The organism is Moraxella cuniculi DSM 21768, assembly GCF_900156515.1.
In the GTDB taxonomy this organism is placed as follows: Bacteria; Pseudomonadota; Gammaproteobacteria; order Pseudomonadales; family Moraxellaceae; genus Moraxella; species Moraxella cuniculi.
The window spans coordinates 1-57,671 of the sequence record NZ_FTNU01000009.1 but is presented as its reverse complement, the minus strand read 5'-3'; the positions used below and the strand labels follow the sequence as shown (position 1 = coordinate 57,671).

The 57,671-nt window shown below is 43.9% G+C and carries 52 protein-coding genes and 4 tRNA genes (1 of these 56 running past the window's edge); 29 read left to right on the top strand and 27 right to left on the bottom strand.

The window, feature by feature from the left end:
- Together metK and BW928_RS06400 are read right to left on the bottom strand one after the other, a co-directional pair.
- On the bottom strand, nt 1-227 hold the 5' end (the start) of the coding sequence (gene metK, locus BW928_RS06405) for a methionine adenosyltransferase (RefSeq protein ID WP_076555410.1). Its footprint begins 934 nt before the window's first position; 227 of the gene's 1,161 nt are visible here — the first part of the coding sequence; its start codon is at nt 225-227; the stop codon falls past the left edge of the window.
- Nucleotides 228-470: 243 nt separating this feature from the next.
- Nucleotides 471-1,112 carry a DUF2062 domain-containing protein gene (locus tag BW928_RS06400; RefSeq protein ID WP_076555409.1) on the bottom strand — a complete coding sequence of 214 codons (642 nt, stop codon included), beginning with the start codon at nt 1,110-1,112 and terminating at the stop codon, nt 471-473.
- A gap of 173 nt (nt 1,113-1,285) precedes the next feature.
- On the opposite strand from BW928_RS06400, the gene orn reads away from it, so the two are divergent.
- On the top strand, nt 1,286-1,891 hold the full coding sequence (orn, locus tag BW928_RS06395; protein WP_076555408.1) for an oligoribonuclease: 606 nt from the start codon (nt 1,286-1,288) through the stop codon (nt 1,889-1,891).
- A 311-nt stretch (nt 1,892-2,202) separates the two neighbouring features.
- Here the strand turns inward: orn and BW928_RS06390 are convergent, their stop codons facing one another.
- The 4 genes from BW928_RS06390 to BW928_RS06375 all read right to left on the bottom strand — a co-directional run bounded on the left by BW928_RS06390 (nt 2,203) and on the right by BW928_RS06375 (nt 6,420).
- On the bottom strand, nt 2,203-4,041 hold the full coding sequence (locus BW928_RS06390) for an autotransporter domain-containing protein (RefSeq protein ID WP_076555407.1): 1,839 nt from the start codon (nt 4,039-4,041) through the stop codon (nt 2,203-2,205).
- Nucleotides 4,042-4,321: 280 nt separating this feature from the next.
- Nucleotides 4,322-4,540, bottom strand: a complete 219-nt coding sequence (locus tag BW928_RS06385; RefSeq protein WP_076555406.1) for a hypothetical protein — start codon at nt 4,538-4,540, stop codon at nt 4,322-4,324.
- A 190-nt stretch (nt 4,541-4,730) separates the two neighbouring features.
- Nucleotides 4,731-5,504, bottom strand: a complete 774-nt coding sequence (locus BW928_RS06380) for a CPBP family intramembrane glutamic endopeptidase (RefSeq protein WP_076555405.1) — start codon at nt 5,502-5,504, stop codon at nt 4,731-4,733.
- Nucleotides 5,497-6,420 (bottom strand): alpha/beta fold hydrolase, encoded by a 924-nt coding sequence (locus BW928_RS06375; protein WP_076555404.1) that lies wholly within the window; start codon nt 6,418-6,420, stop codon nt 5,497-5,499. Before BW928_RS06375 ends, BW928_RS06380 begins: the two co-directional genes overlap by 8 nt.
- Before the next feature lie 215 nt (nt 6,421-6,635).
- On the opposite strand from BW928_RS06375, the gene glmM reads away from it, so the two are divergent.
- From glmM to BW928_RS06305, 13 genes are all read left to right on the top strand, one after another.
- On the top strand, nt 6,636-7,994 hold the full coding sequence (glmM, locus tag BW928_RS06370) for a phosphoglucosamine mutase (RefSeq protein ID WP_076555403.1): 1,359 nt from the start codon (nt 6,636-6,638) through the stop codon (nt 7,992-7,994).
- 134 nt (nt 7,995-8,128) lie between these two features.
- Nucleotides 8,129-8,764, top strand: coding sequence for a pyridoxamine 5'-phosphate oxidase (gene pdxH, locus BW928_RS06365; protein ID WP_076555402.1), 636 nt, complete (start codon nt 8,129-8,131; stop codon nt 8,762-8,764).
- Nucleotides 8,765-9,051: 287 nt separating this feature from the next.
- The gene (gene lolA / locus BW928_RS06355) at nt 9,052-9,723 is read left to right on the top strand and encodes an outer membrane lipoprotein periplasmic chaperone LolA (RefSeq protein WP_200800833.1); all 672 of its coding nucleotides are present in this window, start codon (nt 9,052-9,054) and stop codon (nt 9,721-9,723) included.
- 210 nt (nt 9,724-9,933) lie between these two features.
- Complete coding sequence (gene ndhC, locus BW928_RS06350; protein WP_375537533.1) at nt 9,934-10,542, top strand: NADH-quinone oxidoreductase subunit A; 609 nt, start codon at nt 9,934-9,936, stop codon at nt 10,540-10,542.
- 177 nt (nt 10,543-10,719) lie between these two features.
- Complete coding sequence (locus BW928_RS06345; RefSeq protein WP_076555398.1) at nt 10,720-11,391, top strand: NADH-quinone oxidoreductase subunit B; 672 nt, start codon at nt 10,720-10,722, stop codon at nt 11,389-11,391.
- A gap of 21 nt (nt 11,392-11,412) precedes the next feature.
- Nucleotides 11,413-11,847, top strand: coding sequence for a hypothetical protein (locus tag BW928_RS06340; protein WP_076555397.1), 435 nt, complete (start codon nt 11,413-11,415; stop codon nt 11,845-11,847).
- 49 nt (nt 11,848-11,896) lie between these two features.
- Nucleotides 11,897-12,229, top strand: a complete 333-nt coding sequence (locus tag BW928_RS06335) for a GFA family protein (protein WP_076555396.1) — start codon at nt 11,897-11,899, stop codon at nt 12,227-12,229.
- Nucleotides 12,204-12,674, top strand: coding sequence for an OsmC family protein (locus tag BW928_RS06330; RefSeq protein WP_076555395.1), 471 nt, complete (start codon nt 12,204-12,206; stop codon nt 12,672-12,674). The genes BW928_RS06335 and BW928_RS06330 overlap by 26 nt, the downstream gene beginning before the upstream one ends.
- Nucleotides 12,675-12,825: 151 nt before the next feature.
- Nucleotides 12,826-14,574, top strand: coding sequence for an NADH-quinone oxidoreductase subunit C/D (gene nuoC / locus BW928_RS06325; protein WP_076555394.1), 1,749 nt, complete (start codon nt 12,826-12,828; stop codon nt 14,572-14,574).
- A gap of 45 nt (nt 14,575-14,619) precedes the next feature.
- Nucleotides 14,620-15,573 carry a hypothetical protein gene (locus BW928_RS06320; protein ID WP_076555393.1) on the top strand — a complete coding sequence of 318 codons (954 nt, stop codon included), beginning with the start codon at nt 14,620-14,622 and terminating at the stop codon, nt 15,571-15,573.
- An 86-nt stretch (nt 15,574-15,659) separates the two neighbouring features.
- Nucleotides 15,660-15,947 (top strand): YqcI/YcgG family protein, encoded by a 288-nt coding sequence (locus BW928_RS06315; RefSeq protein ID WP_143821502.1) that lies wholly within the window; start codon nt 15,660-15,662, stop codon nt 15,945-15,947.
- The gene (locus tag BW928_RS06310) at nt 15,940-16,572 is read left to right on the top strand and encodes a LysE family translocator (protein ID WP_076555391.1); all 633 of its coding nucleotides are present in this window, start codon (nt 15,940-15,942) and stop codon (nt 16,570-16,572) included. Before BW928_RS06315 ends, BW928_RS06310 begins: the two co-directional genes overlap by 8 nt.
- A gap of 260 nt (nt 16,573-16,832) precedes the next feature.
- Nucleotides 16,833-17,408, top strand: coding sequence for a flavin reductase family protein (locus BW928_RS06305; protein ID WP_076555390.1), 576 nt, complete (start codon nt 16,833-16,835; stop codon nt 17,406-17,408).
- Between the two features lie 104 nt (nt 17,409-17,512).
- Here BW928_RS06305 and BW928_RS06300 read toward each other — a convergent pair whose 3' ends face one another.
- Complete coding sequence (locus BW928_RS06300) at nt 17,513-18,121, bottom strand: LysE family translocator (RefSeq protein WP_076555389.1); 609 nt, start codon at nt 18,119-18,121, stop codon at nt 17,513-17,515.
- Between the two features lie 381 nt (nt 18,122-18,502).
- Nucleotides 18,503-19,759, bottom strand: a complete 1,257-nt coding sequence (locus BW928_RS06295; protein ID WP_076555388.1) for an MFS transporter — start codon at nt 19,757-19,759, stop codon at nt 18,503-18,505.
- Nucleotides 19,760-20,087: 328 nt separating this feature from the next.
- Here BW928_RS06295 and nuoE point away from each other — a divergent pair, with 328 nt between their 5' ends.
- The 13 genes from nuoE (at nt 20,088) to BW928_RS06230 (ending at nt 34,550) form a co-directional block, all read left to right on the top strand.
- Nucleotides 20,088-20,597 (top strand): NADH-quinone oxidoreductase subunit NuoE, encoded by a 510-nt coding sequence (gene nuoE / locus BW928_RS06290; protein ID WP_076555387.1) that lies wholly within the window; start codon nt 20,088-20,090, stop codon nt 20,595-20,597.
- Nucleotides 20,594-22,030, top strand: coding sequence for a complex I 51 kDa subunit family protein (locus BW928_RS06285; protein ID WP_076555386.1), 1,437 nt, complete (start codon nt 20,594-20,596; stop codon nt 22,028-22,030). The genes nuoE and BW928_RS06285 overlap by 4 nt, the downstream gene beginning before the upstream one ends.
- Nucleotides 22,030-25,098, top strand: coding sequence for an NADH-quinone oxidoreductase subunit NuoG (gene nuoG / locus BW928_RS06280; RefSeq protein WP_076555385.1), 3,069 nt, complete (start codon nt 22,030-22,032; stop codon nt 25,096-25,098). Before BW928_RS06285 ends, nuoG begins: the two co-directional genes overlap by 1 nt.
- On the top strand, nt 25,098-26,135 hold the full coding sequence (nuoH, locus tag BW928_RS06275) for an NADH-quinone oxidoreductase subunit NuoH (protein ID WP_076555384.1): 1,038 nt from the start codon (nt 25,098-25,100) through the stop codon (nt 26,133-26,135). Before nuoG ends, nuoH begins: the two co-directional genes overlap by 1 nt.
- Nucleotides 26,132-26,320, top strand: coding sequence for a hypothetical protein (locus BW928_RS06270; protein WP_076555383.1), 189 nt, complete (start codon nt 26,132-26,134; stop codon nt 26,318-26,320). Before nuoH ends, BW928_RS06270 begins: the two co-directional genes overlap by 4 nt.
- A 64-nt stretch (nt 26,321-26,384) precedes the next feature.
- Nucleotides 26,385-26,933 (top strand): NADH-quinone oxidoreductase subunit NuoI, encoded by a 549-nt coding sequence (nuoI, locus tag BW928_RS06265; protein WP_076555382.1) that lies wholly within the window; start codon nt 26,385-26,387, stop codon nt 26,931-26,933.
- A complete protein-coding gene (gene nuoJ / locus BW928_RS06260) occupies nt 26,930-27,568 on the top strand; it encodes an NADH-quinone oxidoreductase subunit J (protein WP_078310271.1) in 639 nt (212 codons plus the stop codon). The genes nuoI and nuoJ overlap by 4 nt, the downstream gene beginning before the upstream one ends.
- Before the next feature lie 32 nt (nt 27,569-27,600).
- On the top strand, nt 27,601-27,933 hold the full coding sequence (gene nuoK, locus BW928_RS06255; RefSeq protein ID WP_076555446.1) for an NADH-quinone oxidoreductase subunit NuoK: 333 nt from the start codon (nt 27,601-27,603) through the stop codon (nt 27,931-27,933).
- A gap of 3 nt (nt 27,934-27,936) precedes the next feature.
- Entirely contained in the window at nt 27,937-29,808 is a 1,872-nt protein-coding gene (gene nuoL / locus BW928_RS06250; protein ID WP_076555381.1) for an NADH-quinone oxidoreductase subunit L, read from the top strand.
- Nucleotide 29,809: 1 nt separating this feature from the next.
- Nucleotides 29,810-31,414 carry an NADH-quinone oxidoreductase subunit M gene (gene nuoM, locus BW928_RS06245; RefSeq protein WP_076555380.1) on the top strand — a complete coding sequence of 535 codons (1,605 nt, stop codon included), beginning with the start codon at nt 29,810-29,812 and terminating at the stop codon, nt 31,412-31,414.
- 1 nt (nt 31,415) lies between these two features.
- Entirely contained in the window at nt 31,416-32,891 is a 1,476-nt protein-coding gene (locus BW928_RS06240; RefSeq protein ID WP_076555379.1) for an NADH-quinone oxidoreductase subunit N, read from the top strand.
- Between the two features lie 129 nt (nt 32,892-33,020).
- The gene (locus BW928_RS06235) at nt 33,021-33,827 is read left to right on the top strand and encodes a ferredoxin--NADP reductase (protein ID WP_076555378.1); all 807 of its coding nucleotides are present in this window, start codon (nt 33,021-33,023) and stop codon (nt 33,825-33,827) included.
- Nucleotides 33,828-33,932: 105 nt separating this feature from the next.
- Complete coding sequence (locus BW928_RS06230) at nt 33,933-34,550, top strand: nicotinamidase (protein WP_375537532.1); 618 nt, start codon at nt 33,933-33,935, stop codon at nt 34,548-34,550.
- Nucleotides 34,551-35,123: 573 nt separating this feature from the next.
- Here BW928_RS06230 and BW928_RS06225 read toward each other — a convergent pair.
- From BW928_RS06225 to BW928_RS06165, 13 genes are all read right to left on the bottom strand, one after another.
- Nucleotides 35,124-35,501, bottom strand: coding sequence for a diacylglycerol kinase (locus BW928_RS06225; protein WP_076555377.1), 378 nt, complete (start codon nt 35,499-35,501; stop codon nt 35,124-35,126).
- 14 nt (nt 35,502-35,515) lie between these two features.
- Nucleotides 35,516-37,240, bottom strand: coding sequence for an arginine--tRNA ligase (gene argS / locus BW928_RS06220; RefSeq protein ID WP_076555376.1), 1,725 nt, complete (start codon nt 37,238-37,240; stop codon nt 35,516-35,518).
- 773 nt (nt 37,241-38,013) lie between these two features.
- Nucleotides 38,014-41,304, bottom strand: coding sequence for an autotransporter domain-containing protein (locus BW928_RS06210; RefSeq protein WP_076555374.1), 3,291 nt, complete (start codon nt 41,302-41,304; stop codon nt 38,014-38,016).
- A 438-nt stretch (nt 41,305-41,742) separates the two neighbouring features.
- Nucleotides 41,743-41,833 (bottom strand) — tRNA-Ser (locus BW928_RS06205).
- Between the two features lie 37 nt (nt 41,834-41,870).
- Nucleotides 41,871-41,961, bottom strand: a tRNA-Ser gene (locus BW928_RS06200).
- A 199-nt stretch (nt 41,962-42,160) separates the two neighbouring features.
- The gene (locus BW928_RS06195) at nt 42,161-42,889 is read right to left on the bottom strand and encodes a YdcF family protein (RefSeq protein WP_227516563.1); all 729 of its coding nucleotides are present in this window, start codon (nt 42,887-42,889) and stop codon (nt 42,161-42,163) included.
- Nucleotides 42,873-43,916 (bottom strand): UDP-N-acetylmuramate dehydrogenase, encoded by a 1,044-nt coding sequence (gene murB, locus BW928_RS06190; protein WP_076555444.1) that lies wholly within the window; start codon nt 43,914-43,916, stop codon nt 42,873-42,875. The genes BW928_RS06195 and murB overlap by 17 nt, the downstream gene beginning before the upstream one ends.
- A gap of 69 nt (nt 43,917-43,985) precedes the next feature.
- The gene (locus BW928_RS06185; protein ID WP_076555372.1) at nt 43,986-44,456 is read right to left on the bottom strand and encodes a low molecular weight protein-tyrosine-phosphatase; all 471 of its coding nucleotides are present in this window, start codon (nt 44,454-44,456) and stop codon (nt 43,986-43,988) included.
- Nucleotides 44,457-44,519: 63 nt separating this feature from the next.
- Nucleotides 44,520-44,921, bottom strand: a complete 402-nt coding sequence (locus BW928_RS06180; RefSeq protein WP_076555371.1) for an Hsp15 family ribosome-associated heat shock protein — start codon at nt 44,919-44,921, stop codon at nt 44,520-44,522.
- A gap of 67 nt (nt 44,922-44,988) precedes the next feature.
- Complete coding sequence (locus tag BW928_RS06175) at nt 44,989-45,438, bottom strand: hypothetical protein (protein ID WP_143821508.1); 450 nt, start codon at nt 45,436-45,438, stop codon at nt 44,989-44,991.
- Between the two features lie 132 nt (nt 45,439-45,570).
- Nucleotides 45,571-47,112: a threonine ammonia-lyase, biosynthetic gene (gene ilvA / locus BW928_RS06170; protein WP_076555369.1), complete on the bottom strand. Its 1,542-nt coding sequence runs from the start codon at nt 47,110-47,112 to the stop codon at nt 45,571-45,573.
- A 155-nt stretch (nt 47,113-47,267) separates the two neighbouring features.
- A complete protein-coding gene (locus tag BW928_RS11655) occupies nt 47,268-47,423 on the bottom strand; it encodes a hypothetical protein (RefSeq protein ID WP_158078446.1) in 156 nt (51 codons plus the stop codon).
- A gap of 93 nt (nt 47,424-47,516) precedes the next feature.
- Nucleotides 47,517-48,266 carry a YebC/PmpR family DNA-binding transcriptional regulator gene (locus BW928_RS06165; RefSeq protein WP_076555368.1) on the bottom strand — a complete coding sequence of 250 codons (750 nt, stop codon included), beginning with the start codon at nt 48,264-48,266 and terminating at the stop codon, nt 47,517-47,519.
- A gap of 263 nt (nt 48,267-48,529) precedes the next feature.
- Between BW928_RS06165 and BW928_RS06160 the strand changes: the two genes are divergently transcribed.
- The gene (locus tag BW928_RS06160) at nt 48,530-49,174 is read left to right on the top strand and encodes a 2OG-Fe dioxygenase family protein (protein ID WP_076555367.1); all 645 of its coding nucleotides are present in this window, start codon (nt 48,530-48,532) and stop codon (nt 49,172-49,174) included.
- A gap of 45 nt (nt 49,175-49,219) precedes the next feature.
- Nucleotides 49,220-50,527, top strand: coding sequence for an aminotransferase class V-fold PLP-dependent enzyme (locus BW928_RS06155; RefSeq protein ID WP_076555366.1), 1,308 nt, complete (start codon nt 49,220-49,222; stop codon nt 50,525-50,527).
- Nucleotides 50,528-50,796: 269 nt separating this feature from the next.
- Here the strand turns inward: BW928_RS06155 and BW928_RS06150 are convergent, their stop codons facing one another.
- The 6 genes from BW928_RS06150 to BW928_RS06125 form a co-directional block, all read right to left on the bottom strand.
- Nucleotides 50,797-52,002 (bottom strand): sugar transporter, encoded by a 1,206-nt coding sequence (locus BW928_RS06150; protein ID WP_076555365.1) that lies wholly within the window; start codon nt 52,000-52,002, stop codon nt 50,797-50,799.
- A 165-nt stretch (nt 52,003-52,167) separates the two neighbouring features.
- Nucleotides 52,168-53,670: a 30S ribosomal protein S12 methylthiotransferase RimO gene (gene rimO, locus BW928_RS06145; protein WP_076555443.1), complete on the bottom strand. Its 1,503-nt coding sequence runs from the start codon at nt 53,668-53,670 to the stop codon at nt 52,168-52,170.
- A gap of 201 nt (nt 53,671-53,871) precedes the next feature.
- Nucleotides 53,872-53,948 (bottom strand) — tRNA-Asp (locus BW928_RS06140).
- 4 nt (nt 53,949-53,952) lie between these two features.
- A tRNA-Val gene (locus BW928_RS06135) sits at nt 53,953-54,028 on the bottom strand.
- A gap of 398 nt (nt 54,029-54,426) precedes the next feature.
- Nucleotides 54,427-55,008, bottom strand: coding sequence for a biliverdin-producing heme oxygenase (locus BW928_RS06130; RefSeq protein ID WP_076555364.1), 582 nt, complete (start codon nt 55,006-55,008; stop codon nt 54,427-54,429).
- A 69-nt stretch (nt 55,009-55,077) separates the two neighbouring features.
- Nucleotides 55,078-57,423: a TonB-dependent hemoglobin/transferrin/lactoferrin family receptor gene (locus tag BW928_RS06125; protein ID WP_076555363.1), complete on the bottom strand. Its 2,346-nt coding sequence runs from the start codon at nt 57,421-57,423 to the stop codon at nt 55,078-55,080.
- Nucleotides 57,424-57,671 lie beyond the last annotated feature (248 nt).

Sequence of the window (57,671 nt, the reverse complement as noted above, 5' to 3'; positions counted from 1 at the left end):
ATTTTATTGACGGTATCACGCACAATGCTTTCGACATCAATATTGGCATGTGTACTGATTTCACCAGCCAACACCACCGCCCCTGTTTTTACCAGAGTTTCACACGCCACGCGTGCGTCCTTATCCTGACTTAAGATGGCATCGAGCAGTGCATCGGAGATTTGGTCAGCCATCTTATCTGGGTGGCCTTCACTGACCGATTCTGAGGTAAAGACTGAATAGTTCATAAGAGTTCACTTCTAAAAATAAAAAATTGCACGAATTCTGGTGGCTTTTTTAGGCTTGACAGAATAAATACCGTTCGCACAAGTAGGTAGGTTGTCATGATTTGTCAGACGCAGGTCTGAACAGGTGGGTAATGTTTTGGGTATTTGGGGGAAATTATACGATAAAAAAGAGCAAAATTCTAATGAAAAATTTTCATATCAACATGAAAAAATCCCAAAAGACAATAAAAGCCATGACCGTGATTAAATTGAAAAATCATCTCCTTTCTTAACTTGCGTGGCTGCTTCGCGTGATTTGTGTCCTTTTTGTTCACGAAATTTTGGTGCTTTGGCATTGTAGCCATGTCGCGATTTCCAGTCTCGTACCGTGCGATAATTCCAAAACAGCCGAAATGCCATGCCCAGCAGTACACTGGTGATGATGGCACTTAGCAGCAGGCCAAGCACCATTGCTTGCCATGAGAAAATACGATGACCTGCAAAGGGATTGACTCCGTGCGAGGTGGTAATCCATAAGGTCAAATCTGTCAAAATCACACCAATGGCACGCAGTCCCAAAATCGGCTCACCAAGCAGCAACGCCCCAAGTGAATAAGCCAGCCAAAATACAGGAATGGCGGTTACAGGATTGGTAATCCAAGTCAAAGCAACTGCCATTGGGATATTGGCACGCACAAGCAACGCCCCAATGATGGCAAGTGGCATTTGTCCAGGCAAGGGGAAAAAAGCTGCCAAAACACCGACATACACCGCACGATTAAGCGAGCTGCGGTTCATTTGCCACAGGCGAGGGTCTGCCAAAAATGGCGTAAACATTGCAATCAGGCGATTTTCACGCAATTTTTCAGGAGTTGGCAACCATGCTTTGATTTTGTTTTTTGGCATTGTGGTGTTGGTGTGTTATTTGGTATCAAAAGCTCAATTATAACAAAATTTTTGCGACAAAACGAGTAAGACTGTTTGTTTTTGGTTAATAAGGCTGCCCGCTTCTGTTGCTTGGCAGCTGGTTGATGGTATGGTAGAATTGGTGATTGATAATTGGCAATAGGAAATGACAAATGAGTGATAAAAAAGCAATTGACAAAATCAATATCGGACACGCAAAACCAAGCGGCAAGCCAAAAAAAGCTCTGATTTGGATTGATCTTGAGATGACAGGGCTTGACACCCAGCATGATGAAATCATCGAAATTGCCACCATCGTAACCGATGATGAGTTAAATATCTTGGCAGAAGGTCCAGTGCTTGCCATCAAGGTAAGCGATGTTGTATTAAATGGCATGGACGATTGGTGCAAAAATCAGCACAGACAATCAGGCTTGACCGATAGAGTTCGCCGCAGCAATATCACACTGGCTGATGCCGAGTCGCAGACGATTGAATTTTTGTCAAAATGGGTGGATGCAGGCATTTCACCAATGTGTGGCAATTCAATTTGTCAAGATCGGCGTTTTTTGGCACGCCAAATGCCTAAGCTGGAACGCTATTTTCATTACCGCAATCTTGATGTTTCAAGCATCAAAGAGCTGTGCTATCGCTGGCGACCTGATGTGGCAGCAACTTACCAAAAAGGCGGCGCGCATCTGGCTTTGGACGATATTCGCGATTCGATTCGTGAGCTGCGTCATTACCGTGATCATTTTTTTAAATTGCTGGAAAATTAATCAGTTCATCAAAGGGGATAAAAACCCCTTTATTTTGTCTGGTTTTGGCAAATTCTTTGGTCTTGTATTTTAAATGCTCAACAAGATGTTAAGAGCATGGTTATTTGCCTGATTTTTATGCAAGAAATGCCATCAGCTTGATTTTGCTTGCGATGGGCATTTTGATAAATTGATGATTACTTGAATGGGTGGTTAAATGATAGCGAATAGTTGGTAGTTGATTTCATTTAAGAAAAGCTAAAATTGCCATCGGTATAGAAAGTTTGATAAAAAAGCACCCAAAAAATTGAGTGCTTTTATGCTTATGGTGATCAGAATTTGCTTTGTAAGCCAACAAAACCGCCAACATCAGTATCACCATCTTGTCGTATGGCATTGGCACCAATGCTCAGATTGGTTGCTGCACCAAGTCTGAATTTGGCACCAGCATGGGCGATGGTGGCGGAAGTTTTGTCATTTTGTACAGGCAGAGCAAATCCTCTTCTATAATCAGCAATGGAGCTTACGGTGGTGGTAATCGTGCGTAAGTCATCGTTGAACTCTCGCTGATAGCCAACACCGCCAAACAGCTCGGTTTTGTCATTGATGGCGGCGGTTAGGTTTAGACCAATCTCGCCTTGCAGGGATTTTTGTTTTTGTGTATCAAAGCTAAGAGCGGTTGATAGCTTGGGCTGATTTTCGGTCAGTGCATTGACTTTTAGGGTTTGTGCCAGTACGCCAATATAAGGTCGGTAGGTGATTTTGCCTGTGTTGATACCATAGCCGCCTTGCACACTGGCATAGCTGCGACTGCCTGTCGTTTCGGCTTGATGGCTGCGTGCTGCACCGTCCCATGCGATTTTGCGGTCAGTTTGTAGGCTTAGACGGTCAATGCCGGCTGCAGCGGTTAGGCGAGCATTACCAAAATCACGGCGGTGATAGACACCTGCCCCTGTTTGGCGGCTGTCAGCAGTGGTGGTTTTGCCAAGCGTATAGTCCTGTCTTTGGTGTTGAATATAGGCACCTGTGTGTTGATTGTCGCCAGCAACATCAAGACCGATGATGGCGTTTGGCTTGTTATCGCCACTGGCAGTAACATCTGCCCAGACAGAATGCCTTGGGTTGTCAAGGTTGGATAAGCGGCGATTCAGCTGAGCATTTGCTGATTTGCCATCTTTAATCAGAGCGGTTGGCAGCTGGGCAATTTGAGCTGGGCTGTCAATGATGGAGGCAAAATACTGTGCCAAAATCCGATGTGTACGCCCTGCAGGGTGAATATCATCAGCAAACATATAAGTATCATTGGCATCGGCTGCAACTGCCTGCCAGTCGCTTGCTGTACAGGTGAGTGAGGATAATGCACCATCACAGGCAATGTTGGTGGTATTTTTAAAGCCAAAGGCTTCTTTATCACGAACCGCTTCTTGTAGCAGAGCAAAGGTATTGGCGGCAATGACATTGGCAGTGCCTTGATTTAGATTGCTATACAGAGTTTTATTGTATAAATTTGCAGCGGTGGTCGCAGTGGCAGCTTGGCGAGCGTCGCCGACATTGCGTGGCGTTAGACCAACATCAGGAAGGTTTGGCACCAAAATATAGTTCGCTCCTGCCTGCTGTAGGCGAACAACTTGTGCCGCTTGGTTTTGTGCAGCTTGACTGATGGTAGCGGCAGCGGCGGCAATATCTGGAGTTGTGCTGGCTGCAAGCAAGTCATTGGCACCGACCCAGATGGTGTATAGAGCATTTGGGTTGGTGGTGTTGTTCGTGTTATTTAGATAATCGCTGATTTGTCTATTGACCGATGGGATACGCACCAGTCCACCAAATTGCTCAGCAGTTTCGCTGACTTTGGCACCACCGACAGCATAGTTTGTGCCTTGTGTGTCGCTTGAGGTGTAAGGGTTTGCTGCTGTGCCATAATGCTCGGCAAAAACACGCGTCCATGCTGGATCGGGGTTGGTGGTAAATGACGGTTGCATGGCATTGGCAAAACTGCCAATAAAAAAGTTGCCACTGACAATATCTTTGATGCGTCCTGTATCTGACAGGCTGTCGCCAAAAAATACCGTTTGGTCAAATTGCGGGGTGCTTGCAGCAGCAGGATTGATCAGGGCGATTGCCAATGCCAATGGGCTAAATTTCAGTAATTTATTACCGATACTGTCAGTCATACGACCTCCTTGTGAGTGGATTATTATAAAACTGTCTTGATTGTAACAAAACATAATACAGTTTACAACTGTTTTTATTCGCTCGTTATTCGCTTTATTTTGATATTTTTATAAAGATTAATTAAAAATTATCACAAGCCTTGCTGATTGCGTTTAGCTTGGGCAGGATTTTGCTTGCTGATTTTGTTTGAGGTGGCTAAATTTAGCACAAATACTGCTGTCTTTTTCACGGGTTGTTTGTCGATTATAAATCGCAAGTGATGGATTTTGCTATTAAAAATCACAAAAAGACAGCGGCAAGGGTGATAATCATAGCAAGAAAAGCAGCAGCAAAGCACGCCATCAAAATCAAAAGGTCAATAAACCCCAAGGGTTTTAGCGGCGGCATGGTATTGCGTGCCTGACGCTCGGCGAGACTTTGGCGAAGTTTGGTAAGCCTGTCCAAGTTTTCTCTTAATTCATCTAGGTCTGATGAAGGGTTTGGTTTTTTATTTGTCATACTTTCTTTGTCAATTTATCATCGCATTTGGGCGTAAATGCATTTAAAATCAACCATCAATCGCACAATGATTATACTGGGCAAAACAAACCAGCAAAGTTGATTTGCGTATTTTAACCATCAAAATATCACAGTCGGACTGATAAAGCCAGCCAAATATTGATAATGGTTAAAGCTATATTTTGCTTAATTAATCAAGCAGATATAACGCAAGTGCTAGGGCGTTATTTAGACTATGTAAAGCCATCGCAGCGATTGTCGATTTGGTACGCAGACGCACATAGCACAGTGCCAGCGAGATACCAAAAGTCGTCAGCAAATCGGCACCACTGTAGCCAAAATGCAGCAGGCTAAAAATCGCACTAATGAGTATGCTATTTGCCAGATGAACGACTGCCATCTGCCGAAAAAACGCCACAAAAATATCTTGACCCAATCGCCAAAACAAACCACGACAAATCCATTCTTCATAAATTGGTGCAACAATCAGCACCAGTATGATAAACAGGGGCAAGGGCGTGCTACCCAACAAATTGCCAACACCTGCTGATGCCGAAGGTGTGGCAAACCATTCATCAAGCATGACGCTTGCCAGTGTTGATAACAAAATAGCAGCTGCCAATACGGTCAAAGCAGGCAGCATGGTGTTTTTTGCTGGTGGCACCAAGCCAAAATATCGCCGCCATAGCTGATATGAGTTGATTGTGCTACCATCATACAGGCGAACATATTGCCAAATCGCAGTTAGGCTTAATAAAAATACTGCCGAAATCATCAGAATAATAACACGGACAGCGGCAGCATTGGGAAGGCTGGCAAAATCCTCCATCGATAAATCTGCCATCAGGGCAAACAAGAATGATACTGCATTTGGCAAAAATACGATGCTGCTTGCGGCTGCTACCATCAGTCCAGCTGCCAACAAGGGGTGATAGCGTGGCAACGGCTGAAGTTTGTCAGTCATGTGTCAAATCTAGCTGATGAATAATCATGGATAAAATCTTTGTCGCCACAGCTTGGGGCTGCTCTAGAACAAACATATGCGAGCCTGTTGTGTATTGTACAGGCAGGGCGAATTTTTCTTGTGCGGCACGATATGAGCCAATGCGAGTAAAATAACTGTCTTTGCCAGCCAGTATGCCAACAGGGCAGGGTAATTGTGGCTTTTTTCGCCAATACCAAGATGGCATGGTGCGAAAAATCGCCACTTCTGCCATCTTGGGTATGGCAAGCGTTACGGCACCATTGCCATCGGCAACAAATCCATGCCGAATATAATGCTCAAAGCAAGACTCATCAAAATCCCTAAACAAAGCCTTGTGGCGTAGTGCCAAATAGGCAGCCTGATGTGATGGGAAGGTGTCTTTGCGATGTTTGGATTTGCCCGCAGGGGAGAATTTGTCGCCAAAATAATGTTCGGTTTTGGTGAAATATTTGCTGCAATTATCCAGTAGTTTGGCGATATCAAACAACAAAGCACGGTGCGTCATTAATAACGCAGGGTCAAGCAAGATGGCTTGGCTGATACGCTTAGATTGTAGTGGCAATGCTTGCAAGGTTGTCATGGCACCGAGCGAATGACCGATGGCGATAAGTTTGGAGACACCATGCGTCTGGCAGCTTGCCTGAATGCTATCGGCAACTTGCCGTGTTAGTGATTGCCAATGGTTGTCAATGGCGTATTCGTCATGCGTGCCGAGCTTATCAAGATGGCTGATGCTAAAAAAATCAGCAAGACAATCCAGCAGTGGTTGATAACTGCCAACAGGTATGCCATTGGCGTGTACAAAGTGCAGCACAGGCTTGCCTGTCAGTTGTGATTTTGGCAGGGTGGATAATGCGGCAGTATCAAGGCAATTGCTGGGGTGAAAATTTGTCATCTCATAAGATTGATTTGTTCGGTTGAAGTTATCATAGCGAATTTTTGTTTATTTTGCCAGATGATTTCTTGTGATAAGCTTAATAATGGTGCAAGGCAGATGCCTGTTAAATTTCTTTCATCGTTGATTTTTTGTTTATTTGGCAATTGTGCTATAATTGGTAAAAATTTGTCTAAACACAATCTATTTTAAGATAAATGCAATAAGGATACACTATGGGATATTTTGGCACTGATGGTATTCGTGGGCAATTTGGTGAATTTCCGATTACGCCTGATTTTTTGTTGCGGTTGGGCTTTGGTGCAGGTAAGGTATTGGCAGCGAAATTCCCAAACAAACGCCCAAGCGTGCTGATTGGTAAAGATACGCGACTGTCAGGCTATGTCATTGAGGCGGCGTTGCAAGCAGGGTTTAATGCTGCTGGCGTTGATGTGTATATGCTTGGGCCTTTGCCAACCCCAGCGATTGCCCATTTGGTAACAAGTTTTCATGCAGACATGGGCGTGGTGATTTCGGCATCGCACAACCCTTATCAGGACAACGGCGTGAAGTTTTTTTCGCACGAAGGCAAAAAAATCTCCGATGAATTCCAAGATGCGATTAATGCCGAGCTTGATGTACTAATTGGTGATAACCAGCAGGGCTTGAAGCGTTTGGTGGGGATTCAGGCAGATGCCATTGGCAAAAATCATCGTGTTGATGATGCCAAAGGGCGTTATATTGAGTATTGCAAGGGTAGTTTTCCTTATCATTTTAATTTATCTCATCTAAAAATTGTCATTGATTGTGCCAATGGGGCAGGTTATAGTGTTGCACCAAGTGTCTTGCAAGAATTGGGTGCAAAAGTCATCGCCATTAACGATTCGCCAGACGGCATTAATATTAATAGCAACTGCGGCTCCACCCATCCACAAACGCTGCAACAAGCCGTGCGTGAGCAAGCTGCCGATGTCGGACTTGCCCTAGATGGTGATGGCGATCGCATTATTATGGTTGATGAAACTGGCAACATTGTTGATGGCGATGGTATTTTGTACATTTTGGCAAATCACCTAAAACCTGTCGGTGTGGTGGGTACTTTGATGAGCAATGTCGCACTGCAATTGGCACTGGCAGAGCGAGGTGTGGAATTTCATCGTGCCAAAGTCGGCGATCGCTATGTCATGCAAGATTTGCAAGAGCGAGGTTGGACGATTGGCGGCGAGCCATCTGGGCATATTTTGTGTCTGGATAAGAGCCGCACAGGCGATGCGATTGTTGCAGGACTACAGGTGCTAAGCTGCATGGTAGAAACTGGCAAAAAATTAAGCGAGCTTGTTGCTGGATACACGCCATTTCCACAGACGCTGATTAATGTGCGTGTCAGCAAAATCAGCGACCCTTATGCCAATACGCAACTGGCAAATATCTTTGCCGATGCCGAGCAACAATTGCAGGGCAAGGGTCGGTTGTTGGTGCGTAAATCAGGCACAGAGCCTGTGATTCGTGTTATGGTTGAGCATCAAGACGCTACTACCTGCCAGCAGATGGCAAATCAGCTTGCCGAAGCGGTGCAACGCATTTTGTCATCATAATTTTGTATACTGCAACAAAATAGCAACCGCTTATTTGGCGGTGGCAGGCTGTGCATGATAACGGTTGATACACTGCCAGCAAATCGTGTTATAATAAATACACAAAAATTTTGTGGACTTTTCTTGGGGGCGTTATGGACTTAAGCGATCACAGACAATCATATCAACAAGGCTCATTGGCGGATTTGGGCTTGCCTGATACGCCATTTCATTTGTTCCAAGCTTGGTTCGATGAAGCGGTGGCAGCAAATCTGCCCGAGCCGTATGCGATGAGCTTGGCAACCTGCGGTGCGGACAATCGCCCAAGCGTGCGGATTGTGCTGATGCGTGAACTGACCGAGCAAGGCGTGGTTTTTTATACCAATTATGGCAGTGCCAAGGGGCAGGATATTGACAGTAACCCTTATGCAGAAGTGTTGTTTTTTTGGCAGGCACAGGAGCGTCAGGTGCGTCTGGCTGGCAAAATAACCAAGGTTGATGTGGCAAAATCAGCAGCTTATTTTGCCAAGCGTCCGCGTGAGAGCCAGCTGGGTGCATGGGTAAGCCAACCACAAAGTGGCGTGGTCGAAAATCGTGCATATATGGAGCAAAAATTTGCCGAACTTGACAAACAATACGCCGATAATGTGCCTTATCCAGAGTTTTGGGGTGGTTATGAATTGGTGGTTGATACTGCCGAATTTTGGCAAGGGCGAGCAGGGCGTATGCATGATCGTATGCGATACCAAAAGCATGGCGACACATGGCAAGTTGAGCGATTGCTGCCTTAATATCACAAGATTTGTTTGATTTGTCTGCCTGTTAATTGTCATTTTTTGTTACAATTATCTTGGTATGCTGATGATTTTGTCAGTTTGTTTACTTAAATTTGCAAGACGCCGTCAAGCGTAACATTTAAGTGCTGCTGGTTGCAATTTTTATGTAGATTGCAATATATATTTTTGGCAAAATATGCCCAAAAGTTGATACAGCTTTGGTTTGGTGTGGATTTGACAAAATATCACAATGCCAATGCGGTATCAAAACCAATAAGAATTTTAACCATGTGGAGTGTACAATGACGAATTTTGCCCCTTTAAAAGCGATGAGCTTGAAGGCAATGCTGGCGATTGCAAGTCTAAGCATGGCAGCTGTGCCGATGGCATTGCCGATAAATGCACAGGCAGCGGCGGCAAGTGAGCAGACAGCAACAAAAAATCTCAATCAGCTGCTGATTGGCATTAAGTCAATGACCGCCAATTTTAGCCAAACCACGCAAGCTGGCAATAAAAAAAGCCAATTTACAGGCGTGATGTCGGCACAGCGTCAAAATCAATTCCGCTGGCAAATCAAATCACCTGCCGAGCAATTGATTGTTGCCAATGGCAATACGCTGTGGGTGTATGATAAAGATTTGCAACAAGCGACTCGCCAAGCGGTTGGTAATCAAGTTGGCGAAACGCCAGCCTTGCTATTGTCTGGCGACCCAGCACAAATTGGACGCAATTTTAGCGTAAGTCAGCCAAATACCGCCAGAAATTATTTTGTATTGACACCCAAATCCAGCAATGCCAGCTTTAAGAGTTTATCGCTTAGCTTTAATGGCGGTCGCCCTGTGATGATGGTGCTGCATGATAATATTGGGCAAATTACCAGCATTCGCTTTAGTAATATTTCGCTCAACAAAAAAATCCCTGCAACAGAGTTTAATTTCACGCCGCCTAGTGGCACAGATGTCATCAGTCAATAACAGCGGCTAAATAAAATCCACATGGGAAGCACCTATGTGGATTTTTTTGTGATAATGTGATAAGTGTCGCTGGCGGCTGGCCGCTTTATTGCCTTAATTGGGGCAAATTGTGATTTTGTTGCCGAAAAATACGCACGGTTGTAATGCTTTTTTGTAAATTGTGTTATAATATCGCTATTTTATTAAAGAACAGACAATCACATAGAGGTGATTATGTTAGCCAATTGGTCAGCGATTGCATTTTTGCTAGCCGCCGCAGGGCTGGTTGTTTTTATGTTGGTGGTGCCACGCTTATTGGGTGGGCGTTCGTCAGGATCTCAAAAGCAAGAGACCTTTGAGGCGGGGGTGGTGTCGGCAGGATCGGCACGCATTCGTCTATCTGCCAAATTCTACTTGGTGGCGATTTTTTTTGTGATTTTTGATTTGGAGGCGTTATTTTTGTACGCCTATGCAGTCAGTGTGCGAGAGGTCAGCTGGTATGGCTTTGTCGCTGCTGGCATTTTTATTGCCATTTTGTTCGTTGGTCTGCTGTATGAGATGAAACTTGGAGCGATGAACTGGGCACCTGCTGACAAGCGAGGGCGTAAGCCACGCATTTTAAGCCGTCCTGCCGATTTTGATTTGGCGAGTATCACTGCCTTTACAACGATTGATGATTTGCACACTGACCCTACAGGCAAAGTGCCTGCACAGTCATCTGGCAAGATTTTTGCAGGGCGTAAGGATTTGCAGGCAGTGCTTGAAAAAGACAAAACCGACATGGCAAACATTGACCACATTAATCAAACGGGGCGAGTTACCACGCAGAAGTTTGATTAAGGAAGTGACAAATGAAATTTGGCAATTATCGAATTGATGCCATGTTGATATTCGCTGTTGTTTTTTGTGGCAATAAAGCTCAAAATCCTGCCTTGATGAACAAAGTCAAAGATATGCCAAGCGATAAATAGCAAAACTTTTTTTAATATTAACAAATACTTATTTATAAAATCCGCTATGAAATACACCTTAACTCGCCCAAATGAAAATGGCAACCAGTATCCACACAATTCTCGCCAAGTGGTTGATGATATCACGCAGGCAGAAGTTGAAAAAAATGTATTCTTGGCAAAACTTGAAGATTTAACACACGCCGCTGCCAACTGGGGACGCAAAAATTCTCTTTGGCCGTTTAACTTTGGTACAAGCTGCTGCTATGTGGAATATGCCACAACCTTGACAGGCGTGCATGATTTATCAAGATTTGGGGCGGAGGTTATTCGTGCATCACCCCGCCAAGCCGATGTGATGATTGTGGCAGGCACCTGTTTTGTTAAGATGGCACCTGTGATTTTGCGGTTGTATGAGCAGATGCTTGAACCAAAATGGGTTATTTCCATGGGAGCGTGTGCCAACTCGGGCGGTATGTATGATATTTATTCGGTGGTGCAGGGCGTGGATAAGATTATCCCTGTCGATGTCTATATTCCAGGCTGTCCGCCTCGCCCCGAGGCTTTGATTCAGGCGTTGATGTTGTTACAAGAATCCATCACGCACGAACGCCGACCGCTAGGCATTCATCTTGACAATCAAGGCATCATTCAGCCTTTGATGACACCAGAGCGAGATCGTAAAAATGCCGAACGCATTGCCGTGAAAAACCTAAGAAGCCAAGATGATGCGTTTTGATAAATAAAATAGGCGAATGATATGAGTGATGATTGCTTGATAGAAATAGAATGTGAAGAACCGCATTATATTACTTGTGTATGCTGTCAAGAAAATATCACTCGTCTTACTCGGTTTGTTTACCATAATAATGATGCGTTTGCTTATTATTATGCTGAAATCCAGCCAAATTCACATGGTCAAAATATTAAATGTTTGATAGTAATGTGTGAATTTGATGAAAATAATGAAATGATTAACAGAGTTGGTTTTCCATTGATGTTATGGGATAATCAAGACCATATTGCAACCACATTATTAAATGCTGATAAAGTTTCTTGGAAGAATATTAAAGATGTAGAAATTCTTAATAGAGAAAACTCGTTAAATCATCATTACAAAGCTGATGTTTTTAGAATTGCTGATGAAATTTTAGAGCAGGATAAAGAAATTATGGATTTCTTCGCCAATAAATAATTTCTTATTTTCTAAAATTTGTCATATCAGTCAATAAAAGGTGAAATTTATGAAAGGTCAATGTTTATGTAAAGCCGTTACCATTGAAACAGCGGATAATCAAGAATTGCACGCTTGCCATTGCAATAATTGCCGTACTTGGGGCGGTTCAGCAGGGTTTACAACGATGGTGCAAGGCATAAAAACCGACAATGCCGACAATATCGCCAGTTTTCAATTAGTAGAATGGGGAACTCGCAATTTTTGTAAAACGTGTGGCACGCATTTGTATTTTCATCAATTAGGCACGGACAATTATTATTTGTCCGCAGGATTATTTGATGATGTAGTTGGAACAAGCAGCAAAAGGGTGGGCGATGAAAACGCATCAGTATACAGTTAGTATTACTTGGCAGGGTAATCTTGGCGTAGGTACTAAAGATTATACCAGTTATGAACGCAATTTTGTCATTTCAGCAGATGATAAGGTGGATATTTTGGCATCATCAGACCCAGCATTTCGCGGTGATAAGCACAAGTGGAATCCAGAAGAGCTGTTGCTTGCCAGCATTTCATCTTGCCACAAACTTTGGTATTTGCATTTATGTGCGATTAATCAAATTGTGGTACAAACATACCAAGATAATGCCACAGCAATAATGAATGAAGGTGATGATAAAAATGCAGGGCAGTTTGTCTGTGCGACATTAAATCCTGTGGTAAAAATTAGCCAGGGCGACCAAAAGTTGGCATTGGCTTTGCATGAACAGGCACATAAATTATGCTTTATTGCTAACTCTATTAAATTTCCTGTGCAGTGTCAAGCAACGGTACTAAAAGCTCCCTAGGTTTATTATTGATTGTTTACAATTATTTTATTGGCGGATTTGGTTTCTATTTTGTGCTAAAACAGCTAATAATTTATTTTTTGGTATAGAATAAATTTTTAAATATTTTAGCTGTTGTAAGACTGTAGAGATTTAAAGTAAGTTGGATATTATGAGCATTAACCACATTCACGATTTTGAAATCTTAACTAAACTTAGTGCAAAGTTTGATAATTTAACCGTCCAAGAGACGCAAGACGGCATTCCGACCGTTTGGGTGGGTAAGCATCAAGTGCTTGAGGTGCTGTTGTATTTACGCACCTTGCCCAAGCCATTTGTTATGCTTGTGGATCTTTCTGCCATTGATGAGCGATTACGCCAGCATAGATATGGCTTGCCGACAAGTGATTTTACTGTATTTTATCACTTGATGAGCCTTGAGCGAAATAGTGATATTCGCATAAAAGTCGCACTGGCAGAGGGCGAGCATATCCCCAGTGCTACCAAGATTTATCCCAATGCCAACTGGTATGAGCGTGAGGTGTGGGATATGTTTGGCGTGGTGTTTGACGACCACCCGCACCTGACACGGATTTTGTTGCCAAAATATTGGGAAGGACATCCGCTTCGCAAGGAATATCACGCTCGTGCGACCGAATTTACGCCGTATTTTTTGAACACTGCCAAGCAGCAGTTTGAGCAAGAAAATTTACGCTTCGTGCCAGAAGAATGGGGTATGAAACGCTCTGGGCGTGATGAGGATTTTATGTTTTTGAACATTGGTCCAAACCACCCATCGGCACACGGGGCGTTTCGTTTGGTGCTGCAATTAGATGGTGAGGAGATTGTTGATTGCATTCCTGATATTGGCTATCATCATCGCGGTGCTGAAAAAATGGCAGAACGCCAAACTTGGCACTCTTTTATCCCTTATACCGACCGCATTGACTATCTGGGTGGGGTGATGAATGAGCTGCCCTATATCATGGCGGTGGAAAAGTTAGCTGGCATTACTGTGCCTGATCGTGCCAATACCATTCGCATTATGATGAGTGAATTGTTTAGAATTACTAATAATTTACTCTACTGGGGGACATTTATCCAAGACGCTGGTGGCATGACCCCTGTGTTTTATATGTTTGCCGATCGCCAAAAGGCATACGATGTCATTGAAGCGGTAACAGGCTATCGTATGCACCCTGCGTGGTTTAGAATTGGTGGCACGGCTCATGATTTGCCAAATGGCTGGCAGCGTCTGGTGCGAGAATTTTTGGACTGGATGCCAAAACGCATTGATGAATATTATAAAGCCACCATGACCAACAGCGTGCTAAAAGGACGCACACAGGCAGTGGCTCAATATGATGCCAAGCACGCCCTGGCTTGGGGGGTAACAGGGGCGGGGCTTCGTGCCACAGGTATTGATTTTGATTTGCGTAAAGCTCGCCCATATCTGGGTTATGAGAATTTTGAGTTTGAAGTTCCTGTGTTTTATAACGGCGATGCTTATGATAGATGCCTTGTCAAAATTGAAGAGATACGCCAGTCACTACGCATCATTGAGCAGTGCTTAAACAATATGCCATCAGGGGCGTATAAAGCCGAACACCCACTTGCCGTGCCACCACCAAAAGACCGCACGCTACAAGACATTGAGACTCTGATTAACCACTTTGTCTCTGTGTCATGGGGGCCTGTGATGCCAGCAGGTGAGTCTGCGTGCATGGTGGAGGGTGTTAAAGGGCTTAATAGCTACTATGTAACCTCGGATAATTCAACAATGAGCTATCGCACTCGTATTCGCACGCCGACCTTTGCTCATCTACAGCAAATGCCTAGCGTGATTAACGGCTCGCTGGTGTCTGATGCGATTATTTATTTGGCAAGTATTGATATTGTGATGGCGGATTGTGATAGGTAAATCATAATCAATGATTCTTAAGAAAGTTTGTCAAGGGGAATGTCAATGTTTGATTTTTTCAAAAAAAAATCTGTTTGTGCTGATATGGAGCTTTATCAAAAAATACAAACCGATGGATTGGAATATACTGCTGCCAAACTTGCATTTTCACTAATACAAAAAGACTTAAGGGATTATGAAATGGCATATCTTTTTGTCTTGCAAGAGTTGGACGGTGCCAGCTATGGAGATGAGAAATCAAGAGATTTTGTAAAGAATAGCGGTATTGATTATTCCGAGTATGGTGGTGCGATGATTAATGATATGCCAGACGAGGTAGAGCGAGCATCTCTATTTTTGATTAAGCTATCTATGGGTCTACAGCCTTTGCAGGATTTAATTGCAAACTTGCGACTTCTTATTCTAAATGAAATAATGATTTTTTATAAAATTGGAAAATACAAATCACGCACCTTGGATAAAGACGGTTTGTTGGATAATATAGAGCCTCTTTCTATCCTAAATATTGTAGAGATTGTTCAACCTTGGAGTTTTAGTTCCATATTTGACAATTTAAATAAGATAACTGAAAAATTACCAAAGAATTATAATGCGTTAATGCCAATATTGTATGCGACAAGATTTACTTATGCTGGTTTATATAATCAAGGTAGGATTGGTTGGGATTTATACAATTCTGTTTATAAAGATCATTTTATGCCAGTTATGATAAACATTGGAAATAGGATAAGTAGAACTGAGCAGGTGTATTTTCAAGAAAAATCAAATGATTTAGCACTGGAGTTTTTAAAAGAATGCGATCCACTAATCAATAAATCGGTTGTAACAGCCATGGTTCTATCGGCAAAGAATAAGTTTTCTTTACAAGAGGCAATAGGTGAGGATTTAATTGTAACATCATACCTATCCGTTTGTTATTATGCAAGATTTGGCTATAGCGGTACAGAAAATACATCCAGTGTTCGTGATAACTTTATAAAAATGTTAAAAGTGATATAATTGGGATTTTCAAATTAAAATGTGCTGATGAAAGCTCGGGATAATCAAATCTGCAGCTAAAACTATCAAGAATTACAGGCTGTATCTTGATAGAGCTTTCAAAAGGTATTGACAAGCAAGTGCATATGTATATCAACCCTAGAGAAGTGTTTGATTTGGTTGCACCAATAGATAGACAAAAAGGCTTGAATATTAGAAGGATAATCAGAAACAGAATATGTGTTTTTAATAAATCTCAAAAGTACCCAAGCGAGTTAGGTTTTTTTGGAGATATTAACAATCTAGAGTGGCGACAGTATCAACTGTATGAAGAGGGTGGTTTGGTTATAGATACATGCCCAATAAAAATGCCCAAGGAGCGTATCGATGTTTGATTATCAACTTTGGTTTGGGTTTGCGCTGTCGGTTGTGGTATTTTTATCCACCCCTGGTCCTGTTACGGTGATGGTTGCTAACCATGGTGCCAGTGATGGTTTGATGGCGAGTTTATGCACCGTTATCGGCACAAATTTGGCTTCATTGGTATTAATCGGCGTATCCTTATTGGTGCTGTTTGGTGTGGTTGGTATTGATGAGCGGTGGCTAAGTGCCTTAACGCTGGTCGGCTCTTTGTACATTATCTATTTTGCTTTTTCAATCCTAACTGAGTTAAAACAGGTCAGTCAGCTTAGCCTGTATAAGCACCAAGCGGACAGACAAGGTCTGATTACACATATCAAACAAGGGTTTTTGGTGGGTATTGCCAACCCAAAAGATGTGTTGTTTTTTATTGGATTTTTTCCGTTGTTTTTTGGCGTTGCTGAGTCCAAAGCTGTCGCTGCCACGGCACTTACCATCACTTGGGTGGTGCTAGACTATGCCATTTTGTTGGTTTATGCTTATTTATTTAGCAAAATTTGCAAGCCAAAATTTATCAAGCTCACCATGCTTATCTCGGCGTTGTTATTACTGGGGTTGGGTGCGGTCGGTGTGATAAAAAGTGTCATGGATTTTTGGTAGGGTAGCCAGTCTTAAAGATGCGTTTTTGTGGCATTTTCCACTGGTTTGGTATCGGCGAGGATTAACCTTGTCATGACGATATAGCTTTATCATGGATAATATCAGACTGTGCGACTTTGTCATTAAAAGTGCGATATTTGCTCAGGATAAAAGTTTGGCTTTATTGCATGAATGTTATCAGGCGTTATTTTGCCGTGCATTGCACTGTTTGGAGTTGAAAAACAGCAAGCATCAAAGATATGGACAGTAAAGGAGGTATTATGCACATTCCCATCAATCCCAAAATGTTTTATTATGGCTTTCCTGTCGTGCTATTAACCAGCGTGGATAATCAGGGCAAAACCAACATCAGTCCGATTTCGTCAAGCTGGTGCTTGGGCGATAATGTCGTCATCGGTTTGGGTGTGCAGGGCAAAGCGTATCAAAATATCCAGCATTGCCCAGAGGTTGTGCTAAATATCGCAAGCGAAAATCTGTGGCAAAATGTTGAGAAAATCGCTCCGTTTACGGGCAATATGCAAGCGGTCAATGAGCAATACCAGTTCTGTGATGATAAATTTGCACTTGCTGGCTTGACTGCCGAGCCGTCTTTCAAGGTGAAACCACAAAAAATCACCGAATGCCCGTTGCAGGCAGAAGCTGGGGTTGTCAATATCATCAACCGAGATGGTTATGCCATCGTTGAGCTAAAAATCTTGCAGGTTCATGCCGCAGAAGGGTTGGTTTTTGATAAAGATAAGATTGACCCAACGCTCTGGCAGCCGCTGATTTATAATTTTCGGCATTATCAAGGGCTTGGCGAGATGCTGGGTAAAAATTTCCGTGCAGAAAAATAAACCGTGATGGCGTGCTTGTTATGATGATATTATCAAATCATTGACACTAAGCAGTCCAAGCAATAACCATCTGTAGGGCAAATGTAATTTGTCAAAACCAACGACTAAGATAAATTACTCACCAGCAATAAACCACCCAGTCCCGCCAAGAGTACGCCAATGATGCGGTTGATGATGACTTGGTGTGCCAGCATTTTCTGTCGCAAATGAGACTGTGAAAACAGCAACGCCACAATCGCAAACCACACAAAATGAGCCAAAGACATAAACGCCCCATAGCCCAAAAGCACGCCCAAAGAGGTGTCAGGTCTCACAATTTGGGTATAGGTGCTAATCACAAATAGCGTGGTTTTGGGGTTTAACGCGTTGGTGAATAGTCCGTATTTTAGGGCTTGGGTGGGTGAGATGGGCAAACTGTCGCCATTTTGGGAAACGGGTTTTTGCACAAAAGTTTGGTAGCCGATGTATATCAGATATGCCGCCCCAATGTATTTTATGATGTCCAAAAAATTCGGCATGAATTTCATCACCGCCCCCACAAACAACAGCGTATAAGCCACATGGATCAGCACGCCCAACGCAATGCCTGTAGCGGTCAAAATTCCCACGCCACGCCCATACAGATAGCTGTTTTTTGTGGTGATGGCAAAATCTGCACCGGGGCTAATCACCGCCAAAATAGTAACCAAGGCAACGGCAAAAAATTCATTCATTGGGTAGTCCTTTTAAAACCAAATATCTGATTTGTCATGGCTAAATATGCCACAAAACGAAGCACGGCTTTAAATTGGCAGTGGTGCGTTTGTGGCTGTTTGCCTTGGCGGCGTGAAAAATTAATAAGACAGGCTTAAGATTATTTTAAAATCTATCAAAGTCAATTCACGGTAATTTATAATATTATTGTCAATGTCAATGCCAATGTCAATGTCAATGTCAATTAAATTGTATTTTTTTTTGTTAATTTTTAAATATAAAACAAAAAATAATTAAATATTTTATAATTAATATCATCAGCCTACAGATATTTTGCCAATTCGTAACAATCGGCAAAATTTGAACAGCTGGTTGATTTTGATAAGTCTAGAAATTTATCATCAAGCCAAATTTGCCTTGTTGATTTTGTATTTTATAACAAAATAAACCGCCAAAATCATCACAAAAATCCCCACCAGCACAGCAAAACCCAAGCGGTCGGTCAAATAGGTGATGAGTGGAAATAACAAAAGCAGTACAAGGCGACTGGCAAAAAATCCCAAAGCGTCCAGCACCGAGCGATGAGCATCAGGTATGATGTCGTGAAATGTTGCTGAGGCTTCAATCATCAAAACCTTAATGGCAAAAAACATCAGCGACAAAGACAGCAAAATGCCGACAGTGGCATACCATGACTTTGTGGCAAAAGAAACACTCATCGCCATAAGTAGCAGGGCGATGGTTAATAAGGCGACAATGGCAATCTTTTTGTGCATGGCGGAGAGCTTGTCATTATCAACAAAGCTGCTTGAGAGAATTTGGGCAATGCTTAGCACCGAAAAGAACAAACCATAAACCCAACCAAACGTGCTGGGATTGACAATATCCACAAGTGGTTGCCACAGCTGAACCAATATCTGAAAATACACCAAAAGAATGCTTATCACCACCAAGGCATAGGCAATCTGTGGCTTGTGCTTGAGAATGTCTGTGAGCTGTTTTGCGTGCCGAGCGACCATCAGCAGTTTGTTGTCTTGGTGATTGGTGGTGCTGGTGGCTTGCGGCGTTTGTTGATCGCTTGGCATGTGTAGCCATGCACCTGCTGCGATGATAAGCAGTAACACACCTGCGATATACCAAATGGCACTGGTCTGCGGACTGATAAACGCGGCTCCAACAAAGGCACAGATTGCCATGCCCAGACTGTTATATTTGTTATCATACGCCAGCAAGGTCTTGGTGCTAAGCTCTGGTGCGGTTTTATTTTTTATGTCAATTAAATAAGAAATATAAGCACCATTAAATAATGACAATGAGACGGCGTTGAATGCTTCGGCAAGATAAAATTGCCACAAACTGCTTGCGGCAGCAGTCATCAAAAGCCAAGCTGCACCAAACACAATGCCCAAAATAGTGGATAATTTGCGACTGTAGCGGTCGGTCAAATAAGAAAGTGGCAAATCCAAAAACATCATCAGGGCAAACTGAAACGACTTAAGCAGTCCCAAGTCGGCAAGCGATACCCCGCGGCTTAATAAATACAAAACCGAAACGCCGCCAATCAACATACGAAAACTGCCAAAAGCAACGCCATAAAATACAATGCTCTTTAGGGCGGTGGGCAGCTTTTTGCGGTAAGCTTGCGGGGTGGTTAGCATGAATATTCCTTGTCTTACTAGATGATTTTGTTGTCATAACAGTATCTGTGATTGGTTTTTTTTGTCAAGTATTTTGTGGTTGCAAAGCAGTGTTTGGCAAAAGATTGGATAAAATTAAGTACAATGATAATGATTTTGACTGGTGAGTGCAAAGATAAATATAACTGCTTGTTGATTTAATTGCTCAATTGTTGATTGCTGTATAGAGTTTCGTAAAATTTTGGAGTATAATAGACAAATTTTAGTATCAGTTGCCATCTGATCTTAAAATGCCAAAGGATAAAATCAGCCAGCCTGCCAGCTAGCTTTCACATACATGGTATTTTCTATGAAAATAGTAACCGATAAAACCCCCAAAGTGGATATCCACCAAATCCTAACGCCTGATGAGATTCAGGGCATTATTGAACATATCCATCATTATCCACAACCAAGAGCCGCTGTGCTTGATGCCCTAAAACTTGTCCAAAAACGAAACGGTTGGGTTGATGATGCCCAAGTCGCCGCCATCGCCAATATGCTGTCCATTGCTGTCAGTGATGTTGAGGGTGTGGCGACTTTTTTTAATCGCATTTATCGCCAGCCTGTGGGTCGTCATGTGATTTTGGTTTGTGATTCGATTGCTTGTTATTTGACAGGATATGAGGCATTGGCAGAGGCATTTCGCCGCAATCTTGGCATTGAATTTGGGCAGACGACAGCAGACGGTAGGTTTACCCTGTTGCCGATTTGTTGTCTGGGCAACTGCGACAAAGGGGCAAGTGTGCTGATTGATGAGGATACTTATGGCCCTGTCCTGCCCGAGGAAGTGGCGATGTTATTGGAGCAATATCTATGAGTGAAGCGACTTTTTGCAAACCGACAGTTACTGCCCAAATTGACGCACGCAAATTGGGCAAAGCACCCAGTCAGCTCAACCGTCAGCGGATTCCTATCTACGGCGTGGGCTTGGCGGAAGGCGAGGCACCAACCAGTCTTTCTCACCCATTGACTTGGCGATTATACCATCATGATGCCGTGTTAAAACTTGCTGATTATTTGGCACTAAAAGGCTTCGAGGGTCTAAAAATCGCCCTTAGCAAAAGCCCAAAAGAAGTCGGCGAGATGATAAAAACTGCCAATGTGCGTGGGCGTGGCGGGGCTGGATTTAATGCAGGGCTAAAATGGACATTTATGACCCCGCCTGATGGTGGCGTGCGTTATTTGATTTGTAATGCTGACGAAATGGAGCCCGGTACATTTAAAGACCGTCTGCTGATGGAGCGACTGCCATTTCAGCTGATTGAGGGTATGCTTATCACTGCTTATGCAATCGGTGCAAGCATTGGCTATATTTTTATCCGTGGCGAATATATCATCGCTGCCGAGCGATTGCAGGCAGCCATTGATGAATGTTTGGCAAATGCACTGCTTGGTGAGAATATCCTAGGCACAGAATTTGGCTTTAAGCTGCATGTACATACTGGTGCAGGGCGTTATATTTGTGGCGAAGAGACAGCACTCATCAACTGTCTGGAGGGTCGCCGTGCCAATCCACGCACCAAGCCACCATTTCCCCAAGTTGCAGGTGCATGGGGCAGACCAACAGTGGTCAATAATGTAGAAACGCTTAATAATATGTCAGCCATTTTATTAAATGGTGTGCAATGGTATCTGGATTTGCCCAAAGCTAAGGGCAAATCAGAAACACCTGGTACCAAAATCATGGGCTGCTCTGGTCGTGTTAAAGATGCAGGGCTGTGGGAGTTGCCCTTTGGTTACACTGCTCGTGAGATTATTGAGCTTGCTGGCGGTATGCAAGATGGTCTGAAACTAAAGGCATGGTTGCCGGGTGGTGCTTCTACTGATTTTTTGACCGCAAGCGATGAGCATTTGGATCTGGTGATGGACTTTGATCCCATCATGAAAGCAGGCTCACGGCTTGGCACTTGTTTGATGATGGTGGTGGACGAAACCCAAGATATGGTTAGCCTATCAAAAAACCTGCAGCAGTTTTTTCAGCGAGAGTCTTGTGGCTGGTGTACGCCATGCCGTGATGGATTGCCATGGGGTGTGAAGATTTTGGACGCAATTGACAACGGTCAGGGCGAGTCGGCAGATATTGACAAGCTCTCTGAGCTGACGCGTGATTTGTGGATTGGCAAGACTTTTTGTGCCCATGCCCCCGGTGCGATGGAGCCGTTGATGAGTGCCTTGAAGTATTTTCGCCATGAATTTGAGCAAAAAATTCAGCCAGTGTCAGAAGATAAGCACGAACAAGGAGGGCTGTGATGGCAGTCATTCATATTGATGGAAAAACGGTAGAGGTGGACGGCAGCGATAATCTACTGGCTGCCTGCCTGTCTTTGGGCATTGATGTGCCATATTTTTGTTATCACCCAGCCTTGGGCTCGGTTGGCTCGTGTCGCCAATGTGCCGTCAAGCAGTATAATAATGAAGAAGATTATCAGGCAGGGCGTGGGCGTTTGGTGATGAGCTGCATGGTTGCTCCAACCAATGATATGTACATCTCGGTCAATGATGAGGAAGCAAAAAACTTCCGCAAGCATATCGTTGAATACCTGATGACCAACCACCCGCACGATTGCCCAACTTGTGAAGAAGGCGGTCATTGCCACCTGCAAGACATGACTTATATGAGTGGGCATCGCCAACGCCGTTATCGCTTCACCAAACGCACGCATCATAATCAGGATTTGGGTTCATTTATCAATCACGAAATGAACCGTTGCATTGCCTGTTATCGCTGTGTGCGTTTTTATAAAGACTATGCAGGCGGCAAGGATTTTGGTGTCTATGCCTCAAACAACCGTGTGTATTTTGGTCGTGAGACAGATGGTCAGTTTGAAAGCGAATTTAGCGGCAACTTGACCGAAGTCTGTCCAACAGGCGTATTTACTGACAAAACACATTCTGATCGTTATAACCGCAAGTGGGATATGCAGTATGCACCCAGCGTTTGTCATGGCTGCTCAACGGGTTGTAGTATTTCTGCTGGTGAGCGTTATGGCGAGTTGCGGCGTATTGAAAACCGCTACAATCCAGATGTCAATGGCTATTTTTTGTGCGATCGTGGTCGCTTTGGTTATGGTTATGTCAATCGTGCCGATCGTCCAACCAGCCCTTATCAAAACACACCAACAGGCAAAATACAGCTGGATGCCGAAGCGGCTTTGGATAAGGTAATCGCTCTGCTTCGCGGCAAAAAACTCATCGGTATTGGCAGTGATATGGCAAGCCTTGAGAGTAATTTTGCCCTAAAAAAACTGGTGGGAGCAGCCAACTACAGCACAGGCTGGAGCATGGCGGTACAAACTTTGGTGGATAAATCGGTTGAGATTTTGCGTAATCACAGTGTGTACAACCCTTCTGTGGCACAGATTGAGCAGGCGGATGCAGTTTTTATCTTGGGTGAGGACATTACCCAGACAGCAGCACGCGTGGCACTGTCGGTACGCCAAGCTGCCAAAAATAAAGCACGGCAAATGGCAACGGCATTACGCACAGACCATTGGCTTGCCGAACCTGTGCAGCGAATCGGTCAGGGGGATTTTAGCCCAATCTATGTGGTCGATGTGGTTGATACCAAACTTGATGACATTGCCAAAACTTCTGTCGTGGCAAGCATTGAGGACATTGCTCGCTTTGGCTATTTGGTGGCTGAGGTGATTGATTGTTTTGATGTGCATTTGGACAATCTTGTTAAGCCTAACCTTGATGCCGATGAGCAAATGCTAACTTTGGCATATCAAATCGCTGTTGATTTGGTTTCGGCAAATCAGCCACTGGTTATTTCAGGGACTTCGCTTGGCTCACAAGCAGTGATTGAGGCGGCAGCGTGCATTGCACAAAGTTTGAGCAAAAAACGCCAAGCCATCAAAGCGACAAACGAGGCGGAGATTGCCCACTATCAAGCTGAACAAAATACCGATGTGTCAGCCGATTTGCCAAGCCATGATCCGCAGCTGATTGCCAAGCCTGAGCATCCCCAAACTGACACCCAAAAGACAGATCAGGCAAAAATTGTGCGTCCAGAGCCCAAGCCGCTTGATACGCATTTTGCACCGATTGCAGCGATATATCTTGCACTGCCAGCGGCAAACAGTGCTGGCATCAGTCTGCTTGGTGGGCGAGCAATTGAAGAGGTGCTGGCACAGGAGTATGAGGCGGTGATTGTGCTTGAAAATGACCTAAGTCAGCTTGGCACGGTAAATGCACTTGCCCAAATAGCAAACAAAACCCTGATTGTTCTGGATCATCAGCATTATCCTTGGCACAATCAAGCCGATGTGGTGCTATCGGCGGCAAGTTTTGCCGAAGCTGATGGCACGCTGGTGTCAAGCGAAGGGCGAGCACAGCGGTTTTTTCAGGCTTATGATAAAAAATACTATGAGCCAAATAGCAACATTAAAGACAGTTGGCGGTGGCTGTATGCCTTATCGCATGAGCTAAATCAAACAGCTCTGGCTGCCCATTTGGACGAAGTGATTGATGATATTGCCGAGCAAGTGCATGGCTTGGCAGCAATCAAGGACGCTGCCCCAACTGCCGATTATCGCATTCGCGGTCTAAAAATCGCTCGTGAGCCACGCCGTTACTCGGGTCGCACTGCCATACGAGCGACCTTATCGGTGCATGAACCGATGCAGCCTAAGGATCTGGATACGGCATTGACCTTCTCAATGGAAGGTTATGTTGGCGATAAAACCAGTGCTGCCAGCATTCCTTTTGCATGGGCGGCAGGGTGGAACTCACCGCAAGCATGGAACAAATACCAAAGCAAAATCGGCGGCAGGCTAAAAGGCGGCGATATTGGTGTGCGTTTATTTGATTATTTACCAAAACTTGAACACTGCTATGCCAGCCAGCGTCAGGAAATCAGTGATCCTGCCAATACCAGCGTATTTCATGGTGTGGTACGCTTATTCCCTGTGCATCAGTTATTTGCCTCAAGCCCCTTGGCATCTCGAAGCCCTGTCGTTGCTGAGCAAATCCAAGCAATCGGTTGGTATATGAACGAAAATGATGCCAATCTCTGGCAGGTAAGGGCAGGCGATTTATTGGCGATAGACTCATTGTATGGTGAAATCGTCCTGCCTGTGGTGATTGTGGAATATGTGCCAGATGGCTGCGTGGGCTATGCTGCAGGACAAGTGCCATTATCGCCCAAGCTATTAACCAGCATCAGGCGTGCCGATTCGGTGGCGAGTGTGTTTGAGCCAAGCCATGTCCAAAGCCTAAAAAACTTACCAAGACAGCATCGTAGTCAGTTATTTCTGGCAAGTGCGGTGCAGCCAGTATCGCCACAGACAGGCACTACAATTAGGGAGAATGCATAATGTCGGTTCGTGTCATTCCACAGATGCCATCGGTGCTGAACAATGCTTTAAGTTTTGATGCGTGGTCGATATTATTTTTGGTGGCTCAGGCATTGATGATTTTTTTGGGCTTGGTGATCGTTGCTGCACTGATGATTGTCTATGAGCGGCGTATGTTGGCACTGTGGCAAGATCGTTACGGCCCAAACCGTGTCGGCTGGCAGGGCAGTTTGCAGTTAGTTGCAGATATGCTAAAGATTTTCTTTAAAGAAGACTGGACACCAAATTTTGCCGACAAAAAAATATTCACTCTGGCACCTGCCATTGCAATGTTTACCGCATTGGCAAGTTTTGCCATCATTCCGCTGTCGCCAACTTTGGGGGCTGCTGACTGGAATATTGGTCTGTTGTTTTTCTTTGCGATGGCAGGCCTTGCAGTGTATGCGGTAATGTTCGGTGGCTGGGCATCTGCCAACAAATTCTCACTGCTTGGCGGCTTGCGTTCATCAGCCCAAACCATCAGTTATGAGGTGTTTTTGGGATTGTCGCTTATGGGCGTGGTGGCACAGGCGGGTTCATTTAATATCCGTGATATTGTCGAGGCTCAAAGCACGATTTGGAATGTGATTCCGCAGTTTTTTGGCTTTTTGACCTTTGTGGTGGCAGGGGTTGCGGTAACGCATAGGCATCCTTTTGACCAGCCAGAGGCTGAGCAGGAGCTGGCAGAGGGCTATCATGTTGAGTATTCTGGCATGAAATTCGGTATGTTTTTCATTGGCGAATATGTCAATGTGGTGCTGATTTCGGCATTGATGACTTGCTTGTTTTTTGGTGGTTGGCTGGCACCGTTTAATCTTGATATTCCCTTTATTCCGCCTATTTTTTGGTTCATGATAAAAACCTTGTTTTTTATGACAATGTTTGTACTGGCTCGTGGTTCATTGATGCGACCCAGATATGATCAGGTGATGAATTTTGGCTGGAAAATTTGCCTGCCAGTAACTTTGGTTAATTTATTGGCAACCGCCTTTGTAATTTTGGCGTGGGGGGCAAAATGATAGCCCAAAAAATCATACCAAATACTCATCTGCAACACACTTTTAAAAATCCTATTTCGTTTGTGTTTGTGGCATTGAAAGAGAAAGAGCGGAAATTACAACCTGTTATAAAGGCGTTGATTTTACCTGCAATTTTGATTGATATCGTTACTTTGCCCATACAAATTGCTGGTGAGTATTTATAAATCATTCTTAATATTGATTGATAAAATTTTGATTAAGAGTGAACATTATAAAGGATAAATAATTATGTTAGTAGCATTAAAAAACACCGCAGTCGGTATCATGAGCATTATCCGCTCAATGTGGATGGTGAATGCTCACGCTCTGCGTCCACGAGATACCATTCTTTATCCTGAGCAGCCTGTGCCTGTGCCGCCCCGTTTTCGTGGACGCATTGTCTTGACACGAGACCCAGACGGTGATGAACGCTGTGTGGCGTGTAATTTGTGTGCAGTTGCTTGCCCTGTGGGCTGTATTTCGCTACAAAAGGCCGAGCGTGAAGATGGTCGCTGGTATCCTGAATTTTTCCGCATTAATTTTAGCCGTTGTGTATTTTGTGGTATGTGCGAAGAGGCTTGCCCAACCACAGCAATTCAATTGACCCCTGATTTTGAGCTGGGTGAGTACAATCGCCAAAATCTGGTTTATGAAAAAGAGCATTTGCTTATCAGCGGTACGGGCAAATATCCTGAATATAACTATTATCGAGTTACTGGTATGGCGACCAAAGACAACCCCAAAGGCTCGCACCAAAATGAAGCAACGCCAATCGATGTGCGGAGTTTATTGCCATGATGACTGTATTATCACAACTGTTAAGTGATGCCAATGTGGTTGGATTTTATGCACTGGCGGCGGTGGCGATTTTTGCCAGTTTGCGAGTGATAACGCACGCCAACCCTGTGCATGCCATTTTATCAATGATTGTTTCACTGCTTGCGGTGGCGGGGATATTTTTTATCCTCGGTGCGTCATTTGCAGGGATTTTGGAGATTATCGTCTATGCAGGGGCGATTTTGGTGCTGTTTGTTTTTGTCATTATGATGCTAAATTTGGGCAGTGATGTTGGCGAAGAAAAATCATGGCTAAGTTCAACTGCTTGGGCGGTGCCAATGTGCCTGATGCTGATTATTGCAGGTGTATTGACAGCATTGATTTTAAGCTCGCCAAGCTCAGCACAAAGCCTATCAGCTGCCAGTATTGATGCCAAGCAGGTGGGCATTCGCTTATTTAGCCATTATGTGCTTTTGGTTGAAGTGGCGGCATTTTTGCTGCTTGGGGCGTTGGTGGCGGCATATCATTTAGGCAAAAAAGCTCTTGATGATGAAAATTTCAGCCATTATCAAGACACAGAACACGCCCAAAATAATCCCAATAATCAGCCTGATATGCCAGTATTTAGCAACAGCAAACGACAAGGAGGTCTGTGATGAGTGTACAGACAACAGTCAATCAGATTTCTATGCAGACAGCCGAGCAGGTTGCCAGTCTTGGGGTGAATAGCTCCCATGCGTTGATTTTGGCGGCGATATTGTTTGCCATTGGATTGGCAGGTGTGATGGCACGGCGTAATGTCTTGTTTATGCTGATGAGCCTTGAGATTATGATGAACGCAGCAGCGTTAGCCTTTGTGGTTGCGGGCAATATGTGGGGCAGTGCTGATGGGCAGGTGATGTTTATCTTTGTGCTGACCTTGGCGGCAGCAGAGGCGGCGATTGGGCTTGCGATCTTATTGCAATTTTATCATCGATTTGGCAGTCTTGATGTCAATAAAGCCAATAAATTAAAGGGGTAGGATATGAGTATGCTGGCGTGGACTTTTATTTGCCCACTGATTGGATTTTTGATATTGGCAACTTTGCGTGATCGTCTATCACAAACAATGGCTGCTGTTATTGGTACGGGTTCGATGTTGCTATCAGCAGCTGCCACCTTGTATGTTGGGTTGGATTATTTGCAAAATTTTGCCAATCAGCGTATCGAGGTGCCGCTATGGACTTGGCTAAAAATAGGGGATTTTGCCCCAAGTTTTGGCTTGGCATTTGATGGCTTGACCTTGACCATGACTGCCATCATCACGGGCATTGGTTTTTTGATTCACCTGTTTGCTGCATGGTATATGAATGGCGAGCAGGGATTTGCCAGATTTTTTAGTTATTTAAATTTGTTTGTTGCCAGTATGTTGCTGTTGGTGCAAGCGGATAATCTACTATTATTATACCTAGGCTGGGAAGGTGTTGGCATTTGTTCCTATCTTTTGATTGGATTTTATTTTGCCAACCGTGCCAATGGCCGTGCTGCCATCAAGGCTTTTACGGTAACGCGTGTTGGTGATGTGTTTTTGGCAATCGGCTTATTTTTGTTATTTAGAGAATTTGGCACGCTTAATATCAATGAAATCATCACCAAAGCACCAGCGGTATTTGATATCAACAATCCTACCATGATATTGACAACCATGATGCTTGTCGGTGGGGCATGGGGTAAGTCAGCACAGATTCCATTGCATACTTGGCTTGCTGATGCAATGGCAGGCCCTACGCCTGTTTCGGCATTGATTCATGCAGCAACCATGGTAACTGCTGGCGTGTATTTGATTGCACGCTTGCATCCGCTATTTATACTAAGCCCTGATGTCTTGCTGTACTGGGTGGGCGGTGTTGGTGCTGTTTCAATGCTGGTGGCAGGGTTTTGTGCATTGGCACAGACGGATATTAAGCGAATTTTGGCATACTCAACCATGAGCCAGCTGGGCTATATGTTTATTGCACTGGGCGTGGGTGCATGGCAAGCGGCAATTTTTCATTTGATGACGCACGCATTTTTTAAGGCATTGCTGTTCTTGGCATCAGGGGCGGTGATTGTGTCGGTTCATCATGAACAAAATATCTTTAAGATGGGTGGACTTGCCAAAAAAATTCCTTTGGTATTTGCCTGTTTTGTGGTTGGTGGCGGTGCTTTGGTTGCTTTGCCATTTATTACTGTTGGTTTTTATTCCAAAGAAGCAATCCTGTGGGAGGCGTATGCAGGCGGCTACCAAGTGCTGTTCTGGGCAGGGGTTGTCGGTGCATTTTTGACCTCATTGTACACTTTCCGTTTGGTTTGGATTGCTTTTTTTGGCAAAGAAAAAACCCATGCCGAGCCTTTGTCTGGCATCGCATACTGGTTGCCACTTAGTGTGCTTTTGCTACTATCCACAGGCTTGGGGGCGTTGATTACGCCACCGTTAAACGAAGTGTTGCCTTTGGGAGCGGGGCAGCTGCTTGAGCAAGCAGGTGAAGTTGCGGGTAAATATCGTGCCGAATATATCGCCATGGCATTTATGGCGACAGGTTTACTTGTGGCTGTGTTTTTGTATGTTATTAACCAAGGTCGCCTGTTGGATAAATTTAAAAATACCACCCTTGGTGCCGCCTTGTATCATTGGTGTTATCACGGGTTGGGGTTCGATGCCTTGTACGATTGGTTATTTGTCAAGCCATTTTTGGCAATTGCCAAACTGCTAAAAAATGACCCTGTTGATAAACTGATAAATATTTTCCCAGCCTTGGCATCGGCTGGCAATAAAGTAATGGTTAAGACTCAGACAGGTCTGCTGCGCACGCATATGCTAAGTTTTGGCATGGCTGTGGCAGTTGTGTTGATTTTGGCAATGATGATGGTGGTGTAAAATGATTATGGAACAAAATTGGGTGCTGCCAACATTGATTGCAATTCCGTTTGTTGCAGGGTTGCTTTGCTGGCTGGTAGAAAAAATCAGCGACCGTTTGCCACGCTGGATTGCCTTGCTTGGCATGATGGCTACTTTTGCTTTGACGATACTGCTGTGGCAGCAGGGTGATTTTGGTACTTTGCTTGCCAGCAATGCTGTGGCAACTGGCGAAAATTTGCCATGGGCGGCACAGTTCGTCTTGCCTTGGATTCCAAGTTTTGGCATTCAGTTTTATTTGGCGATGGATGGTTTGTCGCTATTGATGATTGCTTTGACGGCATTTTTGGGCATTATGGCAGTGGGTTGTTCGTGGGGTGAGATTCAGCGTCGTGTTGGATTTTTCCATTTGAACTTACTGTGGTCATTGGGCGGTGTCATTGGGGTATTTTTGGCAGTTGATTTGTTCTTGTTTTTCTTCTTTTGGGAAATGATGCTGCTGCCGATTTATTTTCTGATTGCTCTGTGGGGGCATAATGCCACAGCGGGCAAAACCAAAGAATATGCTGCAACCAAGTTTTTTATTTATACCCAAGCCTCAGGATTGGTGATGCTGATTGGCATTTTGTTGCTGGTTGTTATTAATTTTAGCCAAACTGGGGTACTAACCTTTGATTATAACCAACTGCTCGGACGCAATCTGGGTGCTTGGGAATATATCATCATGCTGTGCTTTTTTATTGGATTTGCGGTGAAATTGCCCGTATTTCCGCTGCATGGCTGGTTGCCTGATGCCCATGCTCAAGCACCGACTGCAGGTTCGGTGGATTTGGCAGGTATTTTGATTAAGACCGCAGCCTTTGGCTTGTTGCGTTTTGTGTTGCCATTATTCCCTAATGCCTCTGAGGCCTTTGCACCGATTGCCATCGCTTTGGGCTTGTTTGGTGTTTTTTATGGAGCATTTTTGGCATTTGCCCAGACTGATATTAAGCGTTTGCTTGCTTATACCAGCGTCTCGCACATGGGTTTTGTGGTATTGGCGATTTATGATGGCGGTATCATCTCACTACAAGGTCTGATGGTGCAAATGGTAGCACATGGCCTATCAAGTGCAGCATTATTTATCATGGCAGGGCAGTTATATGAGCGATTGCACACTCGTGATATGACGCTGATGGGCGGTATGTGGGGACAATTTCGCTATATTGCACCGCTACTGATGTTCTTTAGTGCAGCATTGCTGGGCATTCCCGGCACTGGCAACTTTATCGGTGAGTTTTTGATTTTGTTGGGTGCATTTGCCAATTATCCAATTGCGGTAATTCTGGCAACGGCAAGCCTTGTGCTGGCTGGATTATATGCATTAATCATGGTATATCAAGCACTGTTTGGCAACAATACCACCTTGTCATTGGTTGAAAAAAATCGTGGCAAGCTCAAAGATTTGGGCAAGCGTGAATTGGCATTGCTCTTATCTTTGGCGATAGGATTGGTGTGGTTGGGATTGTATCCACAGCCTGTGCTAAACAAGTCAGAGGCAGCGATGCAGTGGATTGCCAAAGCCTATCAACAAGATGGCACCACCGCACAAACCACCCAAATCCAGCAAACAACACAGGGAGAGTGATATGAACCCTATGATTATGACATCACTTTGGTCGTTATTGCCGATACTGGTCGTGGCACTGACAGCATTGGTGGTGATGATTGCCATCGCCATGAAGCGTTCGCATTTTTGGTCAGCCAGTTTGAGTGTGGCAGGATTAAATATCGCCTTGCTTGCCTTATTGGCACAGGCGATGGGCTTAATTGAGTCAGGCGAGGCATTCGGTCTGTTTGTGTTTGATGGTTTTGCCAAATTTAACATGGCTGTGATTTTAATCTCGGCATTGGCATGTTGTACGCTGGCTTATGGATTTTTTGAGACGCTCAAGGACAATAAAGATGAGCTGTATTTATTGATGCTTATCTCAACCATGGGTGCGATGTTGATGGTATCAGCGGAGCATTTGGCGGCGTTCTTTATGAGTCTTGAACTGCTATCAATACCAATGTATGGTATGTTGGCATATACTTTTTTGCGAGCCAGATCACTGGAGGCAGGGCTGAAATATTTGGTAATGTCGGCAGCGGCATCAGCAACTTTGCTGATGGGTATGGCGTTTATTTTTGCTGATACGGGTACTTTGGCATTTGCCGATTTGGCAAAAGCCTTGTTATCAGGACAGTTGTCCGTATTGGCGATAACAGGCGTGGTGATGATGCTGATTGCCATTGCCTTTAAGTTATCGGCAGCACCGTTTCATGGCTGGGTGTCAGATGTCTACGAAGGGGCACCAGCACCTGTGGCGGCGTTTTTGGCAAGTGTCAGCAAAGTGGCGATGATGGCATTGGCACTGCGGTTTTTTATCGGCAGCATGGTGCCTGTTTTGACAGTTTTTGATACCATGTTAAGTGTGATTATCGTTTTGTCAATCGTAGTTGGTAACTTGCTGGCAATCAATCAAAACAACCTAAAGCGAATGTTGGCATATTCATCCATTGCACACATTGGCTATGCATTGATTGGCTTATTGTCAGTTGGAGCTTCTGGTGCAGGCTTGGTAAGTATGTATATGGCGATTTATGCCCTGACCTCAATCGGGGCGTTTGGCGTGATTGCTTTGATGTCCAGCCCATATCGTGAGCGAGGTCATACCTCTCTTAGCGGTGAGGCGGACGATGTGCGTTTTTATCAGGGGTTATTTTGGCGTCGTCCGATTTTAACAGCAGTGCTGACGGTGATGCTGCTATCGTTGGCTGGCATTCCGCTGACGGCAGGTTTTATTACCAAGTTTACCATTTTCTTTGCTGCGGTAGAGGGTGTGCGTTTTTGGGCGGCAGCGATGATTATTATCGGCAGTGCCATTGGCTTGTATTATTATCTGAAGGTTTTGGTGAATTTGTACAAAAAACCAAAACTTGCCCTTGAATTTGATGCACATGATCACTGGGGTATTAAAGCAGGTGGCGTGATGGTAATGATTGTAACTGCATTGGTCATTATCTTTGGTGTATTGCCAGAGGGGCTGATGCAGCTTGCGATGCTGGCAACCATTGGCTAATAAGCAGGCACCTTTTGGTGCTTGTTTTGTTTTGCAGGCTTTGGTATAGTTAGTAATTTACTCGATAAATCCAAAAATAAGCGATTGTTGAGTGCTTGGTTTCATGTCTTAATAATAAAAAGAGTTCTCATGAGTGATGATAATGCAGTTGCCATAACGGTACTATCAAAAACCCTGTGGTCTGATAACTTATTTAGTTTTACCACCACACGGCCAACGGGGTTTCGTTTTGAGGCTGGGCAATTTGTCCGCTTGGGGCTAAAGGTATCGCAGCTACAAGCCAATCAAGATAAGCAGCTGACACAGATGCCACCGATTTTTCGTGCGTATTCACTCCTATCCTCACCTTATGAGGAGGTGCTGGAATTTTTTTCGGTGGTGGTGCCAACAGGGGCGTTTACTTCACAATTGCAGCACCTACAAGCAGGCGATACGCTGTACCTTAACAGCACGCCATTTGGTTTTTTGACCCTGTCTCGCTATCAGCAGCCCAGCCCAAAAACTTTGTGGTTATTGGCAACAGGCACAGGTCTTGCACCATTTTTATCCATGTTGCAGGATTTGTACGCTTGGCAGCAGTATCAAGATATTGTCTTGGTCTATAGTGCCAGAACTACTGCCGAATTGGCATATCAGGATAAGATACATAGCCTGCCTGATAATTTTGCCAGTTTGACCGACAATCCTGCAAATTTCCACTATCTGCCAATTGTTACCAGAGAGTTGCTGCCAAACTGTCTTAATCAACGCATTCCAGCCTTGATTGCGACAGGCGAGCTTAGCAGAGCTGCTGGTGTGCCACTTGATTCCAGCTCTCATGTGATGCTGTGTGGCAATCCGCAGATGGTTGAGGATACTAAGAAAGCCTTGCAAGCACAAGGCTTGGTGATGAATCGCAGGGGGGTGGGCAATATCGCTGTAGAGAACTATTGGTAAATATTTTATTAATAAAATATCATCAATTGCCATCATTATGCGACAGATTGCCTTGATGAATATGTATTATAAATAAATATACAATTTATTATTAATAAAGGTGAAATTGTGCAAAATTTATCAATCGAACAAAATCGCACGGCATTGATTGTTGTTGATGTACAAAATGGTTTTATCACTGGTAATTTGGCGGTGCTTGGTGCTGACAAGATTATTCCGCTGATTAATCAGCTGGCACGGCAGTTTCACCATGTGATTTTGACGCAAGATTATCACCCTGCCAATCATATTTCATTTTTTGATAATCATGTGGATAAGCAGCCATTTGAGAGCATTCGCCTGCCTTATGGTGAACAGATATTATGGCCAAGACACTGTGTGCAGGGTACGGCGGATGCTGATTTTCATCAGGATTTGGATATCACACATGCCGAGCTGATTATTCGCAAAGGTTATCAGCAGGCGGTGGATAGTTATTCTGCCTTTGTTGAGGCAGATGGCACATATACAGGTCTGGCAGGGTATTTGCAGCAGCGGGGTATTGATACGCTATATTTGGTGGGTATTGCAACTGATTATTGTGTCGCTTGGACAGCGATGGATGCGGTAAAATTGGGCTTTGATTGCACGGTTGTTCAAGAGGCAACTGCTGCCATTGATAAAGATGGTTCGCTTCAAGTGGCAATGCGGCAAATGCAGCATTTGGGGGTTAAGATTATTTGAGCGTGTAATATTATAAATCTGTACCCAGACAATGTTTGTACGCCATAAATATTCGCCAATGTTGATTGAATTTTTTAAGAAAAGTTCTTGCTAAAAATAAGATGTCTTGATTTGGCACCTTTGCATTAATCCATAATTACCGAGCTGGTTTCGGTCAAGCTATTCGTTATCAGCGGTCATGCCACACCACTTAGCTTCACCATCTCTATGGTGGGAGGTCTTTTCAATACTGTCAGTATTATTATCGTTTTTCATGAAAAATGTAGCTTGTTCAGGGTTAATGGCTGTGATTTGGAGTTTGGGTTTATAAAGAATCTTTTGGCTTATAAAACCATACCAATAAAAGACTTTGATTAAAAACTTTTTAAAATTATGGACAAATGGTTTGTTTTATATTTGCTGTGAAAATTTTCCAACTTAAATATATCTTTAAGATACAAACATTTCTTTGGGTATCTAGTCAAATACACTTCAAAACTTCTAAATCCTTACGATATGTTTAGCAATCAAAAGTTGCAATTATTGGTGTTGTAGGTGCGGAATCTAATTTAGCTATTTTAAAATCATACTAAATTAAACAAACTTATCAAACAAAATCACCACCCAAACCAACACAAGGGCAGTCAGTGCAATCATCTGTGCAGCACTGCCCATGTCTTTGGCACGCCCTGACAGTGGGTGATGTTCGGTAGAAATGCGATCAACCACCGCTTCAATGGCAGAGTTAAATAACTCAACAATCAGGCAAAACAAGCAAACAAAAATCATCAAAGCACGCTCGCCGCCAGTAACGGGCAGTATCCAACTAAGCGGTATCAGTACAATATTTAGCCAAAGAATTTGGCGAAATGCTGCTTCATTGTGATAGGCGGCGGTGAGTCCCGCCAAAGAATAATTTGCAGCATTAATGATACGCTGAATGCCAGTTTTGCCTTTTTGGGGTGAGTGCATGATTCTACCTATGATTACATTTTTTCAACTGTTTTAATGCCCAGCAGATCCAAGCCCTGTTTTAGGGTTTTGGCGGTAAAATCTGCAAGCAATAGACGGCTGGTCTTGGTGGTATCATCGGCGGATAAAATTGGGCAGGCTTCATAAAATCCTGAAAAAATCCCTGCCAATTCAAATAGATACTGACACAATAAATGTGGCAAGCCATCTTTTATCACTTGCAATAACACCTCTTCAAATTGCAGTAATTTTACGATTAATGCACGCTCTTTGTCCGTGCCGATGGCAATATCACCAACTGGCAGCTGGCGGATGTCCGCACGAGCAAAGATTGAACGAATGCGAGTGTAGGCGTATTGCACATAAGGGGCGGTATTGCCCTCAAAAGAGAGCATATTATCCCAGTCAAAAACATAGTCGGTATTGCGATTTTTTGACAAATCGGCATATTTCACCGCACCGATGGCAATGGCATCAATGATGGCGGATTTTTCGTCATCGTTGAGTGTGGGATTTTTGGCATCAATGATGGCGGTGGCACGCATGACGGCTTCGTCAAGCAAGTCGGAGAGCTTCACTGTGCCGCCTGTGCGAGTTTTAAAAGGCTTACCATCTTTGCCCAGCATCATGCCAAAGGTAAAATGCTCAAGACCAAATTCGTCAGGAACCAAGCCTGCCTTGCGAGTAATCAGCCATGCTTGGGCGATGTGTTGTGCTTGTCGCGCATCGGTAAATAGCACCACGCGATCTGCTTTGAGCGTTTCGTAGCGATATTTGGCAGCGGCAATGTCAGTGGTGGTATACAGATAGCCACCGTCCTTTTTTTGCACAATGACACCCATCGGGTCGCCGTCTTTATTTTTAAATTCATCTAAAAAAACAACGACAGCACCATCATCTTCAACAGCAAGCCCTTTGTCTTTGAGCGTTTGCACAACTTCTGGCAAGAGTGGATTGTACAGGCTTTCACCCATCACATCATTGGGCGTTAGGGTAACATTAAGTCTGTCGTAAGTTTGCTGGCACTGATTCATGGTGATGGCGACCAGTTTTTGCCACATATCCAAGCAGTAGGCATCGCCACTTTGTAGTTTGACGACATAATTTCTGGATTTTTCGGCGAAATTTTCATCGCTATCATAATTTAGCTTGGCTTGACGATAAAATTCCTCAATGTCAGCCAGCTGCATTTCGCTGGCGTTTTCGGCTTGCATTTTTTCAAGATAAGCAATCAGCATACCAAATTGCGTTCCCCAGTCACCAACATGATTGGCACGGATAACGCTATTGCCCAAAAATTCAAGCACTCGGACAATGCTATCGCCAATGATGGTGGAACGCAAATGCCCAACATGCATTTCTTTGGCGACATTGGGTGCAGAATAATCCACCACTACACGCTGATTTTGCTTGGTTAAAACGCCCAGTTTTTCATCACGCTGAGCAGCGGTGGCTTGTTTGGATAGCCAGTCATTTTTTAAGAAAATATTAATAAATCCTGCACCTGCAATCTCAACTTTTTCAGCAAGGTCATCAAGGGCTAGGTTGTCTACCACACTTTGGGCAAATTCGCGTGGATTTTTGCCCATTTTTTTGGCGGCTGCCATGATGCCATTGGCTTGATAATCCCCAAATTGTGGTTTGCCTGATTGACGCACCAGAGCCTCACTGTCATCTGAAGCACCTGCGATAATCATGGCTTGCTTGATTTTATCATTAAGAATTTGTTGAATATTCATTGGCTGCCTATTATTTATTTTAAAATCTATTGCTACATATGGTAAAAATTACCAAATGCTTGTAATGATAGCAAATTTTGCCAAAAAAATCTTGTCTTTTTATCATAATAAGTGCAATTTACCGAGTGAGTTTGGTTTGATTGAATCAAGGGCTAACTGACACAGTTTGGTTGTTGTCTTGGTATGTTGCGCTTTATTTGCTGGCGTGATTGCGGTGGGGTTTAATAAAAATCATCAGGGGTGTTGTTGGATTTGTAGCCTTGATAAACATTCTAAATTTTAAAAATATGTCAATTAACGCCAATATGGGATAATTTAACCACTGATTGTATACATACAAGAAGTGGCAATTTGTAATCACCAAAAATACGCCATATGCACATTATTAAATTTCATTGTGCATTAACCCTGTAGATATGCTTAAACTTTTATGGCACATTATGCCATACTACCAAGCCTACAAGTTGCCAAAAATCCCACCAAACAAAATACGAACCATCAATACAGTCAAGTTGCCAATTAAGAGGTGTGTTTTATTTGGATCATTTCACTGGTTTAAATGGCATGGGTGCGACCATTAATCCCAAGCTTAATTCACGGTGAGCTTGGGTTATTTGAGATTGCAAGTATCACTTCTTGGCAATCTTGTGGATATGTATATATAGGAGCGTTGTGGTATGTTTTGGGCTTGGCTGCTGTGGCAAAACAACAGGGCTTATCAATAAAAAAACAGCTGTATTTGATACAGCTGTTTTGGTGTGCAAATAGATGGATTAAAATACTGATTTAATACCAATTGCACCGCCGTGGCTTTCATAGTTATCACGCCATTGACCTTGATAATTCAGGCTCAAGGTTGTAGCAGGGCTGATGGCGTAGTTTAATCCCACGCCTGCTGTGCCGATGGTGCGACCAATGTCGGTATCGGTGGTGGCAAAGCGAAGCGATGTTCCCTCAAAGCCTGCATTGATGATGTTTTGTTTATCACCACTTTCATAGCTTACCGCCAGATTGCCAGCCAACTGTAAACGAGGGCTGATAGCGGTAGCGGCTTTGATGCCAAGTGTTGGGCGTAGGCTTGTGTAGGTTTGCTTATCCACAACAAGATTATAGACTCCTGCCCCTGTTTCGCGATAACCATCAGCACGCACTTGGGCATAATCCAGACGAGCAAACGGTGCGATGTGGCGGTTTGTTTCGCCCATCATATGACTTACTCCAAGCCCTGCCATGACGGTATCGGCAGTGTAGTCCGATTTGGCGATTTGATTGCTGATGGCGATATGACGCTCACCTTGGATATCGCTTCTGGCTACGCCGATATGGGCATAGGCTGTTGTGTTGTCATGGGCTTGATAGTTACCATAAATGACAGCTTCGCCTGTTTTGGCGGCAACATTGTGATTGACTGTATCACTGTTGGTATTGCTGTCAATATAGCTCAAAGCAAAGCCGATTTTGCCGTTGCCCAAGCTGGTATCTGCTCCAACAACCGCCCCAAAATCACGCTGGTCATAACCCAAAGCACCATCAGTACCTGTTGCCGAGTTGTTCACTCCGATTGCTTTTGCCCATAGGCTGCGTTGACGGTCATCACTACCTTGAGCAATTGGCGTAAAATTAAGGCGTTTGTCATAAATAGCATCAACCGCATGACGGCTGGCAGTCAAGATGGTGCGATTGACCGAACCTGTAAGCAGCGGCTGCAAACTTGTAACAACGCGTGATAGCTGTGCGTCTGTGATTGATGATGGCAAGTCGCGTCCCAACTGCTGTATTAGCCCATAACTGTCGGCTTTGGGCATGGTATTGTTGTTGGCGGCGATATAATCGTCCAACGCATTTTCTAGACTTGTGGCAAGAGGTAGGGAAGCAAAGTTATTTTTACTCTTGACAGCCTTAACAAATCGCGTACCATCGTTTGGCGTTGGCGTTGGCGTTGGCGTTGGCGTTGGCGTTGGCGTTGGCGTTGGCGTTGGCGTTGGCGTTGGCGTTGGCGTTGGCGTTGGCGTTGGCGTTGAGCCTTGTTTCACCATGGTAAGATGAACTTTATTGGCTTCAGAATAATCGGCAGTAAAATCCACCAAAGCATGATTGTCGCTGATTTGTTTAAACTGACCGACCAATGTGCCTGCACTCACAACTTCATTGACTGCTGTGCCAGATACCAAGCCTTGGTTGATATTTTCATCAACATAAACTTTTAGGTTGCCATTACTAATATCAGCCTTACCTGTAACGACAAATTTGCCATATTCGCTTTGATTATCAAAAGATCCATCTTCATTGCTGTCAATCAAACCAATCACAAGATTTTCGCCATTCATGACATAATTACCATCAATCTTAAGCGTGCCTTCTGCTACAGCCAAATCACCTGTAAACTGCTTGCTGTCTTCAGAAATGGTCAGCGTGCCTTTACCAGTTTTCATAAATCCAGAAGTTTTATCAAGATTATTTAAATCAATCGTACCAACATTGCCTGTGATGACGGCATTTGGATTGATAATAACATCAGTTCCAGTTTTGGCTTGATAATTGTCGGTCTGGAAAATCACGCCTTTGCTACCAAGCTCAATTTTATTGTCTTTGGTAAAATTGGCAAACAAATTAGGTTGGTCGGCAGTAATGCCAATTTCTGCTCCATTGATATAAATTTCAGACAACTTGGAGTTGGCATTGCGGCTGATTTGGTTGGTGTATAATCCTGTTAGGTAGGTATTAGGATCAAGCGAATTTAAGCGAAGTGTGCCACTTCCTGTATTACCCACCATAATTTCATTGGTACGCAATGTGCTGTCATTTAGAGTCAGCGTGCCTGTACCACCTTGTGTACCAGCGGTACCGCTTGCACCACCGCCACCGATATAGATGCCATTGCCCACATAAGTGTGTCCTACATTATATTCAGAGTTTTGATTTAAGGTTAATGTACCCGTACCACCCGAGCCAATGTGTAGCTCATTTTCAATTTGTAAACGAGCTTTTGTGCCATTGATGGTTGCTTCACCGTTTGAGCCGTTTCGCACTGCAAGCACAAAATCTTTTGCTCTTATAATGCTGTCTGTAAAGTTTGCCACCCCTTTGGAGCCTGACTCTTGTCCAACGGTAAGATTCTTTGTGATTTTATAGGTGTCGTTTGTGCTATTTAAGGTTGCTGCATTACTGGCTCCAACAACCATTATACCTTCTATATTAAAGGAATTATTTTTGCTATCAACCTTGGCAATTGAGCCTGTGCCATCTGCCAAAGAATAGGCGTCATTAAGATTGAAAGTACTGCTTGCTAGATTGGCGATACCATTGCCTTCTACGCCAACTATCAAACTATTACTATTAATGGTGGCGTTGTCAGTGTTTAGTGTACCTGTTGAGCCAGTACTGCGTCCGACCGCTATTTGTCCTGCATCAACCTTGGCTTTGTCTTTTACGCTCAAGGTGCCGATGGCGTTGTTTTCTAGGGCGATATTGATGATGTTATTGTTATCGGTTTGGACGGTCAAAGTGGTGCCATCACCTGATAACTCCACACTTGCCGTGCCACCATCAGCATAGCCGATATTAACAATGCCGTTGGCATTGATTTTTGCACCGTTTTCACCAATTAATTTTGCGGTATAATTAGGATTGAAACCCACAATTAATGATTTTCCACTATCAAGTGTGGCATTATTGACAGTTACCAAGGTGTTGCTATTGTTGGAAATAATCGTTTCAATGGTGCTGACGGTGCTGGCACCATTGCTGATTTCAATGGTGGTGTCGGTAGTATTGGCAGGATTATTAGGATTTGAGCCAAAAATAACTTGGTTGCCACTTGTCAGCTTCGTACCAGCATTAGTGATTAAAATATCACCAATTAAGCTAACACTGGTATCATAATGATGCACCTGCCCATCGCTCAGCTCAATATCAGCCGCCATAGCTTCACTGCCCATCGTCATCATAATGGCAACAGATAACGCCTTGAATGACTTAGTTTTGCCTTTACTGCGAGCCAATTCACTCACACATTGCCACACGCCTGTGGCATGATTAAAAATAACACGATAAGCACGGTTCATACAATTTTCCTTATAAGATACAAAAGATGAATAAGTAAAGCTCAATCAAGCCAAATGACATCAAGTGGCACATCGCCAGACATCATTCTAAAAATAGCAATAAAAGCGAATCAATCTTTGCAAAAAATACAAATACGCAAGCTATCTTAACCTGATTATAACAAAAAATCTCAGGGGGGGGGGGAGTGATATATTTTTATATTTTGTAAATAAAGTCTATGATTGTGATTAAAAATTTTAGGTTGGTTGTTGAATAAACTTTGAAAATTGGCATTGTATGAATCTAAATTGCCAGATTAAGGTCAATGTTTGGTGCATTTATTTGGAGTAAAGGGCAGGGTGCTTGTGCTGATTGTGTCAATGACAGATGGGAAAATGCAGTTTGGGGCAGGGTGTATTTTCATTAAAAAACCCCAGCAAAACTGGGGCATTTAATAATGGCGGAAGCTGAGAGATTCGAACTCTCGGTGGGCTATAAACCCACGCCGGTTTTCAAGACCGGTGCATTCAACCGCTCTGCCAAGCTTCCGTAAGCGGTTATTGTACCATACGGCACTGTTTAATAATGGCGGAAGCTGAGAGATTCGAACTCTCGGTGGGCTATAAACCCACGCCGGTTTTCAAGACCGGTGCATTCAACCGCTCTGCCAAGCTTCCAATGCCGTGTATTATAGCTTAATTTTTTGTAAATGCAAGCGTTTTTTGTAATATTTATAAAATTTTTTGGCTTAAGATGGGTGATTTAATCAGGCATAATCACGATAATAAAAATAGCAAGGCAGTGTCATGTGGGCAATTATTATTGATATTTTCTAAATAATATAAAATCAAACTTGGTGAGAGATGGTGGCACCAATCAAAACAGCTTTGCTTGCCTTCTGGGGGTGTGCAATTGCTCAATGCTGACCTGTTCACTGCTGCGGCAATTGACCTGTGGTGCGATGATGTCTCGTGCCAATGCAACAATTTCATAGATGGTGCGGCGAGTATGCACAAGATTGTTGCGAGGCGTTAGCCAGTTTAAGGGGATTGCCAAATCAGCAGGCGTGGCAACGGTGGCAATGCCTGCTTGGGCAAACTGACGGCGAGCACGTGCCATGTGGTAGCGGTCAGTGATCAAATAGGCGGTTTTTGGCAGTTGATAATGTGTCAATAATTTGGCACTGAATCTGGCATTTTCACAGGTATTCATGCTGGCATTTTCGGTGATGATTTGTGCCTGATTATTTAGTTTTTCTTGTAAATAGTCATTAATCCAAGGTGATTCTACACCACTGGTGATGATGGTGGCTGGCTGATTTTGGTAGCTGATGATTGTTTGATTTGCACGGCTTTGACTATAATGGTTAAGTGCGATTGCTCCTTTGGAATCTCGTGTCAGACCACCACCTAGCACAATAATGCTATCCGCTTTATCAATATTATCCAAGCTTAAGGTTGAGTACAGCGAGAGCAGAGCTGCCCCAACATTGGCAAAAATTGGTGTGATTGCACTGACGGCACCCAGTATCAGGACGGTGCTGCCTATGATGACTATTTTTTTGGCGAGCAGTAGGCGTGATTTGGTCTTATTGATAGCTGCCATCAGCATTCACCCAAACAGGTTCACGCACCAAAGTGATGCCAAATTTTTGCTGCACGCTGACAATGATGTGATTTTGAGTGATTGCAATATCATGTTGCGTGGCACTTTGCGGAGCATGATTGGTCAGTACCAGTGCTTGTTTTGTGTGAGTTAGGATAGGGGTGATACCGCCACCTTTAAGACCTGCCTGCTCAATCAGCCAACCAGCTGGCAGTTTTACCAAAGCATCATTAATAGGATAGTGAGGCATGGTCGGATATTGGCAAATCAATTGCTGAAACTGCCCATGGCTAATGATTGGATTTTGAAAAAACGATCCGCAGTTGGGCAGAATTGCAGGGTCGGGCAATTTACTCTGACGAATGGCAATAACTGCATGATAGATATCAATGGCATGAATGTCATCACGACCAGCGGCGGTGGCAAGTGTTAGGGCTTGGTTGTGCAAATCGCCATAATTGCTTTGTATGCGTGTTGCGGTTTTGTGCAGTCGCAAAGTAATGGCGGTAATCAGATAGCGATTTGGTTGTTCTTTAAAGATGCTGTGCCGATAGGAAAATTGGCATTCTTCGCGGCTTAGTGTAAGAAATTGTGAATTTTCCCAGTCGTAGACCTTGACGCAGACCAGCACATCTTCAAGCTGCACGCCGTAAGCACCGATATTTTGCACAGGGGCGGCACCAGCCAAACCGGGAATCAGTGCCAAATTTTCAATGCCGTACCAGCCTTGCAGGGCGCAATGGCTAACCAAGTCGTGCCAATTTTCGCCAGCTTTTACCTCAAGCAAAATCTCATCATCGTTTTCGCTTAGGATATGTTTGCCAAGCATGCGTGGCAAAATGACGGTGGCATTTAGCACGCTTGGCAGCAGCACATTGCTACCACCAGCAAGCACAAACCATCTGCCAGTAGGGCGAATGCTCGGCAGGGCTGCCTCATCATGCACCACGATAGCAGTGTCTGCACATGAGTTGAGTGCCATCGTATTCATGGCGGATAAGTCGTAATTGTGATAAGTTTGAATCATGTGCATCATCGTGTTAAGTTTCAGGCATTATAATCGTTGCTGGGCTTATAAGTCAATCGCAAAAGGCTATCAGGCTTGCCATGTGGCAAGATAGCCATCAGCAATACTCTCCAAATGCTCAAACATCGCCAAAAAATCCTTGATATCGCCATAATAAGGGTCGGCAACGGCTTTACCTTGTGGGTCAAATAACCCAAGTGTGGCAACTTTGCGGTTGTCTGCGTATAGTACAGCACGAGCGTGCAGGGTCTTTAGATCTTTTAAGTTATTCTTATCCATCGCAAAAATCATCTCAAACTCATAAAAATCCTCCACAGACACCTGCCGAGCTTTGAGCGTACTTAAATCATAACCCAAGCCGCGTCCCACTTGAATGGCACGATCATCAGGGCTTTCGTTGATATGAAAAGCTGCGGTGCCTGCTGAATCTAGGCGGATATCAAGCTGTGCCTCTTGGCATTTTTGACGCATGATGGCTTCGGCAGATGGGCTTCTGCAAATATTACCAAGACAAACAAACAGGGCGGATTTTGGTTTCATTATTTTTCCTAATAACAGTTTTTGATAAATAATATAAATCAACTGGGATTTGTGCAAAAATACTTAAAAATTGTTTTTTAATTTTTGCAACTCTCGTCTGTCTTTTTTGCTGGGGCGAGTATCAGGTCGAGCCAAATTATCCAGCTTTCGCTGCTGCGCCATAAATTCACGGCGGACGCGACTTTCTTCGGTTTCTTCATATAAGGTGGCAGCGATGGTGGCATTGCCTCGATTTTCTGATAACTGTTTGATAATAATGGTTTTTTCTTCTAGGCGTGTGGCATGACCTTGACGAATGGTGAGCGTATCGCCGATTTGCAGCTCGCGACTGACTTTAATTTTGGCATTGTTTATCTGCACTTTGCCAGATTCAATGGCTTCTTTGGCAAGGCTGCGAGTGCGGAAAAATCGTGCCGCCCACAGCCATTTATCGGCACGCACTTTGGTGAGTTCAGATGGGTTCATTGTTTGCCTTTTTGTGGTTTGTGCTGTCATCAACTATCGTCAAAAACTCGCTGGAGAGTATAAATGTTTATTCCTCACTTATGGGCCGATTGTCGCTTGCCTGTTTGATTTTTTCTTGCAGGTGATGGATATAATCGGTGGTGGCTTGGTTTTTTATCCGAAAGATTTGTGATTCTTGGTTATAATTGCACGCATCTTCCCAAGTTACAAAAAAGATTTTTCTGCCAAATTTATTAGGCTGTTTGAAATAAAATTCAACGATATAATTTCGGCTATCTATTAAATATCGGAATTTGTATTCAACTTTTTTTATATCACAAAAGCGAATTTCTTCATAATCATTATTAATAATGACGATAAAGCCATCAGGCGTTTCCCAAACTTCATCAGCATGATGCTTGTTTATTTGAAAACGCCAATATAAATTGCTAATGAAAATTATCACGCTTAAAATAATAAAACCAATATCACCTTTATACCAACCAATTGCCAAGAACATACAAAAAATAATTGACATTAGGTAGATGGATAAGGGTTTTGATAAAGCGGTGAAATCAACGGCGATATTTTTGGCACCACGCTGTCTTAAAAATTGGCGGTCTAGCATAAGTGTTTGACCGTCAATTTGTCTATCATCATAGTCATCATATCACTTCAAAAACAACTGATAGCCGACATTGTCCGTCAAACTTTCGCACTCATAGCCAATCTCGGTGAGGGCATCCATGATTTGTCGTGATGAGCCAGCCGATGCCTGTAAGCCCACCAAAATCCGCCCCTCAGCCGCTCCATGATTGCGATAGTGGAATAAAGTAATGTTAAAGTCCTGACCTAATTTTTCAAGAAAATTTAACAATGCACCAGGGCGTTCTGGGAAAATTACCCGAAACAGTTGCTCGTCTTGGATATTGGCATGACCACCAATCAAATAGCGAATATGCGTTTTGGCAGTTTCATCATCGGTCAGGTCATAAGCATGGTAATTTTCGGTCAAAAGTTTGGCGATGGTGCTACGTTCTTTTTGACCTTCTTTAAGGCCAATACCAACAAAAATATGGGCTGGATCGGTAGGATTGCTGGTATCAACGCGATAGTTAAATTCGGTGATATTGCGTCCTTGTAGCGTGCGACAAAATTCCAAAAACGCCCCTGTTTTTTCGGGAATGGCAACAGCAAAAATCGCCTCTTTTTGCTCGCCAATCTCGGTGCGTTCAGCAATATAACGCAAGCGATCAAAGTTCATGTTTGCCCCAGAGATGATGGCAACACAGTTTTTGTTTTTTAAGCCATGCTTATTAATGTATTTTTTCATGCCAGCGATGGACAAAGCACCTGCGGTCTCAACAATGGCACGATTTTCCTCAAAAATATCTTTGATTGCAGCACAGATTTCGTCATTGGTACAGGTGATGACCTCTGGTTCGACCACTGTGCCCGTGCCGTCAGATTTTGTCATTTTGGCGATTTCAAGGGGTTTTTCGCCGATTTGGGCAACTGCCACACCGTCAGCAAATAACGATACTTGCGGCAGGCGAACTCGTTCTTTGGTTTCAAGAGCAGCTTTTAGGCAGGCTGCTCCTTCAGGCTCGACAGCGACCACTTTAATGTGCGGAGCAACTTCGCCCAAAAATGCCGCCACACCCGCCATTAAGCCACCGCCACCAACTGCCACAAAGACATAATCAATATCTCGCCATTGCTGAGTAAGCTCAAGCCCAATCGTACCTTGACCTGCGATGACCAGCTCATCATCATAAGGGGCAATGTAGGTCAAGCCATCGGTTTGTGATTTTTCGATGGCGAAACGATTGGCCTCATCAAAGCTATCACCATGCAAATGCACATTGCCACCAAAGGATTTGACTGCTTGCACCTTAATATCTGGCGTGGTGGTTGGCATGACAATTAGGTTATTTATCCCTAGACGATTTGCCGAATATGCCACCCCTTGTGCGTGATTGCCAGCAGAGGCACAAATCACGCCACGCTTTTTCTCATCATTACTAAGCTGGCTGATTTTGTTATAAGCACCTCGCAGCTTAAAACTAAACACAGGCTGCAAATCCTCGCGTTTGATGCGAATGTCATTGGCAAACCGCAAGGATAATTTTTTGGCAGGCTCAAGCGGTGTGCGAATGGCAACATCATAGACGGTGGCTTGCAAGATGGCACGGATATAAGGGGTGAGCATGGGGTGTCCTTTAATAATAGTAAGTCATTGATATCATTGATGTATTTTTTGATATTTGTTCATCAGGTCTTGGTCTGGGTTTGATGATTTAAATGATGCGTGATTGCCGTTGCCAAGACAGCAGCTCAATGATAAAGCAAGTGCCTAATAAATAATTAATACCACTCATCACGCAATGCCTGTTGAATTACCAAGCCATCGCCCAGCTGGTTGCGGTTTGGCAGAGTTTTGATAAAATCGGTCAGTAGTTCATCGTGTTTTGGCGTGGCAAAAGATTGCAGAGTTTGTGGCGACAGGTCTAGTGCAATCATTTGATTTTCCTAAATTTACCACCGTTTTTATTAAAAAATTGGATATGATTATCAGTTATCATACCCAATTTGCTTTATAAATTCAATGACAAATCAAGCATCGAGCTGAGCCATCACTTCATCGCTAAAATTAACATTGGTATAGACTTCTTGAACATCGTCCAAATCTTCTAGCATATCAATCATTTTTAGTACTTTTTGGGCATCGTCAATATTGTCAATGTCGGCAGTTGTGCTTGGCGATAGGGTAACTTCCATATTGTCAGGCTTAAGCTCGGCATTTAATAAGGCATCAACCACAGCACCAAAGTCGTTCGGCTCGGTGATGACCAGCAGGCTTTCGCCGTCATTTTCAATGTCGCTTGCTCCCGCCTCTAGGGCAACTTCCATCACTTTATCCTCAAGCGATGTATCATTAAAGACAATCTCGCCTCGCTTGGTGAATAGATAGGCAACTGAGCCTGAGGTGCCAAGATTGCCGCCATGCTTGCTAAAGACATGACGCACCTCGCCCACCGTGCGATTGACATTGTCAGTCATGGTCTCAACGATGACCGCCACACCGCCTACGCCATAGCCTTCGTAGGTGATTTCTTGGACATTATCACCCTCGCCACCACCTTGACCACGCTCAATGGCACGCTTGATGACATCTTTGGTCATGTTGGCGGCGTTGGCTTTTTCAAGGACGGCACGCAGGCGAGGGTTGTTGGCAGGATCAGGATCGCCGCCTTTGCTGGCAGAGACGATTTCACGGATAATTTTGGTGAAAATCTTGCCTTTTGCGGCATCTTGCTTGGCTTTGCGATGCTTAATATTCGCCCATTTACTATGACCTGCCATAATACACCTTAATAATAACTTAATAAATTAATAAGAAAATTAACAAATAATTTGTTTGTAATTAAAATAACAATTTTAGCAAATTTTTGCTGGCTTGATAAGTCTTTATCATGAAAAAATATCAAAATGCCGAATTGCTTTGATGAATTTATAACTTATTTTTTTGTTGAATATAAATTTTTGTTGTGATATGCTTGGTTTGGTAGTGAGCAATGCCAAAAATTGACCAACAAATACCACAATCATCACAAAAAGGAGTTGTTATGTCTGATGTATTATTAATGAAATTAGGAAAACTTGACAAACAGGCAATTTGTGCTGTACAGCCCTCATTTGATGAATTAAAATCAAGCAATTATAAAGATGGTGCGTATCGATTTCGCAAATATTCCAAATTGGCTTTTGCCAAGGGTCAGCTGACTGTGCTGCCCAGTGATGGCTTTGTGCAGACGGGCAAACTTAATGAATTTCAGGGTGATGTGTTGCGTTGCTATGAGAATTTGAGCGAACAAACCGTGCAATCTGATGGCTTTGGGCAGATTTGCCATGCTTTTGTCAAAGCGTGCAATCTGCCAAGCAACTGTCAGCTTGAGGTGCATCAGATGCGAATCATTGCCCAAGATAACAGCACGCCTGCCGAAGCTACCCCTGAGGGCGTGCATCAGGACGGCTTTGATTTTGTGGGTGTGTTTACCATCGCTCGCCACAATCAACAAGGCGGTGCATTAATGCTGTGGCAGCATAAAACCGATGATACGCCACTTGCTTGCGTATCGCCAGAGCCTGCAGATTATTGTATCATCAATGATCGCACGCTGTGGCACAGTGCTTCTAGTGTGAGTATTGCTAATAAAGATGATGTTGGTTATTGGGATTTGTTTGTGGTTACAGCAAATCGTCCCAATTGATGAATTTTTGATTATTTTAAATTAATAGATTTATTAGGTAATTAAATGATTACACAACAGCTATTGATGGATATTCGCAAGCAGTTTCCTGCATTGATGCAGACAGATGATGCGGGCAATGTGCCGATTTATTTTGATGGGCCGGGTGGCTCGCAAGTTCCGCACTGCGTCATGCAAGCGATGGTGGCGTATCTTTGCTTGGGCAATAGCAACATGGGCGGTTATAATCAGGCTTCTGTTCGGACGATGGCGGTGAATGATTTGGCACGCCAACAAGCTCGTGTGTGGCTGGGCGGCGGAACAAAGGCACAGATTGTTTTTGGGCAAAATGCAACCAGTTTGATGTTTATGATATCAAGGGTGATTGCACGCACTTGGCAGGCAGGTGATAATATTGTGCTAAGTTCGCTCGATCACTATTCTCATGTTTCGTCATGGCAACAGGCAGCGGATGATGCTGGCGTAGAGGTGCGAATGATACCGCTGAACGATACGCTGAACGATTTGGATTATCAGGCGGCAGAGGAGTTGATTGATGGGCGAACGCGTTTGGTGGCGATAACCGCTGCTTCTAATTTAATTGGCACAATGACAGACATAGCACGCATTAGCCAGATGGCAAAGGCAGTCGGAGCATTGCTAAGTATCGATGCGGTACACGCTGCGGTGCATATTGCCAGCGAATTTGAGGCTTGGGGTGCGGATTTATTATTTGCCTCTGCCTATAAAATCGGTGGGCCGCATTTGGGTATGATGTTTGCCAAGCACGCTTTATTGACACAGCTTCGCCCATATAAGGTTGAACCTGCAACCAATGTGGTGCCGATGTCGTATGAGCAAGGCACGCAGTCCTTTGAGTCGCAGGCAGGGTTTGTGGCAATGATGCGATATTGGTCGGCACTGGGGCTTGATGACGGCTTGCCTTCTTTTGATGAAGTGGGTACGCAGTCGCAATATGACTTGACGACAACAAGCAGGCAGAAAACTTATCACAAGGTGATGGCATATGAGCAGACACAAAGTCAGTATCTGCTGGAGAAATTTAAACAGCGTCCGTTTTTACAACTTTATGGCAAGCAATCTGCCAGCAATCGCACGCCAACTTTTGCCTTTAATGTCATTAAGGCAGGTGTTATCCAAGATGGTGCAAAGCTAAGCCAATGGTTGGCTGGCTATAACATTGCTTTGGGTTTTGGGAATTTTTATGCCAAAAATTTAAGCGAGCGACTTGCCGACACAGGGACAGTGCTGCGACTGGGCTGTTTGCATTATACGACTTTTGCCGAGATTGACAGATTGTTTGAATTGATTGATCAGGCTGTTTGTGAGATGTATCAGATTACACTGCCTTAGGTTTGTTAAGATATTTATTGTGCTGACAGTCGACACAATTTGGTTGAGTGCATAATGGCAACTTGTATTTTTAAATGTTAAATTATATTTATCTTAAATAAAATCAATCTATTTTTGTTTTATTCGCCATGCAGATAATGACTGGTTGTGGATTTTTATATTTTAATTTTGTTAAAAAATAGTTAATAGAGTTGCAGACAGGATAAAATTTAGCATGATTTGTCCTTTGTGGCACGGCTAATCGTTAATAAGTGATACAAGGTTGATGGTTAGAATTTTGTGGATTTATTTGATAGATGTTTTATTGATTCTCCAAAATACACAAACATAAAAACACTTGCTGCCAATAGGGTAATAAGGGCGGCAACATAGCCAATATTACCCAGAGAATATGCAGCAATACTAAGACTGCCAATCATCGCACCTGCACCAATGCCAACATTAAAAATCCCTGAAAAAATTGACATGGCAACATCGGTGGCGTTTGGGGCAAGTTTTAGCACACGCAGTTGCAAGGATAATGCCAAAGCGGTAAATGCCACACCCCAGACAAAAATCAGCAGTGTCCAGATGGTGAGAGTTTGGGCAAATATCAACAAAGTCAGCAAGCTGACAATCATAGCAACAAAGCCAATAAGGATAAATTTATTAAGTAAAATTTCATAATAACGCCCAAAAAGCACACTGGCGACAATGCCCGCCACACCAAAAATTAACAAAGCCACGCCAATAAAACGATTGCCAAAATTGCTGATGTGCAGAATAAATGGCTCAATGTAGCTGTAGGCGGTAAAGTGTGCGGTAACTGTCAAGACAATCATGGCATAGACCAGCAGCAGGGCTTTGTTTTTGGCGATGGCAGGCAGGCTTGCCAAATTACCTGTGTTTTTGGCAGGCAGTGTTGGTAAAACCACTGCAAGCGTAAGCATAATCACAAGACCGACCACACCAATCACAGCAAAAGTTGTCTGCCAGCCAAATGCCTGTCCAAGCAGCCTGCCTATTGGCAGACCAAGCACGGTTGCCAACGCACCCCCTGTGGCAAGCAAGCCTAAAGCACGAGTCTGCATACCCTCTGGGGCAAGCCGAACCGCAAGGCTTGCTGTGATTGACCAAAACAGTGCATGACAAATTGCCACCATAGTGCGGCTGATGAGCAAAGTGCCAAAACTGTTTGCAAGATAGGACACGCCATGACTGATGGCAAACAGGGCAAAGATGGCAATCAGCAGTTTTTTGCGTTCCATCTTTGCTGTCATTAGCATCATCGGCAGTGATAGCAGTGCCACAATCCATGCATAGATGGTCATCATCACCCCTGTGGCATCGGCACTCATGCCAAAACTTGTACCGATGTCAGTCAGCAGGGCGATGGGGATAAATTCTGTGGTATTAAAAATAAATGCTGACAAAGCCAAAATCACCACAGGCAGCAGACTGGTCGGCTGTTTATTATCGAGCGAAAATTGATTCATGGTGTTCATTGGCTTATTGTTTGTGGCAGGAAATTATTTGTTAGCAGAGCCATCAAGATGTGCCGTGCGATGGCTTTGGCAAATATACAATCTATCATTATGCAAGATAAGTACGGCAGAAACAAAGTCGCCGCAAGCAAATAAGCCGTAGCGACTTATTAAACATCAAACTGGCACAGCAGAGCCAAAGTCAGCGAATAAATCATAGTCGCTTGCTTCATCAATCAGTACTGTGAACATATCGCCAGCCTTGACAGTGTGGTTGATATTATCAAGATAAACATGACCGTCAATCTCTGGTGCGTCAGCATAGCTGCGACAGATGGCGATATTTTCCTCTGTGTCGATCTCATCAACCAGCACCACAAGTTGTTTGCCGACTTTTTCGGCGAGTTTTTCGGCACTGATTTGTTGCTGCAATGCCATCAGTGCTTCATAGCGTTGCTGTTTGATATGCTCTGGCACTGGGTTGGGCAAATCATTGGCGACAGCACCCTCGATTTCAGAATAAGTAAAGCAGCCCACACGATCTAGGCGAGCTTGTTTTAACCAGTCAAGTAAATAGGCAAAATCCTCGTCAGTTTCGCCTGGGAAGCCAACCACAAAAGTTGAGCGAATGACAATATCAGGGCAAATCGCACGCCATGCACGGATACGCTCAAGAGTATCTTCGCTCATCGCAGGGCGTTTCATCGCCTTTAAGACATTGGGGCTTGCATGCTGAAAGGGAATGTCAAGATAGGGCAGCAGGCCGCCTGTGCCAGCAGAATTTGCCATGCTCTGTGCCATAATCTCTACCACGGCATCAACATGTGGATAGGGGTATACATAATGCAGACGCACCCAAATACCCAGCTTGGACATGGCTTGGCACATATCAAAAAATTTTGACTTGAGTGGCTGACCGTCCCAAAAACTGGTTTTGTATTTTAAATCCACGCCATAGGCCGAGGTGTCTTGTGAGATGATAAGCAGCTCCTTTGCCCCTGAATTTTTTAGGGCAGCCGCTTCTTTCATGACCGAATCAATCGGTCGGCTAACCAAGTCACCACGCAGCGATGGAATGATACAAAAAGTGCATCGATGGTTGCAGCCTTCAGAAATTTTTAGATAAGCATAATGTTTGGGCGTAAGTTTAATGCCAGCATCATCAATGAGATCAATTTTGGGGTCGTAGTTTTTGCTTTTGGTGGGCTTGGGCACATGATGAGTTACTGCCGTTACCACTTCTTGATAAGCATGAGCCCCTGTAACTGCAAGCACTGCAGGGTGCATGGTGCGAATTTTTTCGGCATCTTTGCCTAGACAGCCTGTTACAATCACTTTGCCATTTTTGTTAATTGCTTCGCCGATGGCATCTAGGCTTTCTTGCACAGCTGATTCAATAAAGCCACAAGTATTGACCACCACCAAATCCGCACCATCATAATCTTTGGCGACTTGATATCCTTCACGAGTCAGCTCTGTAATAATGCGTTCACTATCAACGAGTGCCTTTGGGCAACCCAGCGAAACAAAGCCGATTTTGGGATTGTTGCTTGATGATGGTTTGACGGCATTTGCTGTCTGGGCGACAGTGCGATTTTGGTTATGATTGGCTTGATGATGGTAGGCCGATTCTGTGTTTTTTTGTGCTTTTGGATTAAATACGGTTGGCGTGCTGGACATGGCTGGCTCAATTTGCTGGTTATTGCTAAGTGCTTTATAAATGCTTATTTTAGCATAGAATTTATTACAAAACATCCTTGATGAGATGGTGTAAATTGGCAGTTGCTGCTTGCCAAAAACCGATGTTTTGACAAGAAAAAATCCCCAAGACAGGGGAGACTTGGGGAGAAAGTGAAAAGCTAATAAAAGCCACACTAAAAATGGCGCAGCGGACGGGGCTCGAACCCGCGACCCCCGGCGTGACAGGCCGGTATTCTAACCAACTGAACTACCGCTGCTAAGTGGTGGGTGGTAACGGGATCGAACCGCTGACCCTCTGCTTGTAAGGCAGATGCTCTACCAACTGAGCTAACCACCCTAAAATGCTTTTTTATGATACTGTGTCAAGGTATCGCATTTTAAGTAACATTTTCAAAAACTTTAAAGAACTTGATTTTCGCCTTGTTCATCGTCTTTGTGGTGCGTATTATATACGAAATTTATCAACTGTCAAACTTTTTTTGGGGAAAATTTGGTATTTTTGTTGATAAAGTTTGTAACTTATTGAAATTTAAAGGATTTAATTATCTTAATTTTATGCCAAATAAACGCAATAAAGCAGCACATAAAATTACCAAGCTGGAAAAATCCAGTTTGGCAATAAGGTTGGTGCAATAATCACTCTGCATAATCATACAAAACCGACCAGATGGTTTTTACCCAAGCGAAAGTATTGTGCTTGAGCGGTCGCCAAACATGGTACGATTAAGTGGGTGGTTATGCTTGGGCTTGATGAAAAATTTGACGCAATGTTGCCTTATAAAATTCAAAAGCATCGATCGCACCAGCGATGGCTTCATTTTGGGCATTTTCATCAAGATTTAGATTATTTAAGTGTTCGCGAAACGCCTTCCAGTGCTTGCCACGACCGTCAGGGTGTGCGTCCAGATGGCGGGCGGCAAATTTTTCGTCAAATCCGAGCTTTTCTTTGGCATCTTTGAACAAAAATGCCGCACCGATATTTGAACCTTCGGCACAGTACAACCAGCCGATGGCTTGATTGCCAGTGGGTTTTGGCAAAGGCTCGGCAAACTGATATTTCGCCTGTCCCAAATCCGCCAAATCCGCCAGCACGGCATCATAGCGAGCCATTTGTGCCAAATCGTTGATGGCTTGGTTTAGGGTAGTGTCTTTATAAATATCATCAACAATGCGATGAAAGACAGATTGTAGTTTTAAAAAATTAATGTAGTTTTCTTTGCTGTCAAAAGGCTTAACTGACATTACCAAATTATCCACACTGTCATGCACGGTGCGGGTTTGTTCTTTTAGCTTATCAGCAAAAGTTAAATCACTCATGTATGCTCTCCTTTGGTGAGTGGGTTTGGGCAGGCTTGTGGCTTGGGCTGCAAGCACTGCCACTGCGGGTTAAAATTTATATTCAAGCGATACGGCAAAGTTGCGACCAGGTGCATAGAAGCGTTCTAAGCCTTTGCCCTGTCTATCAACCGTGTTGGTTGTGCCGTAGCTGTTAATGCCACGCAATGCGTCCCAAGTATGATATTTGCGGTCAAATACATTATAAACACCAGCACGAACAGTGGCACGCTCTGTTGGTTTATAAAAACCAAAAATATCAAATACTTGAGCGGATTTGTTCAAATAAGGTGCGGTAATGGTCTCTTTGTACAATTCGGTACGATTGCAGACATTTTCGCCAGTCCACCAGTCAAATTCATAAGCAAGGCAGCGGCTTTTGATGTCCTCAACTTTGGCATCATTTGCTTTTTTTGCACCCAAATAACTAAGGCGACTAAAGACACCCCATTTGCCTGTTGGTGCTTCGTAATCAATGCCGACGATACCTTTTATGGGTTGGATTGACAATAAGCTATTGCCTGTGGATAGTTTACCACGACTGTAGCCTAATGAGCCATAAAATTTCCAGCCTTTGGCTACAGGAAAGATTTGATCCAGGTTCAGCTTAGTTTGCAATTCCAGTCCAGAGATGCGAGCTTTGTCAATATTGACTGTTTGATTCATCGGAGTTTGATAGGTACGACCATATTCTTGTTGCACAATCAAACTGGTCTGTTCGGACAAAAAGTCTCGATATGAAGAGGTGTACAGTCCCAAATCAAGCAACCCCTTGTTATTATAACCTTGCAAAGATAAACTGTGGCTTAGGCTTTTTTCGGGCTTAAGCTCTGGGTTTGATTTCCAAGTGCCGTATGGATTTTTGAAGGTAAAATACATCTCTGAGGCGGTTGGCACACGGTAGCCTGTGCTGATTTGATAGCCTGTTTTCCAAGCTGGGCTAAATTGCCAATTAACCCCTGCAAAACCACTGGCAACCTTAAAAGTCTTGCCATCAGGTTTGCCTTCACTGGTGCAAGCCTGACTGCATGCAGCATTTAGCTCTTGGGGTTTGATGGTCTCTTGGTCGTATCGTAAGCCTGCAGCGGCTGACAGCCGTTCAGTAAGACGCACACTGTCTTTGATAGAGATGCCAAGCTGCTCAGTACGCATCGGATACTGAATGGTATAGGTATTTTGGTAGGCGTAATTTGTGCCAACACCGCCACGGTCATTGTTGATGTTTTTAAAGTCGCGGCGTGCCACATAGGCTTTGGCAGAGAGGGTATGCTCACCAATGGTGCTGCCAAAGGGCTGAAAATCAGCACGCAGGCTTAGGCGATCAAAGTCGGTTTGCATACGGCGGTCAAAAATTTCGTCTAAATTTTTCTCGGCAGATTGGGTGTTGGTTCGCCAATCATAAGGGTGCGTGCCTTTATAATTAATCGCCGATAAATCGGTTTTTTGTTTGTCGTAATCAACACGCAACTTGGCAAGCCAATCGCTTGGTGGGCTGTATTCATAAAACAGGTTGCTGTTGGTGCGTTTTTGTCTATCATCAGCCTCACGCCACATAGAGGACAGCAGCATATAAGAGCGTTCATCGGTGTAGTTTTTGCCATTTTGTCCATTAATGCTGGCACCAATTCGATGATTTGGTGTGATTTGCCATGCCAGTTTTGCCAGATAACTGCGGTTTTTGTGCGTGGCAGGGTCTGGGCGTTGGCTTTCGCTGCCCAGTGTCAAGTTGCCTTTGCCGCGGCTTTTTAGCTCATGACCTTGACGCTGTGAGTACAGTGCCAGTGCTTCGAAGTTGTCGTTTTGGTAGGCGGTGCCGATGGTGTGCGTCCATTCACGATTTTTGCTGGCATATCCTGTGCGAACGATGCCTCCGAGTGTATCATCGCCAGTTAAAATATCGCCAGCATCAAGCGTGCGGTATTGTACCGTGCCGCCCAATGAACCGCTGCCTGAATTAAAAGAATTCGCTCCTTTTTCAAGGCTGATATTACGCACAAGCTCTGTATCAATGCTTAGCCGAGATGGATTAAAATTGCCATAGCGAGCATACAGGGTGTTTTCTTCGGAATCTGGCAGATTGACACCATCAATGCTAATGCCGACTCGGTTGCCCTCAACGCCACGCATGGCAAAGCCTTTTAGGTGGCGACCATTGTCAGCAATGCCGACATCGGTGGAGTAGCGTACCAAATCACGCACATCACGCACCATGTTATTATCAAGCTCATCACGACCAAGCGATTCTGTGTTGGCGGCTTTGTTGCGTTTGGCGATGACGACGGTTTTGCTAAGCTGCACGCTTGGCACGGTGCTAGGTTGGGTGGTGTTGGCAAAACCCGTTGTGGCGGTTAATATACCAAGCACAAGCGGCGAGAGTTTTAGCGATGATTTTTTCATAATAATTTATCAATCCTTGAATTAAAATTTAACTATAAAGATAAAAATAGTAATGATAAAGATTATCATTTATTTTCAAATAATAACAAATCTTATTTATTTTGGCAACATTTTTTCGTTTAATTTTCTGATAAAAATAAAAAACCCCTGAATTGAACCGCACCCCAAAAGTTAGACATTCCACTACTAACTCTTGGGGTGCTTTCTATGGCAAAATACACACTTGATTTCAAGCTGTCTGTGATGGC

What these genes read in the sequence shown, in the direction of transcription:
- glmM (WP_076555403.1), top strand. Translation starts at nt 6,636, where the DNA reads ATGGGATATTTTGGCACTGATGGTATTCGTGGGCAATTTGGTGAATTT.
- BW928_RS06240 (WP_076555379.1), top strand. Translation starts at nt 31,416, where the DNA reads ATGAACCCTATGATTATGACATCACTTTGGTCGTTATTGCCGATACTG.
- BW928_RS06235 (WP_076555378.1), top strand. Translation starts at nt 33,021, where the DNA reads ATGAGTGATGATAATGCAGTTGCCATAACGGTACTATCAAAAACCCTG.
- nuoE (WP_076555387.1), top strand. Translation starts at nt 20,088, where the DNA reads ATGAAAATAGTAACCGATAAAACCCCCAAAGTGGATATCCACCAAATC.
- BW928_RS06270 (WP_076555383.1), top strand. Translation starts at nt 26,132, where the DNA reads ATGATAGCCCAAAAAATCATACCAAATACTCATCTGCAACACACTTTT.
- BW928_RS06180 (WP_076555371.1), bottom strand. Translation starts at nt 44,921, where the DNA reads ATGAACCCATCTGAACTCACCAAAGTGCGTGCCGATAAATGGCTGTGG.
- BW928_RS06155 (WP_076555366.1), top strand. Translation starts at nt 49,220, where the DNA reads ATGATTACACAACAGCTATTGATGGATATTCGCAAGCAGTTTCCTGCA.
- orn (WP_076555408.1), top strand. Translation starts at nt 1,286, where the DNA reads ATGAGTGATAAAAAAGCAATTGACAAAATCAATATCGGACACGCAAAA.
- nuoH (WP_076555384.1), top strand. Translation starts at nt 25,098, where the DNA reads ATGTCGGTTCGTGTCATTCCACAGATGCCATCGGTGCTGAACAATGCT.
- nuoI (WP_076555382.1), top strand. Translation starts at nt 26,385, where the DNA reads ATGTTAGTAGCATTAAAAAACACCGCAGTCGGTATCATGAGCATTATC.
- BW928_RS06320 (WP_076555393.1), top strand. Translation starts at nt 14,620, where the DNA reads ATGTTTGATTTTTTCAAAAAAAAATCTGTTTGTGCTGATATGGAGCTT.
- BW928_RS06380 (WP_076555405.1), bottom strand. Translation starts at nt 5,504, where the DNA reads ATGACTGACAAACTTCAGCCGTTGCCACGCTATCACCCCTTGTTGGCA.
- ilvA (WP_076555369.1), bottom strand. Translation starts at nt 47,112, where the DNA reads ATGCTCACCCCTTATATCCGTGCCATCTTGCAAGCCACCGTCTATGAT.
- BW928_RS06185 (WP_076555372.1), bottom strand. Translation starts at nt 44,456, where the DNA reads ATGAAACCAAAATCCGCCCTGTTTGTTTGTCTTGGTAATATTTGCAGA.
- nuoG (WP_076555385.1), top strand. Translation starts at nt 22,030, where the DNA reads ATGGCAGTCATTCATATTGATGGAAAAACGGTAGAGGTGGACGGCAGC.
- BW928_RS06165 (WP_076555368.1), bottom strand. Translation starts at nt 48,266, where the DNA reads ATGGCAGGTCATAGTAAATGGGCGAATATTAAGCATCGCAAAGCCAAG.
- BW928_RS11655 (WP_158078446.1), bottom strand. Translation starts at nt 47,423, where the DNA reads ATGATTGCACTAGACCTGTCGCCACAAACTCTGCAATCTTTTGCCACG.
- BW928_RS06130 (WP_076555364.1), bottom strand. Translation starts at nt 55,008, where the DNA reads ATGAGTGATTTAACTTTTGCTGATAAGCTAAAAGAACAAACCCGCACC.
- murB (WP_076555444.1), bottom strand. Translation starts at nt 43,916, where the DNA reads ATGATTCAAACTTATCACAATTACGACTTATCCGCCATGAATACGATG.
- BW928_RS06340 (WP_076555397.1), top strand. Translation starts at nt 11,413, where the DNA reads ATGAGTGATGATTGCTTGATAGAAATAGAATGTGAAGAACCGCATTAT.
- nuoJ (WP_078310271.1), top strand. Translation starts at nt 26,930, where the DNA reads ATGATGACTGTATTATCACAACTGTTAAGTGATGCCAATGTGGTTGGA.
- BW928_RS06175 (WP_143821508.1), bottom strand. Translation starts at nt 45,438, where the DNA reads ATGTCAATTATTTTTTGTATGTTCTTGGCAATTGGTTGGTATAAAGGT.
- BW928_RS06345 (WP_076555398.1), top strand. Translation starts at nt 10,720, where the DNA reads ATGAAATACACCTTAACTCGCCCAAATGAAAATGGCAACCAGTATCCA.
- nuoC (WP_076555394.1), top strand. Translation starts at nt 12,826, where the DNA reads ATGAGCATTAACCACATTCACGATTTTGAAATCTTAACTAAACTTAGT.
- BW928_RS06150 (WP_076555365.1), bottom strand. Translation starts at nt 52,002, where the DNA reads ATGAATCAATTTTCGCTCGATAATAAACAGCCGACCAGTCTGCTGCCT.
- pdxH (WP_076555402.1), top strand. Translation starts at nt 8,129, where the DNA reads ATGGACTTAAGCGATCACAGACAATCATATCAACAAGGCTCATTGGCG.
- BW928_RS06210 (WP_076555374.1), bottom strand. Translation starts at nt 41,304, where the DNA reads ATGAACCGTGCTTATCGTGTTATTTTTAATCATGCCACAGGCGTGTGG.
- BW928_RS06335 (WP_076555396.1), top strand. Translation starts at nt 11,897, where the DNA reads ATGAAAGGTCAATGTTTATGTAAAGCCGTTACCATTGAAACAGCGGAT.
- BW928_RS06195 (WP_227516563.1), bottom strand. Translation starts at nt 42,889, where the DNA reads ATGGCAGCTATCAATAAGACCAAATCACGCCTACTGCTCGCCAAAAAA.
- argS (WP_076555376.1), bottom strand. Translation starts at nt 37,240, where the DNA reads ATGAATATTCAACAAATTCTTAATGATAAAATCAAGCAAGCCATGATT.
- nuoK (WP_076555446.1), top strand. Translation starts at nt 27,601, where the DNA reads ATGCAGACAGCCGAGCAGGTTGCCAGTCTTGGGGTGAATAGCTCCCAT.
- BW928_RS06125 (WP_076555363.1), bottom strand. Translation starts at nt 57,423, where the DNA reads ATGAAAAAATCATCGCTAAAACTCTCGCCGCTTGTGCTTGGTATATTA.
- lolA (WP_200800833.1), top strand. Translation starts at nt 9,052, where the DNA reads ATGACGAATTTTGCCCCTTTAAAAGCGATGAGCTTGAAGGCAATGCTG.
- BW928_RS06310 (WP_076555391.1), top strand. Translation starts at nt 15,940, where the DNA reads ATGTTTGATTATCAACTTTGGTTTGGGTTTGCGCTGTCGGTTGTGGTA.
- BW928_RS06330 (WP_076555395.1), top strand. Translation starts at nt 12,204, where the DNA reads ATGAAAACGCATCAGTATACAGTTAGTATTACTTGGCAGGGTAATCTT.
- BW928_RS06390 (WP_076555407.1), bottom strand. Translation starts at nt 4,041, where the DNA reads ATGACTGACAGTATCGGTAATAAATTACTGAAATTTAGCCCATTGGCA.
- BW928_RS06285 (WP_076555386.1), top strand. Translation starts at nt 20,594, where the DNA reads ATGAGTGAAGCGACTTTTTGCAAACCGACAGTTACTGCCCAAATTGAC.
- nuoL (WP_076555381.1), top strand. Translation starts at nt 27,937, where the DNA reads ATGAGTATGCTGGCGTGGACTTTTATTTGCCCACTGATTGGATTTTTG.
- nuoM (WP_076555380.1), top strand. Translation starts at nt 29,810, where the DNA reads ATGATTATGGAACAAAATTGGGTGCTGCCAACATTGATTGCAATTCCG.
- BW928_RS06400 (WP_076555409.1), bottom strand. Translation starts at nt 1,112, where the DNA reads ATGCCAAAAAACAAAATCAAAGCATGGTTGCCAACTCCTGAAAAATTG.
- rimO (WP_076555443.1), bottom strand. Translation starts at nt 53,670, where the DNA reads ATGTCCAGCACGCCAACCGTATTTAATCCAAAAGCACAAAAAAACACA.
- BW928_RS06300 (WP_076555389.1), bottom strand. Translation starts at nt 18,121, where the DNA reads ATGAATGAATTTTTTGCCGTTGCCTTGGTTACTATTTTGGCGGTGATT.
- BW928_RS06160 (WP_076555367.1), top strand. Translation starts at nt 48,530, where the DNA reads ATGTCTGATGTATTATTAATGAAATTAGGAAAACTTGACAAACAGGCA.
- BW928_RS06385 (WP_076555406.1), bottom strand. Translation starts at nt 4,540, where the DNA reads ATGACAAATAAAAAACCAAACCCTTCATCAGACCTAGATGAATTAAGA.
- BW928_RS06295 (WP_076555388.1), bottom strand. Translation starts at nt 19,759, where the DNA reads ATGCTAACCACCCCGCAAGCTTACCGCAAAAAGCTGCCCACCGCCCTA.
- BW928_RS06225 (WP_076555377.1), bottom strand. Translation starts at nt 35,501, where the DNA reads ATGCACTCACCCCAAAAAGGCAAAACTGGCATTCAGCGTATCATTAAT.
- BW928_RS06375 (WP_076555404.1), bottom strand. Translation starts at nt 6,420, where the DNA reads ATGACAAATTTTCACCCCAGCAATTGCCTTGATACTGCCGCATTATCC.
- BW928_RS06305 (WP_076555390.1), top strand. Translation starts at nt 16,833, where the DNA reads ATGCACATTCCCATCAATCCCAAAATGTTTTATTATGGCTTTCCTGTC.